The sequence below is a fragment of the Lysinibacillus sp. NPDC047702 genome (genome assembly GCF_050272555.1).
In the GTDB taxonomy this organism is placed as follows: Bacteria; Bacillota; Bacilli; order Bacillales_A; family Planococcaceae; genus Lysinibacillus.
This window is the reverse complement of sequence record NZ_JBNNMG010000028.1, coordinates 1-57,671: the sequence shown is the minus strand read 5'-3', so window position 1 is coordinate 57,671 and position 57,671 is coordinate 1. Positions and strand designations below refer to the sequence as shown.

General features: G+C 36.6%; 55 protein-coding genes (1 of these 55 running past the window's edge). 23 read left to right on the top strand and 32 right to left on the bottom strand.

All coding sequences use genetic code 11. The features are described 5' to 3' along the window. Positions 1-578, bottom strand: the 5' portion of a protein-coding gene (locus ACQKIM_RS14580) for a LysE family translocator (RefSeq protein WP_427545109.1). Its footprint begins 46 nt before the window's first position; only the first 578 of its 624 coding nucleotides appear in the window; its start codon is at positions 576-578; the stop codon falls past the left edge of the window. Between the two features lie 239 nt (positions 579-817). On the opposite strand from ACQKIM_RS14580, the gene ACQKIM_RS14575 reads away from it, so the two are divergent. From ACQKIM_RS14575 to ACQKIM_RS14555, 5 genes are all read left to right on the top strand, one after another. Next, positions 818-1,201 (top strand): sodium:proton antiporter, encoded by a 384-nt coding sequence (locus ACQKIM_RS14575; protein ID WP_427545107.1) that lies wholly within the window; start codon positions 818-820, stop codon positions 1,199-1,201. Between the two features lie 472 nt (positions 1,202-1,673). Beyond that, on the top strand, positions 1,674-2,768 hold the full coding sequence (gene proB, locus ACQKIM_RS14570; protein ID WP_427545106.1) for a glutamate 5-kinase: 1,095 nt from the start codon (positions 1,674-1,676) through the stop codon (positions 2,766-2,768). A 12-nt stretch (positions 2,769-2,780) separates the two neighbouring features. Beyond that, positions 2,781-4,031 (top strand): glutamate-5-semialdehyde dehydrogenase, encoded by a 1,251-nt coding sequence (locus ACQKIM_RS14565; protein WP_427545104.1) that lies wholly within the window; start codon positions 2,781-2,783, stop codon positions 4,029-4,031. 616 nt (positions 4,032-4,647) lie between these two features. After that, positions 4,648-5,532 (top strand): DMT family transporter, encoded by an 885-nt coding sequence (locus tag ACQKIM_RS14560; protein ID WP_427545102.1) that lies wholly within the window; start codon positions 4,648-4,650, stop codon positions 5,530-5,532. 21 nt (positions 5,533-5,553) lie between these two features. Beyond that, positions 5,554-6,525 (top strand): carbohydrate kinase family protein, encoded by a 972-nt coding sequence (locus ACQKIM_RS14555; RefSeq protein ID WP_427545100.1) that lies wholly within the window; start codon positions 5,554-5,556, stop codon positions 6,523-6,525. 109 nt (positions 6,526-6,634) lie between these two features. On the opposite strand, the gene ACQKIM_RS14550 is transcribed toward ACQKIM_RS14555, so the two are convergent. The 10 genes from ACQKIM_RS14550 to ACQKIM_RS14505 all read right to left on the bottom strand — a co-directional run bounded on the left by ACQKIM_RS14550 (position 6,635) and on the right by ACQKIM_RS14505 (position 21,222). Continuing rightward, positions 6,635-7,333: a hypothetical protein gene (locus ACQKIM_RS14550; protein ID WP_427545098.1), complete on the bottom strand. Its 699-nt coding sequence runs from the start codon at positions 7,331-7,333 to the stop codon at positions 6,635-6,637. 197 nt (positions 7,334-7,530) lie between these two features. After that, positions 7,531-8,493 (bottom strand): P1 family peptidase, encoded by a 963-nt coding sequence (locus ACQKIM_RS14545; protein WP_427545096.1) that lies wholly within the window; start codon positions 8,491-8,493, stop codon positions 7,531-7,533. A 450-nt stretch (positions 8,494-8,943) separates the two neighbouring features. Beyond that, complete coding sequence (locus ACQKIM_RS14540; RefSeq protein ID WP_427545094.1) at positions 8,944-10,071, bottom strand: conserved virulence factor C family protein; 1,128 nt, start codon at positions 10,069-10,071, stop codon at positions 8,944-8,946. 13 nt (positions 10,072-10,084) lie between these two features. Further along, positions 10,085-11,971 carry an ABC-F family ATP-binding cassette domain-containing protein gene (locus tag ACQKIM_RS14535; protein WP_427545092.1) on the bottom strand — a complete coding sequence of 629 codons (1,887 nt, stop codon included), beginning with the start codon at positions 11,969-11,971 and terminating at the stop codon, positions 10,085-10,087. Positions 11,972-12,698: 727 nt separating this feature from the next. Further along, positions 12,699-13,313: an HD domain-containing protein gene (locus tag ACQKIM_RS14530; RefSeq protein WP_427545118.1), complete on the bottom strand. Its 615-nt coding sequence runs from the start codon at positions 13,311-13,313 to the stop codon at positions 12,699-12,701. 763 nt (positions 13,314-14,076) lie between these two features. Beyond that, the gene (locus ACQKIM_RS14525) at positions 14,077-15,120 is read right to left on the bottom strand and encodes a DUF917 family protein (RefSeq protein WP_427545090.1); all 1,044 of its coding nucleotides are present in this window, start codon (positions 15,118-15,120) and stop codon (positions 14,077-14,079) included. Positions 15,121-15,136: 16 nt separating this feature from the next. Further along, on the bottom strand, positions 15,137-16,711 hold the full coding sequence (locus ACQKIM_RS14520; RefSeq protein ID WP_427545088.1) for an OPT/YSL family transporter: 1,575 nt from the start codon (positions 16,709-16,711) through the stop codon (positions 15,137-15,139). Positions 16,712-16,733: 22 nt separating this feature from the next. Next, a complete protein-coding gene (locus ACQKIM_RS14515) occupies positions 16,734-17,486 on the bottom strand; it encodes an IclR family transcriptional regulator (RefSeq protein WP_427545086.1) in 753 nt (250 codons plus the stop codon). Positions 17,487-17,502: 16 nt separating this feature from the next. After that, positions 17,503-19,182, bottom strand: a complete 1,680-nt coding sequence (locus ACQKIM_RS14510; RefSeq protein ID WP_427545084.1) for a hydantoinase B/oxoprolinase family protein — start codon at positions 19,180-19,182, stop codon at positions 17,503-17,505. Between the two features lie 3 nt (positions 19,183-19,185). After that, the gene (locus tag ACQKIM_RS14505; protein ID WP_427545082.1) at positions 19,186-21,222 is read right to left on the bottom strand and encodes a hydantoinase/oxoprolinase family protein; all 2,037 of its coding nucleotides are present in this window, start codon (positions 21,220-21,222) and stop codon (positions 19,186-19,188) included. 310 nt (positions 21,223-21,532) lie between these two features. On the opposite strand from ACQKIM_RS14505, the gene ACQKIM_RS14500 reads away from it, so the two are divergent. Continuing rightward, a complete protein-coding gene (locus ACQKIM_RS14500) occupies positions 21,533-21,757 on the top strand; it encodes a hypothetical protein (RefSeq protein WP_427545080.1) in 225 nt (74 codons plus the stop codon). Between the two features lie 69 nt (positions 21,758-21,826). Here the strand turns inward: ACQKIM_RS14500 and ACQKIM_RS14495 are convergent, their stop codons facing one another. Further along, a complete protein-coding gene (locus ACQKIM_RS14495; RefSeq protein WP_427545078.1) occupies positions 21,827-23,506 on the bottom strand; it encodes a formate--tetrahydrofolate ligase in 1,680 nt (559 codons plus the stop codon). 210 nt (positions 23,507-23,716) lie between these two features. Here ACQKIM_RS14495 and ACQKIM_RS14490 point away from each other — a divergent pair, with 210 nt between their 5' ends. Then, complete coding sequence (locus tag ACQKIM_RS14490) at positions 23,717-23,917, top strand: cold-shock protein (RefSeq protein ID WP_004269397.1); 201 nt, start codon at positions 23,717-23,719, stop codon at positions 23,915-23,917. Positions 23,918-23,968: 51 nt separating this feature from the next. On the opposite strand, the gene ACQKIM_RS14485 is transcribed toward ACQKIM_RS14490, so the two are convergent. Continuing rightward, the gene (locus ACQKIM_RS14485; protein ID WP_427545076.1) at positions 23,969-24,754 is read right to left on the bottom strand and encodes a VOC family protein; all 786 of its coding nucleotides are present in this window, start codon (positions 24,752-24,754) and stop codon (positions 23,969-23,971) included. 321 nt (positions 24,755-25,075) lie between these two features. On the opposite strand from ACQKIM_RS14485, the gene ACQKIM_RS14480 reads away from it, so the two are divergent. Beyond that, positions 25,076-25,564, top strand: a complete 489-nt coding sequence (locus ACQKIM_RS14480; protein ID WP_427545074.1) for a flavin reductase family protein — start codon at positions 25,076-25,078, stop codon at positions 25,562-25,564. A 313-nt stretch (positions 25,565-25,877) separates the two neighbouring features. Next, complete coding sequence (locus ACQKIM_RS14475) at positions 25,878-26,360, top strand: hypothetical protein (RefSeq protein ID WP_427545072.1); 483 nt, start codon at positions 25,878-25,880, stop codon at positions 26,358-26,360. 407 nt (positions 26,361-26,767) lie between these two features. Here the strand turns inward: ACQKIM_RS14475 and ACQKIM_RS14470 are convergent, their stop codons facing one another. The 4 genes from ACQKIM_RS14470 to ACQKIM_RS14455 all read right to left on the bottom strand — a co-directional run bounded on the left by ACQKIM_RS14470 (position 26,768) and on the right by ACQKIM_RS14455 (position 29,750). Next, on the bottom strand, positions 26,768-26,923 hold the full coding sequence (locus ACQKIM_RS14470) for a YezD family protein (RefSeq protein WP_427545070.1): 156 nt from the start codon (positions 26,921-26,923) through the stop codon (positions 26,768-26,770). A 479-nt stretch (positions 26,924-27,402) separates the two neighbouring features. Then, a complete protein-coding gene (locus ACQKIM_RS14465) occupies positions 27,403-27,996 on the bottom strand; it encodes a TetR/AcrR family transcriptional regulator (protein ID WP_427545068.1) in 594 nt (197 codons plus the stop codon). A 105-nt stretch (positions 27,997-28,101) separates the two neighbouring features. Next, a complete protein-coding gene (locus tag ACQKIM_RS14460; protein ID WP_427545066.1) occupies positions 28,102-28,776 on the bottom strand; it encodes a phosphopantothenoylcysteine decarboxylase in 675 nt (224 codons plus the stop codon). A gap of 95 nt (positions 28,777-28,871) precedes the next feature. After that, a complete protein-coding gene (locus tag ACQKIM_RS14455) occupies positions 28,872-29,750 on the bottom strand; it encodes a LysR family transcriptional regulator (protein WP_427545064.1) in 879 nt (292 codons plus the stop codon). Positions 29,751-29,882: 132 nt separating this feature from the next. Here ACQKIM_RS14455 and ACQKIM_RS14450 point away from each other — a divergent pair, with 132 nt between their 5' ends. Further along, positions 29,883-30,785: a DMT family transporter gene (locus tag ACQKIM_RS14450; RefSeq protein WP_427545062.1), complete on the top strand. Its 903-nt coding sequence runs from the start codon at positions 29,883-29,885 to the stop codon at positions 30,783-30,785. A gap of 328 nt (positions 30,786-31,113) precedes the next feature. Here the strand turns inward: ACQKIM_RS14450 and ACQKIM_RS14445 are convergent, their stop codons facing one another. Continuing rightward, a complete protein-coding gene (locus ACQKIM_RS14445) occupies positions 31,114-31,620 on the bottom strand; it encodes a general stress protein (RefSeq protein WP_427545060.1) in 507 nt (168 codons plus the stop codon). Positions 31,621-31,820: 200 nt separating this feature from the next. Continuing rightward, complete coding sequence (locus tag ACQKIM_RS14440; protein ID WP_427545058.1) at positions 31,821-32,261, bottom strand: Dps family protein; 441 nt, start codon at positions 32,259-32,261, stop codon at positions 31,821-31,823. 231 nt (positions 32,262-32,492) lie between these two features. Here ACQKIM_RS14440 and pepF point away from each other — a divergent pair, with 231 nt between their 5' ends. Continuing rightward, on the top strand, positions 32,493-34,307 hold the full coding sequence (gene pepF, locus ACQKIM_RS14435; RefSeq protein WP_427545056.1) for an oligoendopeptidase F: 1,815 nt from the start codon (positions 32,493-32,495) through the stop codon (positions 34,305-34,307). Positions 34,308-34,543: 236 nt separating this feature from the next. After that, entirely contained in the window at positions 34,544-35,527 is a 984-nt protein-coding gene (locus ACQKIM_RS14430) for an SEC-C domain-containing protein (RefSeq protein WP_427545054.1), read from the top strand. A 319-nt stretch (positions 35,528-35,846) separates the two neighbouring features. Here the strand turns inward: ACQKIM_RS14430 and ACQKIM_RS14425 are convergent, their stop codons facing one another. Continuing rightward, positions 35,847-36,044, bottom strand: coding sequence for a zinc-finger domain-containing protein (locus ACQKIM_RS14425; protein WP_427545052.1), 198 nt, complete (start codon positions 36,042-36,044; stop codon positions 35,847-35,849). A 231-nt stretch (positions 36,045-36,275) separates the two neighbouring features. Here ACQKIM_RS14425 and ACQKIM_RS14420 point away from each other — a divergent pair, with 231 nt between their 5' ends. From ACQKIM_RS14420 to ACQKIM_RS14400, 5 genes are all read left to right on the top strand, one after another. After that, entirely contained in the window at positions 36,276-36,668 is a 393-nt protein-coding gene (locus ACQKIM_RS14420) for a ribonuclease HI family protein (RefSeq protein WP_427545050.1), read from the top strand. 256 nt (positions 36,669-36,924) lie between these two features. Beyond that, positions 36,925-37,740, top strand: a complete 816-nt coding sequence (locus ACQKIM_RS14415) for an amino acid ABC transporter substrate-binding protein (protein WP_427545049.1) — start codon at positions 36,925-36,927, stop codon at positions 37,738-37,740. A gap of 65 nt (positions 37,741-37,805) precedes the next feature. Next, positions 37,806-38,462, top strand: a complete 657-nt coding sequence (locus ACQKIM_RS14410) for an amino acid ABC transporter permease (RefSeq protein ID WP_427545047.1) — start codon at positions 37,806-37,808, stop codon at positions 38,460-38,462. Positions 38,463-38,472: 10 nt separating this feature from the next. Further along, entirely contained in the window at positions 38,473-39,219 is a 747-nt protein-coding gene (locus ACQKIM_RS14405) for an amino acid ABC transporter ATP-binding protein (protein ID WP_427545045.1), read from the top strand. 153 nt (positions 39,220-39,372) lie between these two features. Continuing rightward, positions 39,373-39,987 carry a C40 family peptidase gene (locus ACQKIM_RS14400; protein WP_427545043.1) on the top strand — a complete coding sequence of 205 codons (615 nt, stop codon included), beginning with the start codon at positions 39,373-39,375 and terminating at the stop codon, positions 39,985-39,987. A 1,018-nt stretch (positions 39,988-41,005) separates the two neighbouring features. Here ACQKIM_RS14400 and ACQKIM_RS14395 read toward each other — a convergent pair. Then, the gene (locus tag ACQKIM_RS14395) at positions 41,006-42,205 is read right to left on the bottom strand and encodes an MFS transporter (protein WP_427545041.1); all 1,200 of its coding nucleotides are present in this window, start codon (positions 42,203-42,205) and stop codon (positions 41,006-41,008) included. Between the two features lie 5 nt (positions 42,206-42,210). Then, positions 42,211-42,609, bottom strand: coding sequence for a MarR family winged helix-turn-helix transcriptional regulator (locus ACQKIM_RS14390; protein WP_427545039.1), 399 nt, complete (start codon positions 42,607-42,609; stop codon positions 42,211-42,213). A 354-nt stretch (positions 42,610-42,963) separates the two neighbouring features. On the opposite strand from ACQKIM_RS14390, the gene ACQKIM_RS14385 reads away from it, so the two are divergent. After that, positions 42,964-43,518, top strand: coding sequence for a DJ-1/PfpI family protein (locus tag ACQKIM_RS14385; RefSeq protein WP_427545037.1), 555 nt, complete (start codon positions 42,964-42,966; stop codon positions 43,516-43,518). 50 nt (positions 43,519-43,568) lie between these two features. Here the strand turns inward: ACQKIM_RS14385 and ACQKIM_RS14380 are convergent, their stop codons facing one another. The 5 genes from ACQKIM_RS14380 to ACQKIM_RS14360 all read right to left on the bottom strand — a co-directional run bounded on the left by ACQKIM_RS14380 (position 43,569) and on the right by ACQKIM_RS14360 (position 46,564). After that, the gene (locus ACQKIM_RS14380) at positions 43,569-43,898 is read right to left on the bottom strand and encodes a DUF3889 domain-containing protein (protein ID WP_427545035.1); all 330 of its coding nucleotides are present in this window, start codon (positions 43,896-43,898) and stop codon (positions 43,569-43,571) included. Positions 43,899-43,989: 91 nt separating this feature from the next. After that, positions 43,990-44,121, bottom strand: a complete 132-nt coding sequence (locus ACQKIM_RS14375; RefSeq protein WP_283871775.1) for a hypothetical protein — start codon at positions 44,119-44,121, stop codon at positions 43,990-43,992. 21 nt (positions 44,122-44,142) lie between these two features. After that, entirely contained in the window at positions 44,143-44,331 is a 189-nt protein-coding gene (locus ACQKIM_RS14370) for a hypothetical protein (protein ID WP_427545117.1), read from the bottom strand. Between the two features lie 220 nt (positions 44,332-44,551). After that, positions 44,552-45,388, bottom strand: a complete 837-nt coding sequence (gene coaW / locus ACQKIM_RS14365; protein ID WP_427545033.1) for a type II pantothenate kinase — start codon at positions 45,386-45,388, stop codon at positions 44,552-44,554. Positions 45,389-45,829: 441 nt separating this feature from the next. Continuing rightward, positions 45,830-46,564, bottom strand: a complete 735-nt coding sequence (locus ACQKIM_RS14360; RefSeq protein WP_427545031.1) for an SDR family NAD(P)-dependent oxidoreductase — start codon at positions 46,562-46,564, stop codon at positions 45,830-45,832. A gap of 219 nt (positions 46,565-46,783) precedes the next feature. On the opposite strand from ACQKIM_RS14360, the gene ACQKIM_RS14355 reads away from it, so the two are divergent. Further along, complete coding sequence (locus tag ACQKIM_RS14355) at positions 46,784-47,605, top strand: squalene/phytoene synthase family protein (RefSeq protein ID WP_427545029.1); 822 nt, start codon at positions 46,784-46,786, stop codon at positions 47,603-47,605. A 229-nt stretch (positions 47,606-47,834) separates the two neighbouring features. Here ACQKIM_RS14355 and ACQKIM_RS14350 read toward each other — a convergent pair whose 3' ends face one another. Continuing rightward, on the bottom strand, positions 47,835-48,287 hold the full coding sequence (locus ACQKIM_RS14350; protein ID WP_427545027.1) for a VOC family protein: 453 nt from the start codon (positions 48,285-48,287) through the stop codon (positions 47,835-47,837). Positions 48,288-48,770: 483 nt separating this feature from the next. After that, a complete protein-coding gene (locus ACQKIM_RS14345) occupies positions 48,771-49,259 on the bottom strand; it encodes a metal-dependent hydrolase (protein ID WP_427545025.1) in 489 nt (162 codons plus the stop codon). Between the two features lie 218 nt (positions 49,260-49,477). Here ACQKIM_RS14345 and ACQKIM_RS14340 point away from each other — a divergent pair, with 218 nt between their 5' ends. Further along, a complete protein-coding gene (locus tag ACQKIM_RS14340; protein ID WP_427545024.1) occupies positions 49,478-50,722 on the top strand; it encodes a ferredoxin reductase family protein in 1,245 nt (414 codons plus the stop codon). Positions 50,723-50,783: 61 nt separating this feature from the next. Here ACQKIM_RS14340 and ACQKIM_RS14335 read toward each other — a convergent pair whose 3' ends face one another. Further along, the gene (locus ACQKIM_RS14335; protein ID WP_427545022.1) at positions 50,784-52,814 is read right to left on the bottom strand and encodes a methyl-accepting chemotaxis protein; all 2,031 of its coding nucleotides are present in this window, start codon (positions 52,812-52,814) and stop codon (positions 50,784-50,786) included. A gap of 267 nt (positions 52,815-53,081) precedes the next feature. On the opposite strand from ACQKIM_RS14335, the gene ACQKIM_RS14330 reads away from it, so the two are divergent. Beyond that, the gene (locus ACQKIM_RS14330) at positions 53,082-53,708 is read left to right on the top strand and encodes a nitroreductase family protein (protein WP_427545020.1); all 627 of its coding nucleotides are present in this window, start codon (positions 53,082-53,084) and stop codon (positions 53,706-53,708) included. Positions 53,709-53,958: 250 nt separating this feature from the next. Here the strand turns inward: ACQKIM_RS14330 and ACQKIM_RS14325 are convergent, their stop codons facing one another. Continuing rightward, on the bottom strand, positions 53,959-54,678 hold the full coding sequence (locus ACQKIM_RS14325; RefSeq protein ID WP_427545018.1) for a hypothetical protein: 720 nt from the start codon (positions 54,676-54,678) through the stop codon (positions 53,959-53,961). A gap of 1,036 nt (positions 54,679-55,714) precedes the next feature. Between ACQKIM_RS14325 and ACQKIM_RS14320 the strand changes: the two genes are divergently transcribed. Both ACQKIM_RS14320 and ACQKIM_RS14315 read left to right on the top strand, forming a co-directional pair. Continuing rightward, positions 55,715-55,984, top strand: coding sequence for a hypothetical protein (locus ACQKIM_RS14320; RefSeq protein ID WP_427545016.1), 270 nt, complete (start codon positions 55,715-55,717; stop codon positions 55,982-55,984). 361 nt (positions 55,985-56,345) lie between these two features. After that, positions 56,346-56,903, top strand: coding sequence for a hypothetical protein (locus ACQKIM_RS14315; protein WP_427545014.1), 558 nt, complete (start codon positions 56,346-56,348; stop codon positions 56,901-56,903). Between the two features lie 218 nt (positions 56,904-57,121). Here ACQKIM_RS14315 and ACQKIM_RS14310 read toward each other — a convergent pair whose 3' ends face one another. Continuing rightward, positions 57,122-57,352 (bottom strand): YdbC family protein, encoded by a 231-nt coding sequence (locus ACQKIM_RS14310; protein WP_427545012.1) that lies wholly within the window; start codon positions 57,350-57,352, stop codon positions 57,122-57,124. Between the last annotated feature and the right edge of the window lie 319 nt (positions 57,353-57,671).

Sequence of the window (57,671 nt, the reverse complement as noted above, 5' to 3'; positions counted from 1 at the left end):
ACACCCTGCACCATATTTAATCTTTTCGCAATTGCAGGCTTCCCTATAATCACTTTTCTTACTTTACTAGCAAAAATACTAAATACTGAAAATAGGAAAAGTGCTTGACTTAAAAAGATAATACCCAAAATAAGCATCTGTAAAGCCACATGACCTTTGGATGGATTTACAAACTGTGGCAATAGTGCTAAGAAAAATAAGGAGACCTTTGGATTTAATATATTCATTAAAATTCCTTTTCTATATAATGCTACGTAGGCCTGGGCATTTTGCTGGTCCAATGTGAATGGATCGCCCTTCGCTCGAAATGATTGCCACGCTAAATATAGTAAATATGCCGCACCCGCAAATTTCACAATAGAGAAAATAACAGTCGATTGATAAATAATGGCTGATATACCAAGTACAGCAGCGCCAATATGTACAAGCAAACCTGTACATAATCCAAACGAAGTAACAATACCTGCCTTTTTGTCCTGTGTAATGCTTTGTGCTAAAACAAATAAGTTATCTGGTCCTGGCATTAATGTTAATATAATTGCTGCTCCTAAAAAAGCTAATAATGTTGAAAGCTCCAATAATACTTCCCCTTCTCTCCATTACTTTCAACCATTCCCAAAATGGTTTTATTGTCATTATACTACATGACATTACTGTCATCTGATGTTAGTTTATGACTTTATCATGAATTTTGGAAGAAAAAAATTATTCATTCAATAATGCTCGTTAATGCAATACTTTTCTCCCTCAATATCTTATAATGAACATAACCAAATTGAAACAAGGTGCATTGTTTTAAAGGAAGAGGTGTTTGTCGATGGCAGTAAGTGATATTGTGGAGCAATATGAAGACGAGCATGGGAGCGTCTATTATAAAATGAAAACACATGACATTGAAGTGCGTGCTACACAAACTACAGGATTAGCACCTGTAATTACCTATTGGATGGGTGCTAAAGAAATTACGGACGATATTCGTAGTTTACGCTTCAGTCCTCGTCCCCCCTCAAGCTATATCCAAGATTATGAGGAATTTCAAGCATTGCTCTATACGAAGGAGCAGCGTGCCATCAACCAGTTATATGAACAAATGAGCATTAAACCCAAAAATATGTCTTCGGGGAAACAGATACTATGGAGCTTCTTTGTAATCGTCATTGCTATGCTCCCGCTACTAATCGCCGTTTGGTGGTTCAAGTAATTGTAGATAACTATGTTTAATTCTCGTTTGCTCACCATTCCCTTCTCATTTATTCAAAACTTTCTATTAACTTTCCTATTCAGCTTGACAGTGACAAAGAAGTAGTGCATTCTTTAGTCAATTACAAAAAAACTGAACTTCTTTATCAAGCATATTAATATACTAAAACGCACGAAGACTAGTACTTAGCAACTAATTGATTAGAGAGCAATGTCCATAGGCTGAAAGGCATGCACAAGAAAGACTAATGAACCTCCTTTGTGAATCGTCCTAGCCAAACTAGGCGCAGTCTCAAGCGTTATGAGTAAAGTGGAATGTCAATGATGTTCAATGTAGGTGGTACCACGGAAAGCAAGCCTTTTCGTCCTAGTTTCTAGGATGAAAGGCTTTTTTTATTGTAAAAGTTCGGAGTGACATAAACTTTGTGTCTACTAAAAGAATAATTTAGAGGAATGACGAAGGGGGAAAAGACGTGGAAAGAAAAAGAATTGTCGTCAAAATTGGAAGCAGCTCCTTAACCAACGCAAAAGGTGAAATTGATAAAATACGTTTAATGGATCATGTTCAAGCAATTGCTGAGTTAAAAAAATACGGTCATGAAGTATTACTTGTATCTTCAGGCGCAGTGGCAGCAGGTTTTAAACAGCTCGGCTACCCTTCACGTCCTGTAACAGTAAAAGGAAAGCAGGCCGCTGCAGCGGTTGGGCAAAGCTTACTCATACAAACCTATATTGCTTTATTTGGCATTTATGATATTGTACCTGCTCAAGTTTTATTAACACGTACTGATTTTTCAAAAAAAGAACGTTATAAAAACGCTTGTGCCACATTTGAGGAATTACTTGAGCGCTCTATACTGCCTATTATAAACGAAAATGATACAGTCTCTGTCAGTGAACTAACCTTTGGTGATAACGACATGCTATCGGCCCTTGTTAGTGGTCTGGTACATGCCGATCAACTCATCATATTAACAGATATCAATGGGTTGTATAACGCCAATCCTATTAAAAATCCTCAAGCTAAACGCATTGATCGTTTAACAGAGGTATCCGATGAAATGCTGGGCTTTGCAGACGGATCAGGCTCTAAGGTTGGTACAGGTGGTATGGAATCCAAGTTGCTCGCAGCTAGATCCGCCTTAAATGCTGGTGTCAAGGTATTTATTGGAACTGGACACGGTGCGAATAAGCTTGTCGATATTCTAGAAGGACATGGAGATGGCACATATGTTGAGCATGATGCACTTGCGGTTCTAACAAATAACAAACAGTGGATTGCACTCACGGAAGTATCTGGTAAAATTTTTATAGATAGTGGTGCAGAGCATGCGTTATTAGCTAATGGGAAAAGTTTACTGCCTGCTGGTGTCAGTTATGTGGAAGGTGATTTCGAGAAAGGCGATGTTGTAGAGGTTTATAGTGAAAAGGGATTGCTTGGTCGCGGTGAGGTATTATACTCTTCCCTTGAGTTAGCACATGCAATGGGAAAACGCACAGCTGAGTTAACAAACTACCCAATTGAGGTTATTCATCGAGATAAATGGCTAAAAATTCAAACAAATTAAGGAGGAATTTACATGACTAGTGAAGTTCAACTAAAAGGAAAACTGGCAAAAGCGGCAAGCTACGTGTTAAATATTAAAACGACTTGTGAAAAAAACGGTGCTCTTACAAAAATTGCAGAACAATTAATTGTTGATCAGGATACTATTATCGCTGAAAATGCAAAGGATTTAGCTCATGGTGAGGAGCAAGGAATGCCTGCATCCACACTGGACCGCATTATGCTTAACAAGGAACGTATAGAAGCAATGGCAAATGCCATCCATCTACTCGTAGAATTAGATGATCCAGTAGGTAATTTACTAGAAAGAATAGAAAAGGATAATGGGCTGTTAATTGAGAAACGTATGGTGCCGATTGGCGTTATCGGAATGATTTACGAAGCCCGTCCTAATGTAACCGTTGATGCGGCAACATTATCTTTGAAAACAGGCAATGCTGTAATTTTACGTGGAAGCTCTTCAGCTAAATTCTCAAATGTTGCAATAGTGACAAGCATTCATCGTGCCCTTGAAAAAACATCAATTCCTGTTGATGCGGTACAATTGATTGAGGATACAAATCGAGAAACAGCAAAAGAATTATTCCATCTAAAAGAATACTTAGATGTCTTGATTCCTCGTGGTGGAAAGGCACTCATTGATTTAGTAGTAAGAGAGGCCACTGTACCTGTCCTTGAAACAGGTGCTGGTAATTGTCATATTTATGTAGATCAAACAGCCGATTACATAAAAGCAGAAAAAATTTGTTTGAATGCAAAAATACAGCGACCTTCCGTATGTAATGCAGCAGAAAGCTTACTCATTCATCCAGATTGGTTTAAGGAGTATGGGTCCCAACTTCTAAGCGCTTTGAACCAGGCAGGTGTCACAATTATCGGCGATGAATTCGTTTGTCAAGCGCTTAATTTCGCTCTTCCAGCAACAGAAGAAGATTTCGCAACTGAATACTTAGATTTAAAAATAAGTGTAAAACTGGTGGAAAATGTGTATGAAGCAATTGAGCACATTAATAAATATGGTACTAATCATTCTGAAGCAATCATTACAGAGGATCAACTAGTGGCAGATACTTTCCTAAATAGCGTTGATGCGGCAGCTGTCTATCACAATGCCTCTACTCGTTTCACAGACGGCTTTGAGTTCGGCTACGGCGCTGAAATCGGCATTAGTACGCAAAAATTACACGCGCGAGGCCCTATGGGTTTACCAGCCCTTACCTCTACAAAATATTTCATTCACGGTAATGGGCAAATCCGCGAGTAACGGTAGAACTTAATGGAAAGCCAGCAGTTGATAAATGCTGTTGGCTTTCTTTCCTTTTACGAATCGTACTGCTAACTGTGTGGAGTCTTTTCCCTTGGCTGAGCGATTTGTATTGTTACCTGAGCCGATTCTTCTCTTAGCCGAGCGTTGCGAAGTCTCCCCTTGGCCAAGCGTTTTTGCACTGCTACCTGAGCGGAGTCTTTTCTTGGCCGAGCGTTTCTCTATGCTACCTGAGCGGAGTCTTCCCTTGGCTGAGCATTTTGCATTGCTACCTGAGCGGAGTCTTCCCTTGGTCGAGCGTTTCTCTATGCTACCTGAGCGGTATCTTCTCTTGGCCGAGCGTTTCTCTATGCTACCTGAGCGGTATCTTCTCTTGGCCGAGCGTTTTGCACTGCTACCTGAGCGGAGTCTTCCCTTGGCTGAGCGCTTCTCTATGCTACCTGAGCGGAGTCTTCCCTTGGCCGAGCGTTTCTCTATGCTACCTGAGCGGAGTCTTTTCTTGGCTGAGCGTTTCTCTCTGCTCCCAAGTATCGATTTTAAAATGAAGTGAAAAAATGTAATCCTGCCCACCTAGTTAACAACATTATTTATAAAAATTTTAGAAAGAAGGTTATGTATGAACATTTCTGCGATTATTAAATTAACTGTTTCAATGGCACTTTTTGGCTCAATCGGATTTTTTACTGTTCATACTGGTGTGCCTGCGACAGAGCTAGTATTTATCAGATGTATTTGCGCTACCCTCTTTCTAGGAGGTCTATGGCTCATCACTGGTGGACATAAAACAGAGGTATGGGATAAAAATGAAGTAGTAAGAACACTTATTTGTGGCGTCTTTATTGTCTTAAACTGGGTATTTCTATTTAAGGCCTTTGAGGAAATGTCAATCTCCATTGCGATTTCTATCTATAACTTAGCTCCCATTTTTGTCTTAATTTTTGGCGCATTATTTTTAAAAGAAAAGATGACAATCCAGGCACTCCTGGCAACACTTACTTGTTTTATAGGAAGTATGTTCATTATCGGCTTAAACAATTTTTTGTCACTCTCTGAGTTTATGAAATCAGGCTTTATTTGGGCATTACTGTCTGCTGTATTTTACGCGTTTACAATGCTAACAAGTAAAACGATTATAAAGCTTAGTTCCTATGCATTAACCTATATTCAAACAACAGTTGGAATTATCATCCTCTTACCATTTATAGATTTTTCACTGTTTGAAGGGTTAACGACAACAAATTGGCTATATATTTTAGGAACAGGCTTTATTCACACAGGCTTTGTTTATTATTTATTCTTTGATAGCATCCGTAGTCTCTCTACAATTCTAGTTTCTGTATTAGTATTTGTAGACCCAGTAGTGGCCATCTTGCTCGATATGTTGTTGCTTGATTTTATGCCAAGTCTTATGCAAACAATGGGGATATTATTAATTTTCGGGGGTATTTTTTATACCATCTACGTACCAAAGAAAAAACGTGTGTCCCATACTTCGACTTAAACCATATAGAGGAGGTTTTTCATGAGTAAGCTCTATACAATTGGTGAATTGTTAATTGATTTTACACCTACTAAACACGATAGTCTCCCTGAAGTTGAGTACTTTGCTAAAAATGCAGGTGGTGCTCCTGCCAATGTTGCAGCTGCTTGTGCAAAACTGGGACAGGAGGCCGCCCTCCTCACGCAAGTAGGGCTAGATGCTTTTGGAAATTTCCTTGTGGACACAATAAAACAGGCTGGTGTCGATACAAACTATATTATGCAAACTAATGAGGGCGAAACAAGTCTAGCCTTTGTGTCCCTAAAGAAAGATGGAAGCCGTGATTTTTTATTTTATCGACGTCATGCAGCAGATTTGCTTTACAGCAAAGAGCAGCTTCCAGCTAATCTATTAACAGCAAAGGATATTCTTCATTTTTGTTCAGTTAATCTAGTGGAAAGCCCGATGAAAGAGGCACATATAGCCTTGATTGAGCAAGCACATCAAGTAGCAAGTCTTGTGTCATTTGATCCCAATGTCCGTTTGCCATTATGGAATGATGACAAGACATGTCGTCAAACCATTTTGGAATTTCTACCAAAGGCTCATATTGTAAAGCTATCCGAGGAGGAGCTTTTGTTTTTAACTGCGATTGCGGATGAAGAAAAGGCAGTCCAAACATTATTTCAAGGAAAGGTACAAGTCTTGATAATTACTCGTGGAGCAGAGGGGGCAAGTCTTTATTCTAGAAAAGCGCATGTCAAAGTACCAGCTGACAATGTCCATGCGATTGATACAACTGGAGCCGGAGATGCCTTTATTGGTGCTGTGTTAAGCATTTTCCTTAGCCAACAAATAACCATTGAAAAGCTAATCGATTTTTGTGAGCAGTATGCCGTTCCTCTTCTGACATTCGCTAATCGTTATGCTGGAGCTTCCACTGAACAACATGGTGCTATCCCTTCCTATCTAACAAAGCATGAATTGGCATTTGACTATGATACTTTCTTTTAATTTATTTCAAGAATATTAAACCCCAGTTTTATACACTACCACTGTAAAGCGCGAGAAATCAACAATTCTAAAATTGATTTCTCGCGCTTTTCATGGTTTTGACTAGCCACTATTTTTCAGAAATAAAATGTCTTATATCATCTGATAAAATCGCTGTATCTGACGGATGCCAAAAATATGTAATACCGTCATATTGAACATTGTATTTATAAGCTATGGAATCATCCGTATATAAGATGATCTGATAGCTTATTGGATCTCCAGTGCTTGTATTCGGTTGAAATGCCGGAGTCTCTTTACTGTTTGAAAGGATATCCAAAAAGTTCTCCATTCCGGCTTCATCTGTAATAGTTGCTATTTGCTGATTACCCGCTGGTGTAGCTGATTTATATATTTCTATCTTTTTTACTTGGTCTAAAAAAACATCCTCAAAGTGCCATTTATACTTTGAATTATCAATTGCAAAATAGATCCGGTAACCATTTATAGCAGCTTTGTCCTTGACAGCGATGATATTATCTTCCCCTTTGATAGAATAAAGCTTTGTACCTTTTTCGTGAAACGCAGCATCTCCATCTTTTAATTGATAGGATGAATTTGAAACATTATCCGCTACTTTAAAGCGAACTTCTCCTATTTCTTTATCTATGAATGAAGCATCGGCTATTTCACTATTGTGAACACCATTATAATCATGACCGTTCCATTGAATAAAATCTACCCAATCAATTACTGTTTGATCGCCCATAAAAGGTATACATCCCGCTAAGTATATTAAGAGAAAACTAAGCATTATCCATTTTTTCATCACCATCACCTCTAGAACAATAGCAAGATTTTGAAATAACCACCGCCCGTAATATGGATGCTGTTTATTAATGAGGTTCTAAAAAGGTCTGATTTGTCAGTTACTCGCAACTTCAATGCCTCATTTTTTAACTTACATCGTCATTTGAGCAAGTTCAGAAACCATCTAACATTATCTTCACGCTGTTCCCTTTGTGATTATTTTTGAATGCTTGAATAGCTTTCGACGTCTGCCAATTTCTCAGCAGCCTTTACACCCGTAAGTATTGCTTCCTCCATCACTTTTGTTGCTAAGTGACCTATATAATCAACTGGATAGGCTCTAGTTCCTGTACCTAGTACAAAAATCGTATCACCATCCAGCATGGTATGAACAGGATATATTGTCCGTGCAAGAGCATTTTGAGTGAGCTGTGCAATTTTTTTTGCCTCTGCTTTCGTAAGCTTGGCATTTACTGCAACTACACCAATAGTCGTGTTTGTACCAGACAATGCTTCTGATTGCACATGCTCCTCTAAATAAGCACAACAATCAATCCATTCTGCTGTTTCCTTATTCCATGCACCTGCTAGCGTTTTTCTAGTAGAAGGATCTTTTACATCTCCAACAGCATTGACAGCAACAATGGAACCAACTACTAGATCGCCTTTGCCAGCGATAGAAGCACTACCTAGTCCTCCCTTCATGCAAAACTGAGGACCTGCTAATTTCCCAACAGTAGCACCATACCCAGCACCTGTATTGCCATTTAAAAATAATCCCATTTTGGCATTTTTAGCGGCTTCATAGCCCATTGCAGCAGTAGGTCTTGTTTTGGGATTACCTATAAACAAATCAAATAGTACAGCACTTGGAACAATTGGTACTTTGGCAATTCCTGTATCCACACCAATATCCTGCTCCTCTAGAAATTGCATAATTCCAGTCGCTGCATCCAGTCCAAATGCACTACCTCCAGATAAGCTAATAGCATGTACACGATCAATTTCATTGATTGGATCCAATGCATCTGTTTCACGAGTGCCTGGAGCAGAGCCTCTTACATCAACACCACAAACTGCACCATTCTCTACTAAAATAGCTGTACAGCCTGTTATACCTTCCTTATTTTCCGCATGTCCCACCTTTACACCAGGTACATCTGTAATATTTCCAAACATGGATAGACACCTCAACTTTAAATAGATTAAATATTCTAATTATTTTATGTAAAAAAAGTACATGTTGTTATTTTCCAATACACCTCCTTTCGCATTTTCGTGGAAGATAATTAAGAAAATCATCATTTTACTAGAAGTTTCAACAGATTAATAAGATTAATTTCTATAACTTCTCTCATATCACATGAAATCCTTTTCATATTTCCAGTTCAATCAATGGTATCATACAACCATGCTGAAGATACTAAACTGAGCTCAGGGAAAATAGTTGCTTCGATTTGTAACACATTATCTTGCTCTGTGAACCATGCGAGCGGTTGGGCATTCCAACACCACTTATTGAGCAGACTCCTCTCTTTTTTGAGCAACTTATCTCTCCAGTTTTCCCCAAAGGAAAAACCAACACCATATTTAAACAACAGTAGTTCAAATAGATGTTGGTTTATATTGTTATTGTTGACGAGATTCAGTCATTTGCTTCCACACAGAGCCTTTTGCTTCCTCGCCCTGTTCGATTCGTGCAATCGCCATTTTTACTTGTAGCTTTACCTCAAATTCTTTATCATCTTCTGCAGCTTTTAATGCAGGTAATGATTGCTCAGTACCTACCTCATATAAATACATGGCTGCCCGCCAGCGTACAAGCTTGTTTTTATCCTGTAAGGCATGCTGCATAGCGTTCTCAAATTCCACGAATCCAAGATCACTCATACAATCTCCTGCTGTTCGGCGTACAGCTGCACTTTTATCCTGTAATGCCTTTTCCAAATACGGCACAACCGACACATCTTCAACCATACCTAAATATACAGTAGCCAATCGTCGAATCGACATTTGCTCATCCTGTAAAGCTAAATCTAGCAGAGGTAAGTCATCTAGCTCTGGATCAGCCATTTGGTCGAGCAACTGGAAACGCTTCTCCCATTCTGGTTGCATAAACTGCTCAACTGTTACTTTTAACTTGTCTGTTTTTATAGCTGTTTTTTCATCATCATTAATGGCTGCAACAATTTCTGCTACACGTTCTGCTGAATAAGTGACATCAATCTCTTGCTTGACCGCTTCTGCAATTTCCTCAAGCTCACCATAACGCACGCCATAGTCAATCCACTTACGTTGGAAGATATAATTCTCATCGTCTGCGGACTCAATAATTTTATTGAAGGCTTCCACAAAGCGTTCACCACAGCTTACACGGTACTCTTGTTGATTATCAAATACCTTTACTTGTAGGGGCACCTGCTTATAAAATTGTACATGGACATAAACCTCCCCATAAAATTCATTAGCAGCATGTATTTCATTTTCTTCCTGTACATTATCTTCGCCTAAAACTTGACGAATGCTTGCTAAAATACCTTCCCATGCATATTTCGCATTACGTTCAACTGCAAAAAAATCAGCTACATGATAAACGCCCTTGACCCCTTCAATTGCCAAAATTGCCGCAGCTTCACCAGTTGCTTCATCTTTATTATCTTTTGTAAAATTATAGCTTTTTCCAAATGGTAGTTCTGTATCCACGACAATTTTCATTGAATTAGGGCTTGGTGTCGGTTCAATTGTTATAATCTTCATGTCTAATCGCTCCTTATCCATTCACAATTTCTTCTAAATAAGACCATCTTTCAATCAAATATTCGTACTGGGCATTAAGCTCATCTAGCTTTGCCGTTAATTCCTGCAGCTTTGTAAAATCAGAGCCAGCATTGGCAATTCCTTCTTCAGTCTCCATAATAGCAGTTTCTGTTTTTTCAATATCGTCTGAAATCGTTTCCCACTCTTTTTGCTCTTTAAAGGATAGCTTTTTCTTGTCCGATTTTGGCTTTTCCATTTTTGGTTTCTCTGCTTTTGGCGCTTCTACTTTTACAGAAGCCTCCTGCTCACGTTTTGCCAGATACTCACTGTAAAGATCCAGTGTCTCCTCTACCTGACCCTGTCCATCTAAAATCCATAGCTTTTTAGCAATTCGGTCAAGGAAGAAACGGTCATGGGAAATTGTGATCACAACACCAGGGAAATGCTCTATAAAATCTTCCAGTACGCCCAATGTTTCAATATCCAAATCATTGGTAGGCTCGTCCAGTAATAGAACATTCGGCTGCTCCATTAATAAACGTAATAAATGAAGGCGTTTACGTTCCCCACCAGATAATTTACCGATTGGTGTACCATGTCCATGAAGCGAAAACAAGAATCGTTCAAGCATTTGAGCAGCAGAGTAGCGTACCCCCTCTGCATCTGTAATATCGTTGGAAGCTTCACGAATATATTCAATCATACGCTCATTTTCATTCATTTTCGGTAATGTCTGCTTGAAATGTGCTAGCTTTACTGTTGAACCAACAAGAATTTCACCTATATCTGGTGTTAGCTCTCCTGCTAGCATGTTCAATAATGTTGATTTTCCTACTCCATTTGCTCCAATAATACCGATACGATCACCTTGCTGGAGTATAAATGAAAAATCATCAAGAATTTTTTGCTGTCCAAATGCCTTAGAAATATTTTCAGCCTCTAATACTTTACGACCAAGTCGTGTAGTAGCAAGTCCCATTTCTAACGAAACATCCTCAGTTTTACGTTCTAGGTTTTCATCAAGCTGCTCAAAGCGTTGAATACGTGCCTTTTGTTTTGTTGAGCGTGCTTTCGCTCCGCGACGAATCCATTTTAATTCTGAGCGATAGCGATTGCGGTCTTTTTGGGCAGAGGCTGCTCTCATTTCTTCACGAATAGCACGTGCCTCTAAATAATCCCCATAATTCCCTGTATGACGATACAATGTTTGATCTGCTAGCTCATATATATGCGTTGATAATTCATCTAAAAAATAACGATCATGGGTAATAAAGATAACAGCCCCTTTTAATCGTAAAACCATTTCTTGCAACCATTCTGTTGATTGTACATCTAAATGGTTAGTAGGCTCATCCAATAAATACAGATCTGCCGGCTCAATTAACACCTTCGCTAAAGCAACCCGCTTTTGCTGACCACCTGATAACGTTAATACTTCTTTTTCAAATGTTTCAATGCCAAGCTTCGTTAGTGCAGTTTTCGCCAGTGCATTGACATCCCATGCCTGTTCTTCATCCATTCGCTGCTGTAAGCTAAACAGCATTTTTTGCAGACTTTCCGAGGTAGGATTTAAAGCAAGAGCCGCTACTGTTTCCTCATATTCACGATTCAACTTTAAAATTGGAGAATCACCTGCAAACACAGCCTGCAAAACTGTTTCACCGCTTGTAAATTTTGGATCTTGTGGTAAATAAGCGATTCGATATTTATTAGGTCTGTCCACATTCATCGAATCCGCTTCAATCTGCTCAGCTAATATGGACAATAAAGTAGATTTTCCCGTTCCATTAATACCGATTAAGCCAGCTCGCTCTCCCTCATAGATTGTAAATTCAATATTTTGAAAGAGCGTTTTATCGCCCACTGTTTTTGTTAAATTTTGTACAATTAAATGACTCATTCCACTATTCCATCTCTTTCACACTTAATATGTAGACGTTTTATTGATATCCATTCTTAATCATAACATCAAACGACTGCTAAACAAAGAACAACAAACCGAACAAATGATATCAGAATTAACAATTCATAATGGTAAATGTCTATCAAAGAACATGCTTATCGTTGTCGAATTTATTACCCCCTTTTATAGGACTTGAGAATCTGGATAGGAATAACTAATTCTCATTTGATGACATTGGAACTCTTCTGTATAATAGGCTAAACTTGGCTAAATGAACTATGGGCCTGCTTTGATAAGAACATCATCTGCATATCCATCCCTAGGCAAAGACACCCAAAGTTTTAATCCCTCTAGGCTCAATCCATAACTTTTCCACATATAAATGCATCCCATTTGAGCTTAAAAATGGCATTAATGACCTTGTTTATGAGCAGCAATTAGAGTAAAGCACAAGTGGTTATAGTACAAAATTTCTATGTAAAAAAATAAGGCATAGGGCGCAATTTAATGCGACACCTATGCCATTATCCATGATGCACCACTCTAATCTATGCATAATTCTTCAATATCTGTACTTGTAAAACTTATATTTCAAGATGAACTAGAATCAGAAATCAGACGACATGGACGTTCCATTTCCTGTAACGTCCAGATTGGTTTCAGTCAACAAAAAGTCTTATATTTTCTACTCTTATTAGATTAGGAAATTAATTGCAGGTTCAAATTATTGACCAATTTCCTTTTGCAACTGCTGTAAAAAGCTTTCCATAAACTGATGGCGTTCATTAGCCATTTGCTTGCCCTTTTCGGTTGTCATTAAATCCTTTAAGAATAAAAGCTTCTCGTAGAAATGTGTGACTGAGGATGTATTTTTAGTACGATATTCCTCCTCCGTCATATTTGTTCGTGCTTGCTCTGCAGCATCATACAGTTTTCGTCCCTTGGCACCCCCATAAGCAAATGTTCGTGCAATTCCAATGGCTCCAATGGCATCTAAGCGATCTGCATCTCGTACTATTTTTGCCTCAATAGATGTTGCTTCAAGCTCATTGCCCCCATTAAATGATACTTGAGCAATACAATCTCGAATATGCTGCTTTTTATCTTCATTTAATGCTAACTCTGCAATTAGCTGATTTTCTTGCTCTTTACTATTGGTATACTTTTTGTCACTTACATCATGCAGCAGCACTGCAATTTTTACGACTTCCGCGTCTGCTGCTGGCTCACTCTGTAAAATGTTCACTGCATTTTGGTAAACGCGTTCAATATGCTGAAAATCATGGCTTGCATCAAACTGCTCATAAATGCCTCGTACTTTATCCATTAAATCATTCATGTTCTTCATTCAGTCCCTTCTTTGCTATTATACTGATAAGTGATATCCTGCATCAATAAATATAAAGATAATCAAATGATTTCAATTGACTAATTTTTCAGAATATTATATGATAAATACACAGAACAACTTTGTTCTGTATCTCACTATTTCAATGTACGGTAACTATGTTCTTCACAGATTATTTAACTAACTTCAGCGGGCTTACAATTGAATAATGTGTTACAAGATGATGTATGTATAACATAAGCCAATCATCTAAGAAAACAAATAAAAGTGAACACTTTCCCTTAGAAATTCTTTGTTTTAACCCGCATAGTGTTTGTACAAGTTGAAATAGATGAGCAATCCGATAGACTTGTTTTCACGACCAGAAAGCTTTCATCATATGTTGCAAGTGTACATTACTTTTGTCATTAATTGATGTTGCCTTCTTTTATTCCATAATGGAATAAGTATGAACGTAGCTCCTCTCTTTAATGAAAAAGGTGTACAATTATTTGCTGACATTATGAGAATAGCTGGCTCATTAGAGTTGTGTGAACAATAAAAGATAATTTATTTAGGCAAATTTTTTCGAGTATCATTTAAGCCATAGAAAAAGTATTATGTTATGAAGGAAGTAGGAACGATTTTTATGTACTGTTATACCTCCCCGCTGAAGGGACAATAAAAGCTGCCCATCTCACTTACATGTAGATGATGGCAGCTTTTATTAATTAGGTTGCTTTCTTGCTATTTTAACATGTTATTTTCTTCATTTTTATAAAACCTTACCAATAACCGCGTCAATCTCCTGTAGCAGCTCGGCATTTTTCATCGTTGAGCTTAAATTTAAATGGCTTTGATCAACTTGAATAACAGCTATATGCATGCCTTCTTTAATGCTAGCACTTGGTACAGGTACCATCCCTTCAATATCAAATGTCATTATTAAATCTGGAAATCTCGATTGGACAGTCCCTGCCTTTGATAATGTCATATATTCATTCCAGAAAGTTAATTCAACATCCTCAACAGTTAAGCTACCGACATCAAAACCATTATCCTTTATCAGAGAAAAATCTTTTACTACACCAGATACGATATGCTCGCCATTTAACAGATGAATAATATTATCTAATTTTTCATTCAGTGTTCGCCCACTTAGGAAGCTATAACCGAGCTCAATAGCGGCAGATATTGCATTTGGTGCACCATGTTCCTTCAAATAGCCTATTGTTATTGGATTACGTGTCACCGCTACCAATCCTCCAGCTAGAATAGAAGCATGACGAACTGTTTTTGCTGTGTTTTGTAAATTTCCTTCAGCTAAGCCTTGAATAGCGTAATCATTTTTTCCACCTGCATAAAATTGAACGGATTGATAATCTTGTTGCTCATGTAGGTTTAGGGAACCCATAATGCCAGTCGGGTGAGCCCGTCCATTGCAAGGGGCATCAACGACTGGTACGTTCAGTAATACCGATTGTAACCAGCCATTGATTGTCGTTATGGCACCATTTTCATTCGTAATAATTCCTTTTAATCGATGATCCATATACGCATTCATCTGTTGATAACTCCAGCATAGCTGTTCATTGGATACATATTGTTCTTCCGCTGAAGGTGCTCCAACCATTGCTACGCAGGCTACTAAATCTTCATGGTTTAATGCTGTTATATCGATAAGTTGAGGGTTTCCGGCAGCGAAAATTTCCTCCACTAACTTTAAACCTTCCCCAACGAGGCCGCCACCGCCACCTCCTAGGATTGCACCTCCATAAACAGCGGCTAAACCATCCTCATACGTTAACACCTTTATCATCTGCTCTTACCCCTTTCTATTTTCCTATCTTAAGAATGGAAGAGAAGAAGCTATATAAAGCGTCTCCAGCAATAACACCTGCTGCAAAGACTGTCATTTCAGATTCTCTCTTACCTTTTGTCATATAAGTGAAAATAACACGAAGTAAAATACCAGCTAACACTGCCCAACCAGCTATAGGATTGATTAGTAATAAACCAGTCGCAAACAGAATACCCATTTGTCTCTTTGAACCGCCAATTAATTGAATCAATGCCCCAGGAATCGCCCAGATCAATAGCTGTTTCGCTACGTCTCCAGTCACTCCAGATTGGATAGTAGCTGCATATACATGGTTGACAGGTGCTACTAAATCCTGTGCAAAATAAGATTGATATGAAAGTAAAACAACAACAGCAGAAATTGAAAATGCTAGCATACCAGCAATCATTTGCTGTTTACGCCCTTCTTTTTCTAATACAGGATCACTGCCATTTCCACGTAAAATAAAACCTGTTTTCAAGTCATAGCCCATATCTGCAAATGCTACCCCTGTTGCTGCACTATAGCCAGCTAACAAAGCAAGAGCGGGTGCCGGGAAACCAATTAGTATTCCGACAATTAGTGTGATAAACGCTACTGCAAATGCTGGGAACCAGCCTGCATGCATTGCAGCAATCCCAACAATAAGTTCGTGAACAAATGCTGCAATTGTTGCGAAAATGATAAAGCCGATTAGCATTCCAAAAGACATGTGTGAAATCATACCACCTATTAAAGCAATTAATAATGCAATCGCTAAATAAGCAATAAAACCTACACCAAAACCTTGTCGAATTTCTTTTTGGTCTTTTGAATAGATTAATTCTTCTGACTCTTTAGTTGCCCTTTTACTTAGCAAAGTAAAAGCAACCTGGAAAAGAGCTACAATGCCTGCTCCAATCATAATGCCATGCGGAATATAATATTCATTCAAATCGACATTAAATAATTGAACAGAATAACCTCTCAGTAATAGACCAATTCCAAACATTGTAAGCGCCCAAATATTTCCGATAAACGCTACCCCAAAAGCTGACATTGGAATTTTAAGAACAGACCCCACGATACCGATTAATACACCGCCAATTAAAACCTTTGCGTTTTTACCGCCTTTATCGCCAGCTTTAATAGCCTCAGCTGTTGCAATCCCCGGTGGCCAGGTACCTGTTGCTGGGAAAATCTTTGTATCAAAAAATTTATATAATAATAAAGCATCCACAAACATCGCTAAAATAACACCAATAAACAATGGCAAAACTAAATTTTCATAGCCTAAAACATATGGAATACCAATTGGCAACATTAAACTACTCGCTGCACTAAAAGTAGCCGATGATATTGCTGTCTGTATAATATTTTGTCTATGCACGGATTTGAATGCAATTAGCTTGCCAATTGGAATTCTTCCTAAAATCATCGCGAATATAGCCCCAATGATGGATGTATTAGCAGAAATCCCTAAAGTCGTAATCAGTTGTATCCCAATAATTGCCCCTACCACAGATGTTAAGACAATCATTAGTAAAGTTACAGGCTCCAAAGCCCGTGGATGTAATACTTTATTATTCATAGTGTCAGCTCCCCTATTGTTGTTATAGTTTAGATATGTGAGATTGAATTTGATGAGCAATTTTCACTAACTGTTCAAGCATGTATTTCTCCCTTTGATCGTCAATGTCATATACTAATCCAGAAATCGTAAGAGATGCCATGATTTCTTTCTTATAATTGAATAATGGTACACTTATACCAAAAGCATGTTCATTGTACTCCCCGACAGTAACACACCACTTATTTTGTCGTATGGTTTGTAGCTCCTCTTGTAAATTATCAAGAAGCTTTTTATGTTCCTCTTCAGACTGCTTTTCATGAAAATAGGCTAACAATTCTAGCTGCCTTTCTTTGTCTAAATAGGCAAACATAACTTTACAGGAAGCACCGATATAAAGCGGTGTTTTTGTACCTAAGGACACCGCATATTTTATATTCTTACTACTTTCAGCAATTTTTGTTGTGACACCATACTCATTATCCATATAAGTTAGAAATACTGATTCATTGATTTCACTTGCAAGACTTTGCATCAATTCATAAATTGTAAAATGAGGGTCACTTGTATTGGAGAGCGCGTCATGAAATATAAACATTTTATAACCTAATTTATATTTTTTTGTAGCATCATCCTGTAATAAATACCCAGCTTCTGTAAATGTATTGATTGTTCTTTGCACAACACTTGTATGCAGTTTTGTCATGCGTGAAATTTCACGAACACCTAATGCGCTTTCTGTATTTGCAAAGCATTCTAGTATATCCAATGAGTTTTTTAATGTCTTGACAGTCATTTATATATTTCTCCTTTTATGCGTTTTGGTAACCGTAACGTTTTTCAGCTACCTCTAAAGAAATATATCCATTTATTAGATCTTTTTCAATTGCTTTCTTACTTCTCTCTTGTGGATTGCCATAGCCACCCCCTGTTGCTGTGACAAGCTCAATACGATCTCCTTTCTGTAATTCATAATTGGCGAGTACTCCTACTGGTCCCACCTTTGTACCATCTTCTTTATGAATAATCAGATAGTTATGCGAGCCTTCCTCCCCATCATTTAAGCCAAATGGTGCAAATTGATGTCTACCTAAGTTGACAGAAACCTTTTGACCATCATGATTAACGGTATAAACTCGGCGTACACCTAAGCCACCTCTATATTGCCCTGCACCAGCACCATCGCAATTTAAGCTATATTCATCAATCTGAATACCGTATTTTGTCTCTGCAATTTCAACAGGAAGATTATACGTTTCTCCATCTCCCATACAATATTGCCCACTTTGGCCATCCTCATCATTTGACGCTCCCCAGCCACCTACTGAAGGCTCAACAATTAGGAAGGACTCATTATTTTCAGGATTTTTGCCTGTTAAGATAAATGTACAAACCGACTGTAAATGCCCTGCTGATAATCTTTCTGGTAAATAAGGTGCAAGTGCCTTCCAAATTAAGTCTGCTGCTCCAATACGTGCCTCAAAGTTCATCGAAACAGGATGTGGACGCTTGGCTGATACAATTGAATTATCATCTGTAAGAATCGTTAAGCGTTTAAAGACACCTTCATTAATCACATCAATATCTCCAAGTAATGCTAAGAACATTACACGAACACTAGCCATTAAACCAAATTGTGAGCAGTTTACTGGCACATTAACAGCAGGATGTGAGCCTCTAAAGTCACAAATAAATTCTTCATCGCTAATCGTTACTTTCACTTTAATTGGATAAGGTCCACCTTTTAATGGATCGCCTTCAATAAAGTCCTCTGCATAAAATTCACCTTTTGGTAGATGTTGAAGCTCAAGCTCTACAATTTTTTCACCCTTGTCCAATAATTTTTGAATGGACAACTTCACCGATTCAGCACCAAATTTCCGACAAAGCTCTGCAATCCGTTTTTCACCTGTTTTTAAGGCTGCTACTTGTGCAAACATATCTCCAATAGATAGCTCTGGTAGACGAACATTTGTAGATATGATTTCATAAATGCCTTCGTTGAGCTCGCCCTTTTGATAAAGCTTTACACCTGGTAGCTGAAGACCTTCCTGATAGATTTCATTCGAATTACTTGTAAATGAACCAGGGTCCATCCCACCTACTTCGGTCCAGTGTGCTTTATTTGCAGAATAAGCAATAATTTCTCCATTGTAGAAAATCGGTAAAACCAATCCTACATCTGATAAATGCGAGCCTCCTCCAACATAAGGGTCATTTATAATGATGACATCCCCTTCGTTTAATTTTTTCCCATTATCATATTTTTCTATGACACGTTGAACCATTGGACTCAGCATCCCAATAAAACTTGTTACACCATTACCTTGGCTAATTAAATTTCCCTTGGCATCCGTTAAACCACAAGCATAATCTAAAACCTCATAGATAACGGGGCTCATAGATGAGCGAGCTAATGCAACAAACATCTCATCTCCAATGGCCAGCAATGAATCCTGAATAATTTCTATAGCAAAAACATCTTTTTTCATGTGTTATTTCCCCTCCATCTCTACAATCAGATTGCCGTATTTATCTATTTCAATAGATTGCTTTTTATTTATCACAACTGTAGATGTAGGATTTTCCACAATAGCAGGACCAGCAATAACATAGCCCGGTACTAACTTTTGTTGATCGTAGACATTTACCTCTACCCAGCCTGTTTCTTTGACGTATAACTTTCGTGTTGCTTTTATACATGTAGAAGCATCAATATGTGAGAAATCTAACTCCTTAAACTGGACCGCTTCATCTTTCCCATAAATAGTGAGATGTAAATTTACTAGCTCTATTGAAGTCTCTGGTAAGTCAAAAGAGAACTCCTGTTTATGTTTGATATGGAAAGCTTCTGCTAATTGAGCTAGCTCTTCTTCATGAAACGAAATATTTGATGCATTCAATTTAACTGCATGCTCTTGACCTTTATAGCGCAAATCATAATTAATCTCGAAATAATAATGTTCCTTCGATAAAGGTGCATCCGCATAAGCATTTTCAATAGCCTCATCAATATTTTTTTGAATAGCAGTTAAATGATGATCATCAAAATTCATTAAGCTTGTTTGAATATAATCTTGTCGGTATTCCGTCATCATCATCCCTAATGCTGAAAAGACCGATGAGCCATATGGAATAATAACTTTCTTCATACCCAGTTCTTCCGCTAAATTAATCGCATGTAGTGGACCACCGCCACCAAAGGCAACCATTGTAAAATCCTCAGGGTCATAGCCTTTACGAATAGAAATTAGCTTGAGCGCATTTAGCATATTAGAGTTGGCAATATCTAAAATTCCTTGTGCTGCTTCTTCTGCTGTCACATTAAACGGTTTCGCGATTGCTTCAGTAAGTGCCTCCTCCACTTTGTCAATAGACACTGGATTATCGAAGTTTTCTAATGATAATCTACCTAAATAGACATTTGCATCTGTAATTGTTGGCTGCGTATTGCCTAAGCCATAAGCAACAGGTCCTGGATTTGCACCAGCAGAATCTGGACCAACTTTTAAGGAGCCGAATTGATCGACGCGTGCGATGGAACCACCACCATTACCGATTTCAACAATATCTACAACAGGTGTTTTAATCGGATAGCCTGCAAATTTTTCATTTCTTTCAATATAGTAATCTGTTGTAACATTTACTTTTCCTTCAGTAATGAGTGAACATTTTGCTGTCGTTCCGCCAACATCAAATGCAATAATATTTGATTCATTTAAAAGCTCTCCTAGTTTTGCTGCACCAAACATACCCGCTACAGGACCAGATTCAACTAGATTAATTGGCAATTCCATCGCTTTATCAAAGCTTGTCGTTCCTCCATTTGATTGCATTATTTTCAAATGATCTGTTATACCAATCGAGCTTAATTTTTCTTTTAGGTTTTTTAAATAAGCATGTGCAATTGGCTTTACATATGAATTTAAAACAGTAGTATTTGTTCTTTCGTATTCTCGATATTCTTTAATCGTTTCGCTTGAAAGTGTGATATACACCCCTGGCCAAAGCTTTTCAATTTCTTCTTTTAGCTGTAATTCATGAATTGGGTTTTTATAGCCATGAATCAATGAAATAGCAATAGCCTCCACACCTAATTCCTTGAATCTTCTAACAATTCCTCCGACTTCCTCGGTATTAAGCGCTTTCATAATATTTCCTTTAAAATCGATACGCTCATCAATTTCTTGTCGTAAGTAGCGCTCTACAAAAGGTTCTGGTTTTTTATATTTAAAATTATATAAGTCTGGACGATTACCACGAGCAATCTCTAATACATCACGGAAGCCTTTCGTTGTAATTAACCCAACTACTCCCCCTTTTCTTTCCGTTAATGTATTAATAATGACCGTTGAACCATGAATAAATGATTCAATCAATGAATCTTCCGTAACGTGTCGCCCTAATACATTTAAAATACCGTCCTCAAAATGACCTGGAGTCGTATGCCCCTTGTCAAAATGAAGATTTCCCTTCTCATCTGTGTAAACTAGGTCAGTAAAAGTACCGCCAATATCTGTTGCGATTTTCAAGTCTTCATCCCTCCGCGTTCCTATTATCGGAACAGTGTTCCGATTAAGAATTAAATAAATTATATTTAAAAGAAAAAGAAAATTCAATGTATTTTTTAAATAAAAATTCATTGACAATAAAATCTATAGTAAAATTCCATCTTTTCTTACCAATGTTGGGTAGTTATTGATAAAAAGCACCAAATATTACATTACATAAATTTTCCACAATAGGTAATAAAAGAAAAAAGACCCTGGTTATACACCAAAGTCCTTAACTTCATAATAAGTTTAAACTGCTCATATCCTTTTTAGGAGAGGATGATTATATATGAAAAGCCTTTTAGAAAATATAAGCTTGTTAGAGAACGTTTATGAATTATCTATTGCCGTACTTCTTCTATGTTCCCTGTTTTCTGTAAGACTTTTAAAAAAAATAAAGCGAGAAAGAAAGCTTTCTGTCTTTGAATTTACAATGTATATGCTCATTCGAATAGCCATTTTTTTATGGCTAACTAGTTTCTTACTTATTCGATATGGTACCTATTTACTTTAATTTTTTGAAAAATATTAAAGCTGCCCTTTCTAACTAAAATAAGGAGCAGCCTTTAATATTTTATATTATTTAGAACAACCCTATTGCATGGCCCTCATTATCCACATCCATACGCAATGCTGCTGGTGCTTTTGGTAAGCCTGGCATTGTCATAATGTCACCAGTTAAGCAAACTAAAAAGCCTGCGCCTAGCTTAGGAATAACCTCACGAATTGTTACCGTGAAGCCCTCTGGACGACCTAGTAAATTTGGTTGATCGGATAAAGAGTATTGCGTTTTTGCCATACAAATCGGTAGCACATCCCATCCAAATTTTTCAATCTGGGCAATTTGTTTTTTCGCTTGGTCAGTAAATTGCACATCTTTCCCGCCATATACCTTTTGTACGATGGTACGAACTTTTTCTTCAATGGACTCTGTTACATCGTATAGAGGTGAGAAATTGTTTTCTTCATCTAAGACAGAAAGTACTTGTTCAGCTAAGGCAAGCCCGCCTTTACCGCCTTCTTCCCAGACATTTGTACGTGCAATGCGCACATGATTCACTTTGCACCAGTTTAACACTGCCTCTAACTCCGCTTCTGTGTCTGTTATAAATCGATTTAATGCGATAATCGGCTCAACGCCAAATGTACGAATTGTCTCGACATGTTTAGCTAAATTTTCGATTCCTTGTAATAGGGCAGCAACGTTTTCTCCTACAAGCGCTGTTTTCGCAACACCACCATGCATTTTTAAAGCTCTAATCGTTGCTACAATAACAACGGCACTTGGTTTAAAGCCTGCTTTACGAGCTTTAATGTTCATGAATTTTTCAGCACCTAAATCAGAGCCAAAACCAGCTTCTGTAATCACGATATCCGCTAGCTTACGAGCAGTTTGTGTCGCCATAATTGAGTTGCAGCCGTGTGCAATATTGGCAAACGGTCCACCATGTATAATCGCAGGTGTGCCCTCAAGCGTTTGTACTAAATTTGGTTTAAAGGCATCTTTTAATAATAGTGTTAAGGCACCTTCTACTTGTAGATCACGCACAAATACTGGCTCACGCTCAAATGTGTAGCCAATTACGATGCTTGCTAAACGCTCACGTAAATCTTCTATGCTTGTCGCTAAACAAAAGACAGCCATTATTTCTGATGCAACTGTAATGTCAAAGCCGTCTTCACGCGGCATCCCTTGTACAGGACCACCAAGACCAACAACTATTTTTCGCAGCGTTCGATCATTTAAATCCATCACACGCTTCCAAATAATGCGACGCGGATCAATGTTTAACGTATTGCCTTGATGGATATGATTATCTATAAAGGCTGATAGTGCATTGTTGGCAGCTGTAATCGCATGGAGGTCACCAGTAAAATGTAAATTAATATCCTCCATCGGTACAACCTGTGCGTATCCACCGCCTGTTGCGCCACCCTTTACCCCCATTACTGGACCTAGGGACGGCTCACGCAAAGCCACAACTACATTCTTATTTAACTGATGAAGAGCATCCGCCAGTCCAACAGTTACAGTTGACTTTCCTTCACCTGCTGGAGTAGGACTAATCGCTGTTACTAAAACTACCTTTGCATCCTCACCCTGTGCTGTAATTTTTAATGGATCGATTTTTGCCTTGTAGCGTCCATACTGCTCGAGGGCATCCTCTGGAATACCTGCTGTTTTCGCAATATCCGTAATAGGCTTCATAACCGCTTGACTCGCGATTTCTAAATCTGTTAATGGTTGATTTTTCGTTGTCATTTGGCATCCTACTTTCTATGTTGTTCAACTTCATTATAGACTTTATTGTGAAAGAAAACATAATTAGTTATGCAAGCAATTCGACAATCAATTGACAACTTTGTTCAATTCATGTATGTTCTTAATGAAAATGCATTTTTTCACATTTTCTCAATTATGTCAGACTTAATTGATGATTTTTACATTCAAGCGCATTGGAGGCGAATGCTTATGCAACAGGGAATCGTAAAGTGGTTCAATAATGAAAAGGGTTATGGCTTTATTGAATGTGATGATGGAGAAGATGTATTTGTACATTTTACGGGGATCCAAGAGGAAGGCTTCCGTACACTTGAAGAAGGTCAAAAAGTTTCATTTGACGTGGTGGAAGGCAATCGAGGACCACAGGCGTCAAATGTAGTGAAATTATAAGCGTAAAGGAGCTGTTCTAATATACTGAACAGCTCCTTTTTATATTCCTAATCAACGATTAACCCAATAAAATGCAGCTGGAAAAACAAGCGTTTCCTTTGTTCTGTCAGAATCTTTTAATGTCACCCCAAATGGTCCCTCTTTTACGTGACCAAGTGTCAAAGTACTTGCCGCTTCTTTCTCATAAAAATCCAAACGAATATTGGGCAATTGTAAGGATATAAATTGAGCATGTTGTTGAGGCTCAGGTAATTCTAGTACTTTCTGCCATAATTCAACTGTAGCTTGCACATCTTTAACAAAAAATTGAACGGACTCCATCGTTATAGAATGATTCGTATCAATCGCTCCACTTTCCTCTAACTGCGAATATCGTTTTTCATCCCCGTCAGCCCACTCAATCAAAAATGGAAAATCAATTGGTAGCCCCGATTTCCCAAAATGTAATAACTTCCATTCTACAACGGAGCCGTCTGGACGAGTTCTGCTACAGGCATCAGGTCCATAAACTTCTAAGCCCATTGCACGTAACCTTGCCCCTTGTTCCTCAATATTTTTAGTTCGCAATGCAATTCGTGAAAAACCATAGCGCTCTTTGTCACGCTTAAACGTATAATGTAAAGAATAAGGCAATTTTGCTGCATGTTCAAATAAATCACGATCATAGATGGCAATTTGCTCAATATAGTTTAATCCAAAATAGCTTAACGTATTATATGTCCCCCACATTGTGTGTTGGCCCCCGTTCACTGTATGGATATTACGTTTGTTTAAAAAAACCTTTGAATTCTCCGGTGATTGAACTTGATGAACCAAATGATCAAAATACAAAGTCATATCTAACCCCCCTTTTTCTCTTTCATTATATACTTTACCTGTTAGTTTTGTTGGTTTAAAATAATATTAATAATATTCTGATAGTTATGAAGTTACTCTATTTTATGATTGCTATTTTTTAATGCGCATTGAAAAGGTTTTTCATTTCCAATAATTAATGGTATATTCACTTAAAATGAAACGTTCATTATAGGGGGGTTCTCCTTATTTCCACTTTCGGGCAGTTGATTGCTCATTTATGTTTTTGCTTCGTTTAAATCTTGAAGTGGAATTTTCACAGTTCATTCATTTATAAGGATAAAATAACAAGAGGTGATTAGAATGTCAGATAAAATAGCTGCTTTTAAACTAGCATTAGGGAATTATCCTACAGGTGTTACAGTTGTCACTGCCTGTAATGACAAAAATGAACCAATTGGTCTAACTGTAAACTCCTTTGCATCTGTTTCCATTGAGCCACTCCTTATTTTATGGTCGCTTGATAAAAAATCGCAGCTACATCCATATTTTACAGCTACCCAAAAGTTTGCTGTCAATATTCTAGCGAGTAATCAGGAGCATTTATGTACACTATTTTCAAGTAAAATTCCAGATCGTTTCTCACAGGCGAAATGGTCAACTTCCATTCACGGTCTACCGATTTTACATGATACAGCAGCCATATTACAATGTAAAACATTTCAGCAAATTGATGCAGGCGATCACACAATATTTATTGGGCAAGTCCTAGAAATTGATGCTACTCAAATAGAGCCTCTACTCTATCATCGAAGACATATCGGTCAAATCCCAAAAAGCTTTTATGAATAAAATGAGTTTGTGCAAAAAAACAGGATGATTGGTAGACATCATCCTGTTCCCCAGGAAAGCACTCAGTCGGAACGGAGATCAACCCCTCGTTTTGAAAAAGGGCTATACTTTTTAATTTGTCACCTTGATGTCATTGACATAATAGTATTTCAACAACATGAAAACAGGATTATTGGTAGACATCATCCTGTTTTTCATTAATGTTCGCTATATTATAAGCTCTCTAGTATTTTTTTATATAAAACTTTAGAATCTTAAGGTATTTTGTTGATATTTTTGTCGTAACTTTCTTGAAAGCGTGGAGGAAATTTAAATGAAAAATTGTATTCTGATGATGCTTTTTGGCTTTACCTTAATTTTATCAGCTTGTTCTCGAGTTGAGGTTGATGTACAGGAATATTCAGGGATTATTGGTAATGGAAAAGCTTTAGGTTATGAGTACACCGTAACAAAAGAACAACATAAATTTTCTTGGAAGGTTGGCTATAAAGGACATTTAACTATTATCGAAGAAAGTGCTGCCAGCGAGGATAGTTTAGTAAATTATATGCATGCTGTAAATAATAGTAAATCAGTATTATTAAAACTTGTATTATCGGTTTTATACTTTTTAGTTATTATGATAACAACACTTATCCTTAATAGAAAAAAAAGAAAAATATTAAAAAGCGGAAGTGTGATAATAGCTATATTGGCAGGTTTCGCTGTATATGTTGCCATTAAAGCATCTATTGATTTAAGTAGTTCATTACAAGAAGCAAAATACTATTATTTGATAATAACTAATTTAAAGTAAGGGATTTATTCGAACAGCATTAGTTTAAAAAATAATCAAAGCATTTAATCTCTCACATAAAGTAAGCGGATATTAAAATGAATAATTTAATCAACCTTTAGATAAAAATCATAGGAGACGGTGATAAAAGAATGTTAAAATATCAAACACCCCTTATTTCGCACCTTTTTGATTAGCTATAAAAAAGCCATATATAAGCACAGGCAATTACTCCTGCTTATATATGGCCTTCAGACGTCTGGTCAACTATTACTATCCTTTTTCTCCCCGAATAATAAGCAATAAGAATCCGCTACTAGATAATCAAATTCAACTGGATTGAGACGTTACACAAGTGTTGTCACAAGTAAAGGCTCTAGTTTGAATTCCGCTCCCTGTCAAGAAATTTCCTGCCATAAAGCTTTCTTTTACCTTTTCTGTGGAAATCTTTGCTTTTCAAGTCTGTTAATTTGAACGATGACACCGTCTTGAATTGTAATTTGCACTTCGCCAAATTCTAAATTTTGAATTGCTTTGGCAATTGCTTCTATTTTTTTGTCATCTACCTTTGCTTGCTGAGCCATACGATACACCCCTTCATTTCATTCTTTTGTACAAAAGAGGCTGACGCATCAAATTGATTGAAGCCCCCTTATTTCCTTCTGTTGGATTTAGCACCTTCACTGTTGACTGCCAAGGCTTCATGGGCCTAGTCCTTTTATCTCTCGTTAAAAGAATTACGTTTCTTGGAAATAATTCTATAATTCTGAAAACCTAATGTCAATATAAATATTACAAAACCTAGAAGAATACTTTGAAATTAAGAAAAAGGGTGTATCTTCTGTATAAGTATGGACTTTCATTCATGGATTTCTTGTCTTTTCTTTTACTTCCTCCATATATATTCTATTGGTCCTCTGCTGCATTTATTTCTCCATCCAACAAAGAATATGACGCTGACTTATACATTGTTTAGTTAGATGGATGGAGCCTACAATCATAATAAGGACTTAATCTATATTGAAAACAATTTGATGGAATGCTTATACATATGCAAGTAGGATTACTTTACATCATTGATCTCCCCAATAACACTTTCAACAGCTTCCTTCCAAATGTCTTTGTAATTTAATGGGCTACCAATAAGCATGAAATTTCCAATATTATCATAAACCATCGCAAGTACATGTGCCTTCGCTTCAATATTTACATCATTGATTGCCTTAATTTGAACAGCATATTGCAATAATTCATAAAAGCTTGCTAGAAAACCAGTTTGTAAATCATCTAATCTTTTCATATAGCTTTCATCACGAGAAGCTAATAGCATATATTGATTAAATATTTTATTAAAATATGGATCCTTCTTTTGTTCTTCAATTGAAATATACCCAATTTCTAAGAGCTTCGACTTTAGGTTACTTTTTGAAATATCCTTAAAGTTGAAGGTCATTTCGAGTTTAATTTCTTTACAGATTTCCTCAAATAAATGAGCTATTAATTGATCTTTTGATTGAAAATAATAGTAAATTGCTGGTTTTGATATTCCTACTTCTGCTGCAATCATTGCTAAGCTTGATTTTTCAAATCCCTTTTCCGCAAACATAATGTAAGCAACTTCTAGAATTTTATTAAATGTTTGTTCTCGATTTCCCATTATACCCTCCATTTTTTACCGGTCGTTAAGTGAATATTAAATTATATAACTATTTAAGACAAGAAAAAGCTATGTAGAGTCTTGAAAATCTACACAGCTTAACGATTAGTTTTGTTGTAAATATTCCATTAATGCCTTGGCCGCTTCTTCCTTACCTATCACCTTGATTGGTTGACCTTCTGCTGGAACAATCCAATGCGGTTCTTGTCCACCATATAATGATTGGGAGCTATTTGCTACCATAAATTGAGCATTGGCTGTTTGCATTCGTAGTTGTGCCCGTGATAATAAAAACTCATCATCATCTGTTGCCTCAAGCTTAAAGCCCACTAATGTCACATTGGGCTGCCAACCTTTTATTTGTCCTAATATTTTTGGCGCTTTCTTAAAGTGAATAATAGGTGGCTCATCAGATGGCATTTTACCCGCTTCCTTCATTAGATTACCTGATTGATCATACACTTTGTCAATAATCCAGTCAGAACCAGCTGCAGCCATAATTACAATATCCACCTGTTCTTCTTGCACAGCCTGACGAATTTTCTCGCCTAAATCTTCAATGCCCTCAAATCTAATCGTACGCATTTTATCTTTATTTGCTGGAAGTTGTGCAAAATAGCCATGCATATACAAAACATTTGCGCCAACAGCTAGTGCTGCCTCTGCTAAATAACAACCCATTGTTCCCCTTGATAAATTCGTGTGCCCTCGTACTTGATCCCATTTTTCAAGTGTTCCCCCACTTGTAATGAGTACGGTTTTCCCTTGTAATGTCCCCATACACTCACCCATTTTCTTAAATATCTACAAATACTATTCTAACGTAATGCTAGGAGATGCATCAATGCTGTTTTTCTTGTTCTCCTACTTACCAGTCATGCTGGATTATTTTGCTCTTGAAGCCAAGTACTTAAAATTTCTGCAAATTTCTTAGTAACCGGAGATGCTTGGTGCTTCATAGCGATACCAATTGTACGGTACCCGCCTTGCTTTAAAGGAATTGCCTTTAAAGTAGGCGGTAATGTATTTATCACTAGCTTTGGTAAAATACTGATGCCGAGCTGGTGGGAAATCATCGAAATAATCCCTACTTCTTCTGATAGTTCAAAGCGAATATTCGGCTTTACATGATATTGCTCCAAAATGACTTTCACATCATTTGTTCCTTTATAGGAAGTCATGATAAAGGGCATATCCTCTAGTTCAATAATATCTATTTCTGTCTTATTAAATAATGGACTTTTATCAGAGACGATACATAACAATGGATCCTGCTGTAGTTCTGTAAATAGAAATTGCTCTGATTTTTGACCATTTAAAAATCCTACTTCGACCTCTCCACTAAGAAGCCATTGTTCAATCTCATAATAGTCTCCCTCACGCAATTCAACTTGGATCCCTGGAAATTGATTGTCCATAATTCGAATAATTTCTGGCATCCAATTGGAGGAGATACTTGAAATAACACCTATTCGTACTTTACCACGAGTTACACCAAGTATATGTGCCGCTTCCTGCTGTAGCAGCTCTTGTGCATCTAGAACATGCCTCATTGCCCTTAGCATAGTATCTCCTTCACTTGTTAATGTGACACCAGCTCGACTTCTGTGAATAAGCGCAAAACCGAATTCTTTTTCTAAACTAGAGACAGCGTGACTCACTGCGGATTGTGTTAATCCTAATGCATCTGCAGCTTTTGTAAAGCTCGCCACCTCCGCAACCTTTGTTAAAATCTCATATTTAACTAAACTCATCGCAAACCTCTTCATACATGAATTTTTTTAATCCTAATCATTATAAACATTCGTTTTACTAATCACAATACAAGATATATAGTAATTTTTAGTATAAAAACTGTTTTAGTACACAGATTGCAGGTGAACATAATGAGTATCCAAGGAAAAGCAAATTTATTAATGGTGATAGTGACAATGTTTTGGGGATTGTCTTATACCTTTATGGTGATGGGGCTAGAGACATTGGCTGTTTATAATGTAGTGGCATTACGTTGTATCATTGCTTTTGTTGTAGCAGGCATCATCTTTTATAAACGTATGATAAAAGTCGATGTAAAAACATTTAAATATGCAGCTATTCAAGGGTTACTATTATTCATTGTGTTCGCTCTTAGCTTATTCGGTCTTGAATCAACTTCTGCCTCAAATGCTGGCTTTATTTTAAGTTTAACGGTTGTCTTAGTACCTATCTTTAGTAGTTTTATTGAGAAAAAATTGCCTTCAAGAGCTGTAAGTTTTGCTATTATTTGTACAATGATTGGCATTACTGTTTTAACTGTACATGGCTCCTTTACCTTTCAAAAAGGTGATATTCTAGTGGCCATCGCTGCACTATGTTATTCAATTTATCTATTGTTAAATAGTTCTTTTACAAGAAATGTTGAATCTATTTCTTATGGCATTTACCAACTTGGTTTTGCTGGATTATATGCACTTGTTTTAACTTTCTTATTTGAAACACCAACACTTCCAAACTCCTCTAGCTCATGGATTGCTATTATAGGGCTTGGTGTCATTTGCAGTGCATTTTGCTTTGTAGGGCAAACTGTTGCACAACAGTATACCTCTGCTACACATACAGGTCTAATTTTTTCCTTAGAACCTATTTTTGCAGCAATGTTCGCGATGATGTTTATTGGGGAAGGATTGACGTTAAAATTAATGATCGGTGGTAGCTTTATTCTAATTGGAAACCTTTTTGCACAGTTAGAGCAACTTCATGTGCTACGTTTTCTTAGAAAGCACCAACAGGAAAAAGCGATACACGAATAAAAGACAGAGTGCTCTATACTCTGTCTTTTTCATGTTGTAAAACTATTATGTTTATCAAATTACAAAGAATTTCTCTGTAGCAAAAATGAAGCTAAAGCAATCGCTACGCTTTAGCGCAAAAAGCGGCTCGTCATTCGCACACTGGAAACCAATCTATAATGGTTATTCTATTAAGCATAAATACTAGTCAATCGTGCATAATTTCTTCTCAATTCTGCAATCCCACTCTCAAAACAAAGATTTCCTGTTGTATTCGACAATGTATAGCCCAAGCATAAGAGATTTCTATATGAAAAGACAGAGCGCTCTACACTCTGTCTTTTGTTCTCTATAAATATCTTCTTAATTGCTCCGCCTCATTCATACGCTCCTCGGCCTTTAATCGTTCTTCTCGTTGTATAGCTGTTTCACCGATTAGCGGTTCAGGTGCTGTTAAACGTGGATCTAGTGGATCATGTCGATAACGATTTTCTTCTGAATAGACTGTTGACTTGGGATCAACTAAATCTACACACTCAGCAAATAAAACAATGGCTCCTTGCTCCACTAGCTGTGCATAATATGCTGTTTGTCCCTCCGTCAAACCGAAACGCTTTAAGCCTTCTGATACTGCTGTTTCTCCAGTGAACCACGATTTAAATTGATCTAGCCAATTACCTGCCTCATGAGTTTTCACATCAGCATCCCATTTGACATCCTCGAATTGATTGGCATCCTTTGCGATAATATGAATATCCTCTGTGTGATAGCCTTTTAATCGCATACTTTCTAAAATTTGAAACATTTCTTCCTTTGTATGCGCCACTTCAATTTGTGGGTTTTGTTCATTCATCATGTTCAATTCCTCCTAAGTTGTATGGCTTACTAGGTATTACCCTACTCTCCTCTGTAAAAACCCTTTTCATACATCCTTTAACAAACTGTCATAATTGTAATAATGATTTGATCCCTGTTTTATTTTTGTCATCTTCGAATAAAAATAAAAATAGGCTAATTGGAGCTGCTGCTACTCCAAATGCCTATTCTTAAACTATTTTATTTATCAAGGAAGGCTTTTAACATCCACGTATGCTTTTCTAGAGATTGGTACATGGCATTTAGCATATCCTCTGTACGGTCATCGCCTTCCTCCTCAGCTAGCTCCATTGTTGAATTTAATGCTTTCATCAGTTTTTGGAAATCCGAAATTGTTGTCGCCACCATTTCTTCTGTTGTTTCATCTCCTGTTGCTTCTTCTACATATGATAGCTCAAGATGATCTTTTAACGTTGCGACAGGCTTGCCGTCTTTCGAAAGAATACGCTCAGCAATGTCATCAAGATTTAACGTTGTTTCATTATATAATTCTTCAAATTTTGCATGCAATGTAAAGAAGGCATTCCCTGTTACATACCAATGATAATTGTGCAATTTCGTATAAAGTACAGACCATGTAGCAACAAGCTTATTCAATTGTTTGTTTAAATTTTGTGTCATAATTTCTCCTCCATTGTGTCAATAGTTCTAGCCATTAGTATGCGTTATATTCGTTGTTGGCTATACACACATTTTTCCCAAATGACATATTTTCAAACACAGGTATTTTTCGGATGAGATTTTGTTATTCTTTCTTCATTAAGAATATTTCAACTATTCTCTTAAATTATTTCACTTTCCGAAATAGTTTCGTTATAATTAAGTCACTTACTTTTAAAGGGGTGTTTATTGATGGAGGTTTTACCATTACGAAAAGATGTACCAGTTGAACAAACGTGGGATTTGAAAGTTTTGCTTGAAAATGATGCAGATTTTGAACCCGTTTTAGCGCAGCTTGTAGAGAATGCATCGCACTTTGAGCGTAACTATCAAGGTACAATTATAGATGCTCAAAAAGTCATTGATGTTCTCACAGCTTTTGAGGCATTAGAAAAAAGCATTGTTCCAATTGGTACTTATGCTAGCTTAACAATTCAAGCAGATCATACAGATGACACAGCCCAAATGCGTGCTGCAAAATTTAGTACAGCAGTTGGAAAAATAACTAGCTCACTATCTTTTGTACGTAGTGAATTGCTATCATTAGACGAGGGAATTTTAAAGGAAGCAAGTCTTCTAAGCCCTGTTTACAAGCTATATTTAGAGGATTTGTTAAAAAGAAAGCCCCATCAGCTACATCCAGAAGTGGAAAAAGCATTAGCTGCATTAAACGCTACTTTTGAGGCACCTTACGAAACATACAATACAGCAAAATTAGTGGATATGCATTTTGGAGAATTTGAGGCAAATGGTGAAAAACATCCATTAAGCTTTGTTTTATATGAAAACGGCTGGGAGTTCGAGGCAGATACAAATGTGCGCCGTTCAGCATTTAAAGCATTCTCGAATAAGTTACGAGAATATCAGCATACTACTGCCAAAGTTTATAACACACATATTCAACAGGAAAAAACAATGGCTGATTTGCGAGGCTTTGACTCAGTCATTGATTACCTATTATTTGATCAGGATGTCGATCGCTCACTCTATAATCGTCAAATAGACCTTATTACAAAAGAGCTTGCCCCGCATATGCGCCGCTATGCTAAGCTGATTCAAAAAGCAAATGGCATCGATAATATGACATTTGCTGATTTAAAAATTGCTCTTGATCCAGATTATGATCCAAGGCTAACGATGGCTGAGGCGAAAAATTATGTTGAAAATGCGTTAGCAGTACTTGGTCAAGATTATACAAATATGATTGAAAAAGCGTTTAATGAACGTTGGATCGATTTCGCGCCAAACAAAGGAAAGTCCACTGGTGCCTTCTGCTCAAGCCCATATGGAAGCCATCCTTATATTTTAATGTCGTGGAATGAGCGTATGAATGAGGTTTTCACACTTATTCACGAGCTTGGACATGCGGGGCACTTTGCCAATACTCATGCCCATCAATCTTATTTTAATAGTCGACCATCATTATACTTTATCGAAGCACCATCAACAATGAATGAAATGCTGCTAGCCAATCATTTATTAACGCATAATGATGATCTTCGCTTTAAACGATGGGTTATATCTAATATTGTGTCCAAAACTTACTATCATAATTTTGTCACACATTTACTGGAAGCAGCCTATCAGAGAAAAGTATATGAGTTAATTGACGCTGGTGAAGCTGTTAATGCTACAATTTTAAATCAATTAAAACGAACTGTTCTAGAAGATTTCTGGGGTGATACTGTTAATATTATCGAAGGAGCGGAGCTTACTTGGATGCGTCAGCCTCATTATTATATGGGCTTATATCCATACACATATAGTGCTGGTTTAACGATTTCTACACAAGTATCTCAGCGTATACTAAACGAAGGTGAAAAAGCTGTTGAAGAATGGTTAGCTGTACTTCAGGCTGGCGGTACAAAGTCACCAGTAGAACTTGCTCAAATGGCCGGGGTTGATGTTACAACAGATCAACCGCTTCGTGAAACAATTGCTTATATTGGCCATCTTATTGATGAGCTGGAGCGATTAACGGTGGAAATGGAAGCAAGTAAAGGCTAAACACAACTGTTCATTAAAAACCATCTATGCTTTACTATTAGCGTAGATGGTTTTCTTTTTTGGTTCTAAGCAGGAAAATGCGTACATATACTAGAACTAGGGCGTCCCTCTACATTTTTTTGATATTTCTAAATAGACAATCATTTTTCTTCATACAAAAGTACCGTTATTATTAAATGTATGCAATTTATTTAGCAAAAACCGACTAACAATTTTTAAAGGAAGTGTATCTAATTATGGTAAAACGTAATGATCCATGCCCATGCGGTAGCGGCAAAAAATACAAAAAATGTTGTGAAGGTAAACAGCAGGTAACAGTTGAAACTGTAGCAATTGAAGAATTAGAGCGTGTGCTGCAAACATTTTACATGGAGTATCCTGAGCGTAAAGATGTTCGTGCCTATATCGAGCATGTAGGAACATGGCAGCCTAAATTAGAGAGCGTGTTACAAAGAGAACTGATTGAGGCAGTTGCGTTAGATGACTTCTTCTTCCATCAAGAGCCATCTATTTGGAAAGGCTATTTGAAGAAAACAAAGAAAAAAACGGTAAGACCTTCTACTTTAAAGGTTTTAGAGAATTGGTCACAGCCTAATTTATTTATTGGCTCTGTCTCAGCTGTAGAAGAAAATTATTTCAAGGCTATCCATGTGCTAACAAATGAAGAAATTTATATTCGTCGAGAAAATGACAAGCCAATTCCTGAGGGAATGCATGTTTTTGCCTTCCTCTTACCAGACGGATCAAAAAAATTAGAGCATTATTTAGCTGTTTCAACACTGATCTTCTTCCCTCAAGATCATGCAAAAGTATTTGAGCAATTTAAGAAATCCTTTGAGGGCTCAGAGAAAAAGGCTAGCGCATTCCTGAAAGAAGAACACCTATCCTTCTGGGAATTACTTGTATCTAATGGCTATAAAGGAGAGGAATTTACAAACTTTGAGAGCAATGTCTTAACTCAAGTAAAGGATTTCCTTGAGCAAAATGATCGTGAGACTGCTCCGATGTTAGAGCTTTTAGAGGATTATTTAATTGAAGGACAACCATCTGCACGCAAAGAAGCTGCGATTGCTGCTGGTGCGATTCGCTATGGGCAAGAAAAGGCGTTATTCGAATCCCTATCCTTGACTGCAAAAGAAATCGCTGCATCGTTTGAAATTTCTGCTTCCTCTCTTACAAAGTATTATCAAGACTTAAGTAATTATGCTGCTACTAAATAGAGAGTAACTTCGTTTTCCTAATCCTAAATGGATAGTGAGAGACCCACTACAATTATTTAAAAAGTACTTGTATAACCAATATTTTGTTATTGGTTTCTATGGGCAAAAATGCGCCGTACGCTGGAGAATACTTCTTAAGCGTACGGCGCATTTAGGTATATAAAATAGAAAAAAGCTACTTTGTTATCAGCAGAGCCAACAACAAGGTAACTTTTTCTATGGTAACCAACCAATAATAGTATTTCCGATCATATTGATATTTATGCATTAGTTTTAGTAAATATGATTAATTTTTTATTAAAAAATAAATTTCGATTACTTACAGCTTCTTACTATATACTTTTAAAAGCTCTTCTCCAAGAAACTGTAGTCGCTCCCCCACTGTGCATGCCTCGATACAGAAACGATGAGCTCCTGGCTTTCCGCGATCTTTACGCAGCTGCTTAATCACTAAGCAATCCGCGCAATACGTATCATGCAGTTCATCAATATCTTTCATAACTGTCACTTTATCCATGTTAAACTCTCGCTCCCTCCCTGTCCAAAATTCGCTTCTTACTATTATGAAGTGAACGTTTTGAACAAGCAACTATTTTGTTTATTTACACCTAAATAAAGTGAAACTACAATCAGGTTTGCATTACTTACTTCTTCATTTTTGGAGTCTTACTGTTTATATGATAAAAATTGGCATGAACGAAAAATACCTTTGTTGTACAATTAAAATAAAACAAAAAGTAGGGATTTTATGTTAGAGGTATATATAGATGCTGCTAGTGCAGGTAATCCTGGTCCCAGTGGCATAGGTATTTTTATTAAAGGTGAAGGTCATCATATACAGATTAGCGAATTTATAGGTTCTACCAATAACCATATTGCAGAGTTTACAGCTTTAGTCCGTGGCTTAGAGGAGGCTCAAAAGCTTGGTTCAAGCATCGTCTCTATTCGATCTGATTCAAAAATTGTTGTAGCCTCTATGGAAAAAGAGTATGTGAAAAATGAGGAGTTTAAACCTTATCTCGAGAAGGCATTAGAACTTGCAGATACCTTCGATTTATTTTTTATCAAATGGGTCCCTGATAGTCAAAATAAAGCTGCTGATGCTTTAGCACGTAAGGCCATTCAAAAAGAAAAAAATTAAATCATAGACTAGGAACTGTTTTTGCCTTAGCGCGCAGTTCCTTTCCTCTATCTGCTTCATTTAATATTCCCTAATTTTTTATTTTTTATCATCTTTCTTCGTCATTAAATGATTGCTCTAAAATGAAGGCATTTTCTAATAATTCAATACGGATATTGACAATTTTAATATACGATGTTATTCTTTATCACATTAGTGATTTAGTTAACGAAAGTGAATATTAGAAATCTATTTATGATGTTAGGAGAATGCTAAAATGAAGCGTATATTCGTATTGCTTTTCATGCTGACAGCCGTGATGTTTGCATTAGCAGCATGTGGTTCATCAGAGGAGAAAACAAGTGGAACAGATAAAACAACTGCTGACAACAAATCAACTGATAAAGAAAAACTAATTATTGGTATTGACGATAAATTTGCACCAATGGGTTTCCGAGACGATAAAAATGAAATCGTTGGCTTCGATATCGACTTAGCTCGTGCAGCAGCAGAACATATGGGCGTAGAAGCAGAATTCCAACCAATTGCTTGGAAAACAAAGGAAGTAGAATTAATCAGTGGTCGTATCGATTTAATTTGGAATGGCTATACGATAAATGATACTCGCAAAAAACAGGTATTATTTACCAAACCCTACTTAGAAAACGCACAAGCTGTAATGACACTTAAAGATTCTTCTATAAAAGAATTAAAGGATTTAGCTGGTAAAGAAGTTGGACTTCAATCACAGTCTTCTGCAGCAGTTGCTTTAAATGAAAATCCTATAAACAAAGAAATTAAAACAGTTACTGAATTCGGAGATAATGTTTTAGCATTAACAGATTTAAAAACAGGTCGAGTAGATGCAGTTATTATCGATTCAGTTGTAGCTGAGTATTATATGACGAAAGAGCCTAACACATTCAAATTGTTAGATGAATCATTAGCACCTGAGCAATATGGGGTTGGTGTCAAGCCTGGCAATGAAGCATTATTAGAAAAACTTCAAGCTGCATTAGATAAAATGAATGAGGATGGCACTTCTGCTGAAATCTCTACAAAATGGTTTGGAGAAGATAAAGTTTTAAAATAATTTAATGCTATAAATTGTTAAGAGTTTCCTTGCGAAGCTCTTAATCTATTTGGAGGGAAGAAGAAATGGCGGACTACTGGCAAACAATGGTTTTGCCGATGCTTGAAGGGGCTAAAATGACAGTATTACTGTTTTTCATCGCCATTCTTGTATCGATTCCACTTGGTTTCATATTAACATTATCAGCAAAGAGCCGTTTTAAACCTCTTTCTTGGCTTGCACATACGTATATTTATGTCATGCGTGGTACACCACTATTGCTACAACTTTTATTAATTTGCTTCGGTTTACCTATGCTGCCAGTCGTTGGTGAGTACTTAGTGCTTGATCGATTTGTTGCGGCATGTATTGGCTTTATTTTAAATTATGCAGCTTATTTTGCTGAGATTTTCCGTGGTGGATTACTGGCCATTGATAAAGGTCAATATGAAGCAGCTCAAGTACTAGGTTTATCAAAATGGCAAACTACGACACGCGTTATATTGCCTCAAATGTTTCGAGTAGCCCTACCAGCCTTATCAAATGAATCGGTCACATTAATAAAAGATACAGCTCTTTTATATGCAGTCGCTGTACCAGAGCTATTGCACTTTGCACAAACAGCTGTCAATCGTGACTTTACAATTATGCCGTTCTTTATTGCTGGTGTTATTTATTTAGCCATGACACTTGTCTTAACTGTGCTGTTTAAATGGTTAGAAAAACGCTTTAAATTTGAATAGAGGTGACAATATGGCGCTGATTGAAGTAACAAACTTAAAAAAATCCTTTGGCGAGCTTGAAGTACTCAAGCGAATTACTTTTTCTATAGATAAAAATGATGTGATAGCTGTAATCGGTCCTTCTGGATCTGGTAAAAGCACTATGCTCCGAAGTTTGATTCATTTAGAAGAAATAAACGGAGGTAATATCTGTATAGACGGTGATTACTTGGTGCAAGAAGGTCAATATCCAAAGCAGCAGGAAATTAAAACAATTACAGCAAAAATGGGTATGGTTTTTCAGCACTTCAACTTATTCCCCCATTTAACGGTTCAACAAAACCTTGAAATGGCACCAAGCTTAGTAAAAAATGAATCTGCAGCTGAAATTGCTCGTCGCTGTCAAGATTTATTAAAAAAAATTGGACTTGCTGATAAAGCGAAGGCTTTTCCAGCCAATCTTTCTGGTGGTCAAAAACAACGTGTAGCCATTGCTCGTGCACTTATGATGAACCCACAAATTTTATTATTCGATGAACCAACCTCAGCCCTTGATCCAGAGCTTACAGGAGAAGTGTTAAAAGTTATGAAGGATTTAGCTGAGGAGCATATGACAATGATTGTGGTCACGCATGAGATGGGCTTTGCACGTGAAGTGGCTAACAAGGTGTTATTTATGGATGGTGGCGAAATTATTGAAGCTAATCATCCTGAAGAGTTTTTCAACAATCCTCAACATGAACGAACAAAGGCTTTTTTAAAGAAGAATTTAAAATAGAAAGACGGAGAGTAGCCATTATGCTGTTCTCCGTTTTATTATGTTTAATTGTATCCTTAATGTTATTTTATTGACATACAATTGTAATACTCTAATGTTAATATCATTTATGTATTAAGCAATACGCTTTCAAGTTATAGGAGGATACATACTATGAAAAACAAAAGAAAGTATAGATGGGGATTAAAATTAGCAGCATTGGCATTTAGCTCATCAGTACTTTTTTTATCGTTAGAGACAGCATCTGCTGCAACATACACAGTAAAATCTGGTGATTCTTTATGGAAAATTGCTAGTCAACAGGGAGTCTCTTTACAAGCATTAATGAGCTGGAATCATTTATCTTCTTCCACGATTTATGTTGGTCAAAAGTTAAACCTTAATACGATGCAACCTACTACACCTAATTCGCCAGCAAATCTTGTACAAATCGCCAAACAACAACTAGGTGTTAAATATACATTTGGAGGAACTAAACCAAGCACAGGTTTCGATTGCTCAGGATATATCACGTATGTTTATAATAATGCAGGTATTTCAACGCCTCGTAAAACAGCTGCTGGCTTTTACAATACAGCACAAAAAGTAAGTACACCTAAAGTTGGTGATTTAGTATTTTTCGCGAATACATATAAAGCAGGCGTCTCCCATGCAGGTATTTATATCGGTAATAATCAAATGATAAATGCAAGTAATAGTGGTGTGACGATTGCTAATATCAATAGTTCTTATTGGCAGAAGTACTTTGTAGGGTATGGACGCCTATAAACAAACTAGCTGAACTAATATAACCATTAGTTCGGCTTTTTACTTTATCGAAATGAAATCCATTTCAAAAACCTGCTGCTACAATTTACAGTAAAACATTTCAAAATTCAGGTGGCTATCATCGTGCAGTTGATGAAATTATTAAATTTAAACATTTTTCACCAAAAAGATGAACTACTATTGCTATTAGTTCAGCTTCATGTTGTTGAAATACTATTATGTCAATGAAATCAAGGTGACAAATTAAAAAGTATAGCCCTTTTTCAAAACGAGGGGTTGATTTCCGTTCCGACTGAGTGCTTTCCTGGGGGCGTCCGATGAGCCGCTTCACTCGCGTTGCTCGCTCCAGGGTCTCATCTGTGACGTTGAATCCCCGAGGAGTCACTCAGTCTACACTCCAATCAACCACTGCATTTTACACAGATGTATAGTGATAAATTGAAGTCTTAGCCATCACTATATTGCTAAAAACGGGGTTTGGGTAACATTTCCCTATTCAAAAAGCGGTGTTAGCAATAAGTGGCTTTATGTATAGTTACAAAGAGTTTTATGCACAAAATGTAGGTTGACAGCTATAGAATTGTACAACTATTCTATCCATTTAATGATGGTGAGATATGCTATTTTTGAGGTAAGAAAATAATTAAAGTTCTACACTATTGCTGATTGGAGTGTAAGGCTACTCGACTCCCGTGGGATAGCGAGACAGACGAGAAACCGAGGCCAACACGATGTTGGTCACGAAGGCGTTGTTGCTGTCGCCACGCTTTCACACAGATAAATTGTCACAGGACGTGACGCACTTAGTCTTCGTTCCTCAGCGCAGGAAGCGGCTCGTCACTCGCCCACAGGAAGCCTTGCTCTGCGCGAAAGCGAAGCGTCAGCGGCAAAGCGAGTAGCCTGGAACGGAAATCACCTTCATTTTGACTAAATATTCACAAAGAGTCCCTTGACTATTTAATTTTTCAACACTATGAAGCTGAACTACTATTGCTATTAGTTCAGCTTATAATTTTATTTAAAGTCCTATATCCCCTGCTACATGTTTAGTTTTTATTTTGGCTAAACGCACTAAATAGATAATAAAAACAACAACCAATAAACCTGCACCAGTTAAATAAACAGCACCATAGCCCGCTTGTACTGCTACAATTCCTAAAATATAAGAACCTAAGGCAATTCCAAGGTCAAACATCGTAAAGTATGTTGCCGTTGCATAACCACTACGTTGAAGTGCTGTTGATTGTACTGCTAATGCTTGTAAGCTTGTTGTTACTGCTCCGTAGCCGAATCCTATAAAAACAGCAGCACTTAAAAATAATGCCGGTCCCGTCACAAATGCAAGCATAACAAGCCCAATAGCAAAGGATATTATACCAGGAATAATGACAAATTGCGGTCCTCTTGTATCATAAAGTTTACCAGTATAAGGTCGTGTTATTAGCATTGCTGCTGCAAAAACTGCATAAAATAAACTGGCAATGGCCATGAGTCCTTTTTGCTGAGCATAGACGGATAAAAACGATAAAACACTCGCATATGAAAAAGCTACTAAGCTAGCAATAGCCGCTACAGGAAGTGCTTTGCGTTCTAATAAATCGTGCAATTTAAAGGTTAATTTCCCCTGATATGCAGGTTTAGGTAGATCATCTGTATTCACAGTCATAGCTAAAATACCACCCGCTACTATACAAATACTCATCACAATAAATAATACATTGAAACTACTATATTGAATAAGCAGCAAGCCGATGAATGGTCCAATCACGACAGCTAAATTAGTGGACATAGTGAAATAGCCAAGTCCTGCACCTTTACGATTCGCGGGTACAATATCCGCAGCTAAGGAGCCAGCCGCAGTTGTGATAACACTAAAGAAAATCCCTTGAATAAAGCGTAGTCCAAGTAAAAGTCCAAATGGATGAATGAATAAATATAATACTGTACATAGAAAATAGCCAACAATTGAGATAACTAAAAGCTTCTTCTTTCCAAAAACATCTAATAATTTACCCGAAAAGGGACGAACAATAATGGCTGATAATAAAAAACCTGATAGTAATAGCCCTGCCTCTTTATCAGTTTGATGAAGCTCACCAATCGCATAAAGTGGTAAAGTTGTTACAAGCCCATAAAAAACAAAAAACACTGAAATATTTGTTAAAAACAAACTAATAAATCGCTTCGTCCATATTTTTGAATTTTCCTCATGCTGCATGTCAATCAACCTTTCATTTTTTCCAATAGACTTATAAATTGCTGTTGTTCTTCAACAGTAAGTGATCCTACCATTTCTTCCTCAAACGCTACTATAGTATCTGTAATAGCGGGCAAACGCTTCTCCGCTTCAGGTGAGAGAGTAACAATCTTTTCCCTCTTATCTTCACCGTCTATTCTTTGTACCCAACCTAACGTTTCAAGTCGAGTAATTGCCCTTGTAATACTTGGAGCCTCAACATTTAAATATTTCCAAATTTGCGTTAATGTCATTGGACCGTGAGTATGTAAGCAGTATAAAATCGTCCACTGTGAGCTATACAAATTATGCTGTTTCAGTACTTCGTTTAAACAGTTCGTTAAATAACGACTTTTTTGGAATAAGGCATGGAATATCGGATTCAATTTGTGACCTCCTCATTTATCCCTCATTAACGGGCAGTAATTTATCTGTATCAATATACAAGGTTCCTCAAAACTCAGCGAAAGCAATGAAGTTAGGTGTAATGTCCAATTAGTGAAGATCAGAAGCAAGAAATCTTCATTGCTTAAATACTAATTTATTTACCTAGCTAAATAAATACTATACGCTTCATTTTTTTCATTGTAAAGTAGGTTGTTTGAACGTTATGCAATGCATTCAGCAATTTGCAATTACTTATGAATACCTATTTCTTTCAGCTTTTCTAAAATATCAGCAGGGAATTTTTTGAAAGTGTCGAATTTAGCTAGTAAATCACAATAAAAGGAGATGAAAGTATGGGGAAAAAAGTATTAATAATCGCAGGTGATGCTGTAGAGGCGTTGGAAATTTTTTATCCTTATTACCGCTGCTTAGAGGCCGGCTATGATGTGACGATTGCAGCACCCTCAGCAAAGAAGCTACAAACTGTATTGCACGATTTTGTGGATGGGGTCGATACATATATCGAGCGTACAGCATATGGCTTAGAGGCACACTCATCGTTCGCTGATGTTGATCCAGCACAATTTGACGGACTCATTATTCCTGGTGGTCGAGCACCAGAATATATTCGTTTAAATGAGTATGTTCCAGCACTAGTAAGCCATTTCTTTGAAGCCAATAAACCAATTGCCGCTGTCTGTCACGCAGCGCAAATTTTTGCAACCATTCCAGAGGTGCTAAAAGATCGTGAGCTCACAGCTTACATTGCCTGTAAGCCAGAGGTTCAGGTAGCAGGAGGCACTTATATTGATGCAAATCTTCATACTGATGGCAATTTAGTCAGTGGTCATGCATGGCCAGATCTACCTGGATTAATGCGTGAATTTATTCATAAATTAGAACAATAAGGGCAGTAAAAAGGATGCCTTATGCGCTAGGCATCCTTTAACTTTAAGCATTATGAGGCAGCTTCCTGTAACTCGATGTTTTCTAACTTATTCGTCTTTGTAACATATTGAATTTTTACATAGACCCCAAATTCCTTATCATTTTGTTTCAGCCATAGCTTAAATTTTTCTATTGTTGTATCCCCTTGAATCTCTCTTCCCTCATACAAATAGTCCACTATCTTAGCTAGTGGATATTTAATTCTCACCTCTTTTATCGCTACTATACTCCACTTTGCATAGGCTGGATCTTCTTGTTGGGCAAAAACAGCCGTTGGAATATGTAATTGCGAAGTAAGAAATATAAGAAAAATTCCAATTGATAGACAAAATTTTTTCAATTTAATTTCCCCCTTTGGTGTATAAACTGTTAGACAAAGCAAAAAATAAGTGCTCCAAAAGCAAAATTACTTAAGGAGCATTTTTTTTTGATTATTGTTTAGGTTGTTGAGGATTATTATGAATAACCTGATTAAATTCTGCTGAGTATTCTTCCCGGTCATTCTTTTTATGGACATCTTCTTTCTTTTTCTTTTTAAAGCTTGTTTTATTTTTCTTTGCCATTTCTAACCCCTCCACATTTAGTTATTTCTTTTTATTGGATTGCTGATTTTTATCATGGTTTGTCTTATTATCTTTATTTTTAGCCTTTGCATCAAACTCAGCTGACAATTCTTCATTCAGGTTGTCATTAGGATTATTGTTATTACTATTACTTCTATCGAGGTCTTTGCTTTTGTAGGTACCGAAAGGGTTATGCGTTCTAACATTCATCGTTTTTTTACTGTTTTTATTGCCCACAGATATTCACCTCCTACCTGTAATGTGCTCAGGAATGAAGGATTTATGCTTTGGGGAAAACTTCAATGGCAGGGTATATATATATCAATTTCACCTTGGTAATTGTAGCTGCTGCTTTGCTTTGGCTACAGAAAACAGATAAAAAAATGTACATCACCAATCACCATTAGTAATGTACATTCTTATTTGTCCTTTAGACAATTGTATATTCAGATATATTTAGCAAAGCTCCAACTGCCCCAGAAAAACCGTGGTCATTTATAAAAATGGGTGTATGCTTTTTTGTACGTGTATAATTGGCAATTACACGTGTAAGATGATCGTTATTGCTCAAGGTAGAGCCAATATAAACAATATGTTGTGTATTTTTTTCCTCAGCATATTGAATACTAAGTGTCGTAATCACCTCTCCTACAAGTCCTTGTACAGTAGCAATAATATCTTCTGCTGGATGATTGACAAATTTTGTAATACCGACCTTCCCAAAATTACTAGCTGTTAAATGTCCATCAATAGGCGTATCCATCCCTTGATAGATGTCTTTGACTAGCAAATCAATAGACTCCCTATTACCATTAGAACCCATTTCTCTTATTTCATTGTAATCTGTAATACCCGTTGTAAGCGCTGACAATCCAATTAGTGTTCCACCGCCTATTCCTGTTCCCCCAACACGAATATGCGTATTGCCTTCCATATAATGAATTGAAGTACCAGTACCAATATTCGTGATCATACTACGCTCAAAGAAATAGCCTTCTTTATGTAGCAAAAATCGAACACCCTTCAATGTAGCTTCAAATTCTACTATATAATGGATTGATTTCATTGCCTTTATGACTTCCAGTAATTGCTCCGTACGTCCTCCCGTAACACCAATATCCTCAATATCTGGATGATTAATAATCCAATCCTTTACAGCCAGCAAATCATTTGACGGAAAAGTTGATAAAACAAGCTCATTGTGCTCATCTAAATAAGCAACTTTTGTCAATGTGCCACCTGCATCAATACCTATAGCCTTTGGCATACCATTCTCCTTTAACTTTATTCAGTACAATCTCTATTTAAACGGGTGAGATATATACTAGATTTTGCTTTTATTCAGGATGCGTTTAAATGCCTGCTGAATAAAGTTCATGCCCCCACTGTTGTCATGGATTTTGCAAGGAGTTATTGTGTCAAAATCCCGACGTATCTTCTATATAATACTGTCAGCAAAAATTACAGTTACCATTCTTGTCCCACGTAATTGTTTATTTGCCCTTTCTAAACTTTAACGCTGTTGAAATGATTGTGCAATAACTTAGCAAACTTTCATGAAAAAAACACGAAAAATATCAAAATACTTCTATTTTTCACCTTTATTGCGAAAGCATTTTTATTACTTTATCATTTTTTTATTAAAAGAACAAAAAAAGTGAAAATGCATGAATGAACACACATTTCCACTTTCTTTTTTCATTTATTATTAACGAGCAGAGTACCCGCCATCTATAACTAGTTCAGCACCTGTAATATAGGATGCCTCATCTGATGCAAGGAACAAAATAGCGTTAGCAACTTCTTCTGGTCTTCCAAGTCTGCCCATTGGTGTAGCTCGTACAAGCATATCCATCGCTTCTTTTGCTTCAGATAATTTAGCTGTCATTGGCGTTTCGATAACACCTGGGAAAACGGTATTTACACGTATATTAAAGGCTCCTAATTCAGCCGCTGCTGCACGAGCAAATGCACGTAGTGATCCTTTAGATGCTGTATAAGCATTCATGCCTGCACCAATAATTGCTGTGTAGGAAGATGTATTAACAATAGAACCTTTTCCTGCTTCTTTCATATAGTTGGAAGTATGTTTAATCCCTAAGAATGGACCGAAAGCATTGATATTATGCATAATTGTCCAGTCTGTTTGTGAAATTTGGTCAGGACCTTTTTCAGATGAGATACCAGCATTATTAATTAAAATATCAATACGACCATATTTGTCGATGACTGCTTTCGTTACCTCTGCCCAGTTTTCATCAGAAGAAACATCTAATTTCATTCCCTCTACATGCTCTAGCTCAGAAATTTTTGCTAGGTTTTCTTCGTTAATATCAGCAGCAATAACTATAGCTCCTTCTTCCGCAAACAATTTTGCCATTGCAGCACCCATACCTGATGCACCACCTGTAATAATTGCAATTTTGTTATCTAAGCGTCCCATAAATAAAACTCCCTCTATGTCATATTTTGTATCGCAAAAGTCCAACCAGTATTTTGAAAAACTATGGTATAGAACTAAATAGTTTACCATTAAACTTTATCATCTTTTTAAAGCGTTTTCAAAGAATATGACTAGAAATTAAACAATCTGTTTTATCTTTCCTCACTTTTGCGATACGATATACTATAGATGTGTGACCATGTGAACGGAGGAATTGTAGTGAAAGATCAAAAGACACTTTATAAAGAAGCGATGCAGGTTTTAAAGGAAACTAGCCGCACTTTTTATATACCGATTACTTTTTTAAAAAACGATTTGAAAATGTCAGTGGCAGCCGCCTATTTAGCTATGCGTGCTATTGATGAAATTGAAGACCATGAAATGCTTTCAAATGATGTAAAATTTGATTTACTAACGGGAACAAGTGAATTATTAAAGGAAACATTTGATGCCGAGGCATACGAAGCATTATTAGCACCATATGCAGATCAACTACCTGAAGTATCTCTTCGTTTAGCAGACTGGCTTACTTTCTGCCCTGAAGGCTCACGAAAAATTGTCCAAGCATCAACGAGTGAGATGTCTTTTGGGATGGCCAAATGGGCAAAAGCAAACTGGCAAGTGCACACGCGTGAGGATTTAGATGATTATACATACTACGTGGCAGGGCTTGTTGGCACAATGTTGTCTGAGCTTTGGGCGTGGGGTGCAGACATTCAAACAGATCGCGATTTAGCAATTGGCTACGGACGTGGTCTCCAAGCTGTGAATATTTTACGTAATCAGCATGAAGATATGGATGAGCGTGGGGTAAGCTTCGTTCCTGATGGCTGGACACGTGAGGAATTATTTGCATACGCAGAGGAAAACCTTGCGAAAGCTGATCTTTATATGAAGGATATCAACAAACGTACAGTACTTTTATTCTGTCGTTTACCACTAGCACTTGCTCATAAAACTTTGAAGGCGATGAAGGATGGTCGCGAAAAAATGACACGAGCAGAAGTCGAAAAAACGGTAGAAGAGGTACAGGCTGACTAAAGCAGCTGTCTTAACTTAAGGTTTGGAGAAAAATCTGAGTAATGACAATAATGTTGTTTAATTTTGAAGCTAAATAACGCATTATACCGTCCACATTTGTGGACGGTGTAAAAATAAAGTCGTTTAAAACCTAATTTTATGCAATGCGCACTTTTATTGAATAAGTATTTTCTTCAAATATTTTACTTCGGTAATGTAGATTTCAGTAAAGGCTTAAAACGTCACTTACTTATTTGTTACCGAGTTGTTCTGCCAGACCGATTAGAAGTCCTTCGATTCCACGAATGTAACAGAGCCGATACGAGTCTTCGTACTGAACCACTTCGCCAACGAGCTGAGCACCATACTTAGTGAGTCTGGATACCATTTCGTCAATGTCTTCAACGGCAAACATAACGCGTAGATAACCGAGGGTGTTTACAGGAGCTGTCCGGTAATCTGATATTGTAGGTGGGGTGAGAAATCGCGAAAGTTCAAGTCGGCTGTGACCATCTGGAGTAACCATCATAGCAATTTCTACGCACTGAGAACCCAATCCGGTTACGCGACCAGCCCATTCACCTTCGACAGTGGCTCGCCCTTCGAGGTTCAAACCAATCTCCTCAAAGAAAGAAATTGCGTCATCAAGGGATTCTACAACGATTCCGACATTGTCCATTCTTAGTAATTTGTTTTTTGCCATAGTCTTATCTCCTTATGTGTAAAATTTATTATCTGATTATCTTCAATAATTATTCTATTAAAAAGTTACAAATTCCTTCCAAACAATAAACACCTTGTCACAGTATAGAAAAATATGAAATTGGGTTTTCTGGTATGTCATATACATTTTGCTAACGCACAACACTTCATTAACCCTTTACTATTGGAATATTCGCGAACCTTATTTCGTGAATGCCATCATGTTCAAATAGTTTCAAATAGTTTCAAATACTTGATACCGTAGTTGCTATTCGATAAAACAACTTCGACTTCCCCACAAAATATTCCTACCCTGTACTCCATTAAATGGTCCGTGATTGGAATAATGCAACCAACCCTTTAAACAACTTTATCATGAAACAAAATCCTCTCAAATAAACAGACGAAGATGATAAATTAATATATGCCCCCATTATTAAACAGATGTTTAATAATAGGAGCATTTTCATATCCATGTGTTTACTTAGATAGTACCTATAAATTTTAGAATAATTTCATAACTAAAATACACAGAAAGCATCGTTAACAACATAAATACTATTTTTTCAACTTTACTGCCTGTTTTGGTTGTTAGTGGGAAACGGACAGAAATAGATACTGGGAAAAACAATTTAACACCCTTTTTTGTCCCCATATCCAGAAAAATATGACTTGCCATTCCTAATAAAATCCCCTCTGAAATCGCTTTAAAAGGAATTAAAGTATGTAGCACCATCACCATTAAAATTAAAAAAAGTAAACTATGTGTAAAGGAACGATGTCCAAACAACTTATTAACCATTTTTGAAATAATGGGAAACTTTCTCCCGATTTTGCTGCCGCTATGGCATATATCTGGAAGTAATGCACCGATAATACCTGCCCCTACTAAAATGAGCGGATTATCATTCGAAATTTGTGCAAAGGCTAGGCTAGCAGTAATGCCCCCAACAATATGAGTATTCCCTTGCATAGGACTCCCCTCTCATGTCTTTTATAATATGTCCTCCTTAATTTAACACATCTTCCCCAAAAAGGGAACATATATTCCGAACGTACACTCCCCTTTTATTTCAGGTTGGAAAGAAATAAAACTGTAAGTGTTCCAAGAACTTCTTTTTCAGAACCGTTTCAGGAACTTATTGTATATATAGGATGATTTTCGATAAAAATAAGGATTGGAGGTTATTTATGAAATCAATTAGAGGTATTACATTTATTATACTTATTATGGGAGCAAGCGCTTTACTTTGGTTTTTTGCTACACCTGTAGAACCACTTCATTCTTTGGATAAGCTTAGTCACATGATTGGAGGCCTGGCAATTACAGGATTCTTTCTTGTTTTTTTATTATCAACTAGAATGAAGATTTTAGATCGATGGTTTCATGGTCTAGAAAATGTCTATCGTTATCATAAATATGTCGCTATTATTTCACTAGCATTAGTGATTTTACACGGACAGCTACAAGAGATGGTTCCAGAAATGGATAAAGAATTTGAAACTTCTTTTAGTGAATTTTCAAAAGAGCTAGGAGAGCTTGGTCAATATGGCTTTATTGCTCTTATTTTAATAGCCTTTCTTGCAAAATTCCTAAAATATGAACACTGGCGGATTATTCATCGATTCATGCTCATTCCCTATACTTTCGGAATATATCATGCATACTTTTCAAGTAAATACGATTTACTTCAACCTACACCCTTAGGCATTTTCACTGCCATTATGACGACTATAGGATTTATGTCGGCATTATATATGCTAACAATGTATCAGGATATGTTTTTTAAATACACAGGTAAAATTACTGGAATACAACAAATGGGCTTGAATGCAATTGAGCTCGAGATAACACTTGATAAAAAAATCCCCTATCAATACGGTCAATTTGTTTTTATGAAATTTTTTCAAGATGGACTAGAAAAGGCACCACACCCCTTTTCAATTTCTGGCGGAGACGGTGAAAAAATTTTCGTTACCATAAAGGTACTTGGAGATTTCACACACCAAGTTTATCACTCTATAAAAATAAATACGGCTGTTGCTCTTAATGGACCATATGGGCAATTAAATTTCGAAAAAGGTCCCCAATCACAAATTTGGATTGCAGGTGGCATAGGTATTACTCCTTTTTTATCTTATTTGCAGTCACAGCCTATTAATCATACTATTGAATTATTTTACACTTACCAAGGGGAAGACAATGCTATCTATAAAGATTTCTTACAAACGTATGCATTAACTAATCAACAGTTTAAAGTAAATTTTATTGATTCTACCCAAATGGACAGGCTGTCATTTGAAAATTATCATGTACCAGCAAATACCCAAGTCTATCTATGTGGTCCTGACAAAATGGTTAAGCATTTTACTAAGCAATTGAAATCACATAATAACGATATAAAAATAGATTTTGAAGCATTTAAATTTAGATAATACTCGTTCAATAGCTGAAAAGACCATCGTCCTAATAATTGACGATGGTCTTTTCAATGTACTATATAGTAAATTTACCTGTTTCCTCCTGAAGATCCTGTGCCAGTTGTGCTAATTGCTCAGAGGCTACGGCCATTTCATTCATGGTAGAAGCCTGCTCCTCTGTGATGGCTGATACATTTAATGTATGGTCATTGGTTGCCATTGCTTGCTGACTAATTTCTTGAACCTTCGAAGTCATGTCATGTAGCTTTTCATAGGCATTTGATGTATTAATACTCGTCTTTTCGATCGTTTGTTTTAAGTCTTCAATCGCACTGCTGATTGTATCAAAGGTGCTACCAGCCTGCTGTACAGAATCAATGCCATGGTGAGCAATTTTACGGCTTTGTTCCATCATCGAAACAGCCTCATTTATTTGCTCTTGAATTGTCCGAACAACAGTGGCAATATCTTGTGAAGCATGGCTTGTTTGTGTTGCCAATGCCTTTACTTCCCCTGCAACTACTGCAAAGCCTTTTCCCGCTTCTCCTGCACGTGCTGCTTCAATCGCTGCATTTAAGGATAATAGATTTGTTTGATCTGTTATGGATGAAATAAGTTCGCTCATCTTTTCGATTTGGACGGATTGGTTTTTTAAGCTACTTATCAGATTTGCACTATTTTCTACCTGTGTATGTAGCTCAGCGATTTCATTTACAAAGGCACGAATTTGCTTGGAGCCTCCAGTTGCAATCTGAGAGGTTGCTGTAGATTGCTGAACGGCACTGTCTAAGGCATTAACAGCAAAATGCATATCCTCACCCAAAGCAGATGTGACTGAAGTTAGTTGATCGCTAACTGTCTGTTGCTTGCTCGTATTCTCTGCCACGTATTGCATAGAGGCAGCTACCTCTGTGACGGATTTATTAACCTCTTGGACACTAGCTGTTAGTTCTTCAGCAGTGGAAGCAACTGTTTCTGTTTCAGCTACGATTTGCTCCATCATTGTTCCTAATGCATCTACTGAATCATTATAATACTGTGCCATCTCTCCAAATTCATCCTTTGTATTGGTCGACATTCTTTGGGTTAAATCACCTGTAGCAAGATTGCCTAAATGGCTATTTATTGTACGTACTTCCTGACGAATATAACGTGCAATTAAATAAATAATTACGGATATTACACAGATAAGAATAATACTAACAATAATTTGTTGATATAGCATTGCTTGTACTTCACTATATAGCTCAGTTGTCGGAACAATTAAAATAAGCTTCCAAGGCATTCCTTGTATTTGTTTATATTGCAATGTGTATTCTTTTCCATCAACTGCTGTTTGAATCAGCTTATTATCTCCTGCAAACTGTTCGATAGGTATTTTTAAATAGTTCTGAACCGTTTCTTGATTTACCTTTTTCACATCAGGATGTGTTAAAAATGTTCCATTATCATCAATGATAAATGCATAACCACTTTCTCGTATTTTCACCTCAGATACAATGGATTGGATAGATTCAAGAACATAATCACCTGTGATAACGCCAATCGGAGTTTGCCCCTTTAGTACTTGAATACCAAAAGTAATAAACATCTCTCCTAAAGTTTCATCAAAAAAAGGCTCTGTATGTATAATGTCACTGGATTGCAAGCTATTTTTGTACCACTCCTGTTGATGGAAGGCATAAGCTGGATCTTGATAAACATCTGTAAAGACAATTTTTTCTCCATCTTTATAGGCATATGGTCCAAAGATTTCTCCATTGGCAGCATCCTTTTCAAGCCAAAGCCCCATTCCATAGGTTTCTTTATTTAATGGTAGTAATTGCTCAACAAAGCGTGTAAATTGTTCTCTTGACATCATATTATCTGCAGTTTCTATCGCAGATTTAGCACTATAGATAAGCTGATTATGTCCATGTAATTTATTTTCAACAGAATTAGAAACATCATCAGCTAATAATGACATCTCATTTTCAATCGAGCTTCCAAGTTCATTCGACGCTTTTAAATAACTTAAGAAGGACATGCCACCTAGAAATATTGTGATGATGGGAATAAGTATACCAATTTTCGCAAAAAGTCTTAAATTACCCAATAGTTTTTTCATTTACCTTCACCCATTCATATTATTTTAGTTCTATAGTTATCTCTAGTATAAAACGAGTAGACTATGACAAATATGTTTTTTTTGTAACTTTTTACATAGATATGGGAGGTATACCGTTATGATGGGTAAGTAATCAAATTCTACTATGATTTCTATTGATAAATAATACGCAAATTAAAACACTCTAATTCGAGCAACTTACTTGGATTTTTTAAAAAACTATCGTATAGTAAATTTCATCATAGGAAAAAGGGGTTTTTTTAAACAATGACGATAACAAAAAGTTATTTAAATAAAGTAATGCATGAGCGAAAATCGGTACGCAAATATGAGGTCAATTTCAAAATCCCACAAGCAGAGTTAGAGGAATTACTTGTGGAGGCAACAACAGCCCCATCATCAAGTAATTTACAACCATGGCGCTTTTTAGTGATTCAAGATCCAACTGTAAAAAAAGAATTACGCCAGATTGCTAATAACCAGGAGCAAGTAGAAACTGCCTCCGCTATTATTGCTGTATTAGGTGATATGGAAATGTACAAAAATGTTGAGGAAGTTTACACGAATAACTTCGAGCAGGGCTATATGGATGAGGCAACCAAAAATATTATGATTGAAAATTCACTAAAGCTCTACCCAAACCTACCTAAAGAAATTCTAAAAAATATAGCAACCTTTGATGCAGGCTTAATTTCTATGCAAATCATGCTTTTAGCTAAAGACATGGGCTACGATACCGTTACAATGGGAGGCTTCAATAAGGAAGCTTTTGCAAAACACTTTGAATTAGCAGATCATTTAGTTCCAATTGTTTTAATCGCTATTGGCAAAGCAGCTGCACCAGCTTATGGCTCATCTCGCCTAGCTTTAAAAGATATTGCGAAATTTATATAAAAGAATAATTTAATACTTCATTAAGATTTAATAAAAAAACCCATAGTGTTAAATATATGTAACAACAACTTAACATTGAAATTAAAAGCCTGTATCTTAAATTACCAAGTATCGATACAGGCTCTTTTTTATTGGCTATGTTTGCAAAGATTGTAGTTAGTCAGAACCTTTCTTTTATAACAATAAGAACATTAGCATTTTGTAGAGATATAAAGAACAAACCTCTAATATGTTATTGCTTCTTTTTGTTTTAGCCCTTTAATTCCATTCTTATCCTTCTTAACGCTATTTCAGCTGCCATTTTCCCGTTATATTGCCCGTGTTCTTTAACCCAATTTAATTTTTCTCTAGCGGGCAAGTATCTATGGAAACCTAGAATTTCAGCAGCTCTCTCTTGTACCCACATATCCATGTCTTCCAACAGGGGGATTATTTCATGCAATTGTGTGTAAGGAGTTAAAGCCATAATTGAAAACATATATTGAGTTCTTTTTTCTTCATCTAATTCAGGGTTTTTAAGAAGGTTTTTCAATTCTATAATGGCTTGTACATCCTGCCTTAATAGCAGTACATCAGTATGCTCTTTGGACATGGGGTAATATTTCGGAAGTTCATACCAATCACTTTCATGATTTTCTAATAGGATTTTTATGAACGTTTGTACATTAGGATATACTGGGGACAAATCTATTTCCTCATGGTTTATAAAGCAAACTTTGCCTGTTAGTGACCCAAACATGTAAACACCCACATAATTGGAATCATTATCTGTCCATAATGGGAAAACTTCTGAACTATTAATATCTTCATTAAGGTATAAATACATTTCTGTTGCTTCTTCAAAGGATAATAAACGTATTAAAAAATCATTCTTGCGCTTCATGTAGATTGGATTGTCGAAAGCATTCATTACTTCTTGAGGTAATGATATGTTTAAAAAAGTTGAAATTTGATTAAAAAAATTATCCACTATGTATCCTCCATTCATCATATTTAAAACTAACTCGAAATTTGAGCCTCTTCATATAATCCGTTTGAATCGACAGAAGATGACTCTTAAACATATTTTACATTGTTAAAATACAAATCACTAGCCGTTTGATACTTTCATTTAGGTATGTAATAAACCTATAGAAATGGCAAATTTCATATTAAAGGCTTTATTCTTACGTTAAGAATACTTAACGTCATGTTGTTGAAATACTATTATGTCAATGAAATCAAGGTAACAAATTAAAAAGTATAGCCCTTTTTCAAAACGAGGGGTTGATTTCCGTTCCGACTGAGTGCTTTGTTGCTGTCGCTTCGCTTTCGCACAGAGCAAAGCTTCCTGGGGGCGTCCGATGAGCCGCTTGGGGCAACAGGAGGTTGGTCACGAAGGCGTTGTCACAGGACGTGACGGTTTTAGCCTTCGTTCCCCTAATCTGCTCGCTCCAGGGTCTCATCTGTGACGCTGAATCCCCGAGGAGTCACTCAGTCTACACTCCAATCAACCGTTGCTCATAGTATTTTCTATTGGCATTTCACACAAATGTATAGTGATAAGTTTGAAGTCTTTTTATGCATAAAATGTAGGTTAATAGCTGTAGAATTGTACCAATATTCTATCCATTTAATGTTGGTGAGTAACATGCTTTTACTTTACTTTTGAGGGAAGAATATATTTAAAGTTCTACACTATTGCTGATTGAAGTGCAAGGCTACTCGACTCCCGTGGGATAGCGAGACAGACGAGACCCTGCACGGAGCGTCAGCGCAGGAAGCGGCTCGTCGCTCGCCCACAGGAAAGCGAGTAGCCTAGAACGGAAATCACCTTCATTTTGACTAAATATTCACAAAGAGTCCCTTGACTATTTAATTTTTCAACACTATGACGTTAAGAATACTTAACGTTTAAACGTGGAGATTAACGTTGAATATTAGATTATTGTGCCTTAACATACAATATATAGGAAATAATTTCACAATAAAAGGAAGAGGTGTATTTTATAGAGTATAAAGAGTATTTGAAAAAGTTAGGCGAAACAGCGTTAAAGTATGCTGAACTATCAGATAATGAAAATACAGTAAACTTAACGCCTGTTCCTCAAGAAGGTATAAGTGGAGATATAGAGGAAAAGGCAACATTTAATGGGAACGAAGACTGGACATTCGAGTATTCAAAATATTGTCCAGTAAATATCTGCTCAGTCTTTGATGTGTATATAGATACGAATTATCTTGAACATAAAAGTTTTACAGTAGCATCAGGGTCAAAAGATATCAACGACTATTAAGACAAATACTTTTTCACAAACTTCACTAAAAATTCGCATTCATTCTAACAAGCCAAATAGCATAGGAACATTCCACTTGCATTATAGCGTTTAGTTAACATTCATACTGCAAAATAGAGTAGTATTCAAATTCAGACTCTAAGCAAAGCAAGTCTTTTTATATCCAAAAGTGTGTATTGTAGCCCATTTAGTCTACGTACTTTCCAATGAGCTACACTAGAATCCAAGGAAATCCGTATTAATTTAATTGTATGGTCGCCTATAATTTGAATCAACAATTAAGACTTCTCATCACAACTATTTTTATCTTTTATGTTATAAAATATATTGTTTGAAAATAAATTACTAGGGAGGAAATATTATGACAGTTGCAGTAAAAAATTTTAGCAGCATTATGAATCAAATAAGAGATGCTTATGTAGGAGAGTCTACTAATGAATTTTCTTTAGCAGGATACATCGGACTTCAAGCCCCTTCAGTATCCGATACACCTGATGAATTGCAAAAATTAACACAAGAATATCAGCAGAATGTTAATAATTTTTATGAACAAGAAGAATTAGGCTTAAAAGAAAATGTTAAACAATTAGAAAATAATAAAGTGAATAAAACAGATTTTTTTGAGAATATGCGTAAGAAAAAAGAGGAAGCAATAAAAAAGTCCGAAGACATGATTAATAAATTTTATGATTCATTGACGGATTTTGGTGAAGAACATCCTGCAACGCAAATAATCATCCTTACCCTTGCTGATAAAGTTGGAGCTTTTATACAAGACATTATAAATAAAGTTGTAGATGTTTTTGTTGGTGTGATAGACGCTGTAAAAAAGGCAATTAGTGTAGCTTTTGATTTCATTTCTTCTACTTTCAATTCAATTGTTGATACAACGAAAAACTTCTTTTCTGAGTTATTTTAAACAAAAATGAATAAGTGACAATTAAAAATAAAGATTATCATCCTTTTTTCTAACAAAAAAATGCAGAAAGTAGCCTCTTTTATTATTTCTGAGAAAAGAAGGTCTATGCAGACAAATTAGCTATTAACCAACTAACTAAATTAGTAGAAGATCAGCTTCAAGTACGTTAAACGTAATAATAAAATGGTAAAAGGAGCCGCACAACACGGCTCCTTCGTTTATATGCCAGAAGTTGATAATTTTGTAAGTATCTCTGCTAAGATCTTCATTTCAGCGGGTGAAAGCGTAACACCTTTTCCCATTTTCGTATGATCCTCTGACCAATCTCGAATATCAAATTTGGCTTCCCTACCATTCCAGCTAATTAGATTTAATTCCTTCTTCCAGCCCTTATTCCCCTCTGATAAAACAGCGAGTGTTTCAATGATTTCATATTTAATATCTGCCATATGCATTCCTCCATAATTTAATTTGTCATTAAAATTATATCTCAAAAAGTGGAGCAGCAAACATTCCAAATTATTATATCTATCTTTACCTTATAACCTCTTTGGTTCCCATAAGGTTGTGTATCCATTCATTATTGAGTAATCATATAATTCTACAAGTGTAAGCCCGAAATATAAAAAAGCGCACCTTCTCGGTACGCACGACGAATGGCCCGCTATCTGGTTTTTTTTTCAGATAGCTGGCTATTTTGAACATGTGGCTTGGATATTTTTCGACCAAGGCATGTAATCTTGTAAAATCTCTGGCTGTTGTTGAATC

What these genes read in the sequence shown, in the direction of transcription:
- ACQKIM_RS14575 (WP_427545107.1), top strand. Translation starts at nt 818, where the DNA reads ATGGCAGTAAGTGATATTGTGGAGCAATATGAAGACGAGCATGGGAGC.
- ACQKIM_RS14565 (WP_427545104.1), top strand. Translation starts at nt 2,781, where the DNA reads ATGACTAGTGAAGTTCAACTAAAAGGAAAACTGGCAAAAGCGGCAAGC.
- ACQKIM_RS14560 (WP_427545102.1), top strand. Translation starts at nt 4,648, where the DNA reads ATGAACATTTCTGCGATTATTAAATTAACTGTTTCAATGGCACTTTTT.
- ACQKIM_RS14555 (WP_427545100.1), top strand. Translation starts at nt 5,554, where the DNA reads ATGAGTAAGCTCTATACAATTGGTGAATTGTTAATTGATTTTACACCT.
- ACQKIM_RS14550 (WP_427545098.1), bottom strand. Translation starts at nt 7,333, where the DNA reads ATGAAAAAATGGATAATGCTTAGTTTTCTCTTAATATACTTAGCGGGA.
- ACQKIM_RS14545 (WP_427545096.1), bottom strand. Translation starts at nt 8,493, where the DNA reads ATGTTTGGAAATATTACAGATGTACCTGGTGTAAAGGTGGGACATGCG.
- ACQKIM_RS14540 (WP_427545094.1), bottom strand. Translation starts at nt 10,071, where the DNA reads ATGAAGATTATAACAATTGAACCGACACCAAGCCCTAATTCAATGAAA.
- ACQKIM_RS14535 (WP_427545092.1), bottom strand. Translation starts at nt 11,971, where the DNA reads ATGAGTCATTTAATTGTACAAAATTTAACAAAAACAGTGGGCGATAAA.
- ACQKIM_RS14530 (WP_427545118.1), bottom strand. Translation starts at nt 13,313, where the DNA reads ATGAATGATTTAATGGATAAAGTACGAGGCATTTATGAGCAGTTTGAT.
- ACQKIM_RS14525 (WP_427545090.1), bottom strand. Translation starts at nt 15,120, where the DNA reads ATGATAAAGGTGTTAACGTATGAGGATGGTTTAGCCGCTGTTTATGGA.
- ACQKIM_RS14520 (WP_427545088.1), bottom strand. Translation starts at nt 16,711, where the DNA reads ATGAATAATAAAGTATTACATCCACGGGCTTTGGAGCCTGTAACTTTA.
- ACQKIM_RS14515 (WP_427545086.1), bottom strand. Translation starts at nt 17,486, where the DNA reads ATGACTGTCAAGACATTAAAAAACTCATTGGATATACTAGAATGCTTT.
- ACQKIM_RS14510 (WP_427545084.1), bottom strand. Translation starts at nt 19,182, where the DNA reads ATGAAAAAAGATGTTTTTGCTATAGAAATTATTCAGGATTCATTGCTG.
- ACQKIM_RS14500 (WP_427545080.1), top strand. Translation starts at nt 21,533, where the DNA reads ATGAAAAGCCTTTTAGAAAATATAAGCTTGTTAGAGAACGTTTATGAA.
- ACQKIM_RS14495 (WP_427545078.1), bottom strand. Translation starts at nt 23,506, where the DNA reads ATGACAACGAAAAATCAACCATTAACAGATTTAGAAATCGCGAGTCAA.
- ACQKIM_RS14490 (WP_004269397.1), top strand. Translation starts at nt 23,717, where the DNA reads ATGCAACAGGGAATCGTAAAGTGGTTCAATAATGAAAAGGGTTATGGC.
- ACQKIM_RS14485 (WP_427545076.1), bottom strand. Translation starts at nt 24,754, where the DNA reads ATGACTTTGTATTTTGATCATTTGGTTCATCAAGTTCAATCACCGGAG.
- ACQKIM_RS14480 (WP_427545074.1), top strand. Translation starts at nt 25,076, where the DNA reads ATGTCAGATAAAATAGCTGCTTTTAAACTAGCATTAGGGAATTATCCT.
- ACQKIM_RS14475 (WP_427545072.1), top strand. Translation starts at nt 25,878, where the DNA reads ATGAAAAATTGTATTCTGATGATGCTTTTTGGCTTTACCTTAATTTTA.
- ACQKIM_RS14470 (WP_427545070.1), bottom strand. Translation starts at nt 26,923, where the DNA reads ATGGCTCAGCAAGCAAAGGTAGATGACAAAAAAATAGAAGCAATTGCC.
- ACQKIM_RS14465 (WP_427545068.1), bottom strand. Translation starts at nt 27,996, where the DNA reads ATGGGAAATCGAGAACAAACATTTAATAAAATTCTAGAAGTTGCTTAC.
- ACQKIM_RS14460 (WP_427545066.1), bottom strand. Translation starts at nt 28,776, where the DNA reads ATGGGGACATTACAAGGGAAAACCGTACTCATTACAAGTGGGGGAACA.
- ACQKIM_RS14455 (WP_427545064.1), bottom strand. Translation starts at nt 29,750, where the DNA reads ATGAGTTTAGTTAAATATGAGATTTTAACAAAGGTTGCGGAGGTGGCG.
- ACQKIM_RS14450 (WP_427545062.1), top strand. Translation starts at nt 29,883, where the DNA reads ATGAGTATCCAAGGAAAAGCAAATTTATTAATGGTGATAGTGACAATG.
- ACQKIM_RS14445 (WP_427545060.1), bottom strand. Translation starts at nt 31,620, where the DNA reads ATGATGAATGAACAAAACCCACAAATTGAAGTGGCGCATACAAAGGAA.
- ACQKIM_RS14440 (WP_427545058.1), bottom strand. Translation starts at nt 32,261, where the DNA reads ATGACACAAAATTTAAACAAACAATTGAATAAGCTTGTTGCTACATGG.
- pepF (WP_427545056.1), top strand. Translation starts at nt 32,493, where the DNA reads ATGGAGGTTTTACCATTACGAAAAGATGTACCAGTTGAACAAACGTGG.
- ACQKIM_RS14430 (WP_427545054.1), top strand. Translation starts at nt 34,544, where the DNA reads ATGGTAAAACGTAATGATCCATGCCCATGCGGTAGCGGCAAAAAATAC.
- ACQKIM_RS14425 (WP_427545052.1), bottom strand. Translation starts at nt 36,044, where the DNA reads ATGGATAAAGTGACAGTTATGAAAGATATTGATGAACTGCATGATACG.
- ACQKIM_RS14420 (WP_427545050.1), top strand. Translation starts at nt 36,276, where the DNA reads ATGTTAGAGGTATATATAGATGCTGCTAGTGCAGGTAATCCTGGTCCC.
- ACQKIM_RS14415 (WP_427545049.1), top strand. Translation starts at nt 36,925, where the DNA reads ATGAAGCGTATATTCGTATTGCTTTTCATGCTGACAGCCGTGATGTTT.
- ACQKIM_RS14410 (WP_427545047.1), top strand. Translation starts at nt 37,806, where the DNA reads ATGGCGGACTACTGGCAAACAATGGTTTTGCCGATGCTTGAAGGGGCT.
- ACQKIM_RS14405 (WP_427545045.1), top strand. Translation starts at nt 38,473, where the DNA reads ATGGCGCTGATTGAAGTAACAAACTTAAAAAAATCCTTTGGCGAGCTT.
- ACQKIM_RS14400 (WP_427545043.1), top strand. Translation starts at nt 39,373, where the DNA reads ATGAAAAACAAAAGAAAGTATAGATGGGGATTAAAATTAGCAGCATTG.
- ACQKIM_RS14395 (WP_427545041.1), bottom strand. Translation starts at nt 42,205, where the DNA reads ATGCAGCATGAGGAAAATTCAAAAATATGGACGAAGCGATTTATTAGT.
- ACQKIM_RS14385 (WP_427545037.1), top strand. Translation starts at nt 42,964, where the DNA reads ATGGGGAAAAAAGTATTAATAATCGCAGGTGATGCTGTAGAGGCGTTG.
- ACQKIM_RS14375 (WP_283871775.1), bottom strand. Translation starts at nt 44,121, where the DNA reads ATGGCAAAGAAAAATAAAACAAGCTTTAAAAAGAAAAAGAAAGAAGAT.
- ACQKIM_RS14370 (WP_427545117.1), bottom strand. Translation starts at nt 44,331, where the DNA reads ATGAATGTTAGAACGCATAACCCTTTCGGTACCTACAAAAGCAAAGAC.
- coaW (WP_427545033.1), bottom strand. Translation starts at nt 45,388, where the DNA reads ATGCCAAAGGCTATAGGTATTGATGCAGGTGGCACATTGACAAAAGTT.
- ACQKIM_RS14360 (WP_427545031.1), bottom strand. Translation starts at nt 46,564, where the DNA reads ATGGGACGCTTAGATAACAAAATTGCAATTATTACAGGTGGTGCATCA.
- ACQKIM_RS14350 (WP_427545027.1), bottom strand. Translation starts at nt 48,287, where the DNA reads ATGGCAAAAAACAAATTACTAAGAATGGACAATGTCGGAATCGTTGTA.
- ACQKIM_RS14345 (WP_427545025.1), bottom strand. Translation starts at nt 49,259, where the DNA reads ATGCAAGGGAATACTCATATTGTTGGGGGCATTACTGCTAGCCTAGCC.
- ACQKIM_RS14340 (WP_427545024.1), top strand. Translation starts at nt 49,478, where the DNA reads ATGAAATCAATTAGAGGTATTACATTTATTATACTTATTATGGGAGCA.
- ACQKIM_RS14335 (WP_427545022.1), bottom strand. Translation starts at nt 52,814, where the DNA reads ATGAAAAAACTATTGGGTAATTTAAGACTTTTTGCGAAAATTGGTATA.
- ACQKIM_RS14330 (WP_427545020.1), top strand. Translation starts at nt 53,082, where the DNA reads ATGACGATAACAAAAAGTTATTTAAATAAAGTAATGCATGAGCGAAAA.
- ACQKIM_RS14315 (WP_427545014.1), top strand. Translation starts at nt 56,346, where the DNA reads ATGACAGTTGCAGTAAAAAATTTTAGCAGCATTATGAATCAAATAAGA.
- ACQKIM_RS14310 (WP_427545012.1), bottom strand. Translation starts at nt 57,352, where the DNA reads ATGGCAGATATTAAATATGAAATCATTGAAACACTCGCTGTTTTATCA.